This is a genomic window from Streptomyces rubellomurinus (assembly GCF_000961885.1).
Lineage (GTDB): Bacteria > Actinomycetota > Actinomycetes > Streptomycetales > Streptomycetaceae > Kitasatospora > Kitasatospora rubellomurina.
In genome coordinates this window covers 1-56,121 of the sequence record NZ_JZKH01000007.1, presented here as the reverse complement: position 1 = coordinate 56,121, position 56,121 = coordinate 1, and the positions used below count along the sequence as shown (strand labels likewise).

Here is a 56,121-nt window from a genome sequence, read left to right as displayed (position 1 = left end):
CACCCAGGTCTCCGCCGCCAGCCGCGCCCTGCAGTCCTTCGCCCTCCAACTCCTGGACGAGCACATCGAATGCTGCGTCCGGGACGCCATCAGCGAGGGCGGCCAGGAGGCCGGCACCAAGATCCGCGAGGCCAACCGGGCCATCGCCCGCCTGGTCCGGTCCTAACCGGGCAGTACGGGGTAGGGGTATCCCGCCGGTCACCCCCAGAGCGACTCCCCCAGCACCCCGCCCTCGGCCGCCACTCCCGGCAGGACGTACGCCACCGCCGAGCCGTTGTGCTCCAGGAACGGATTCAGCGCGTCCTTCGCCGCCAGCCGGTTCTGGATCCGGGTGAACTGCCCCGGATCCCGCATGAACGCGCAGAACAGCAGCCCCCGGTCCCCCGCCCCGTCGTCGTAGCTGTAGCCGCGCCGCAGGATCCGCGCGCCGCCGTCGAGCCGCGGGCTGCTGAGCCGCACGTGGGCGCCGGCCGGGATGACGTACGAGCCGTCCGGGTTCTTGGCGTAGATGTCGGGATCGTCGTGCTCGGCCGCACCCGTGAGCGGTGCGCCGTCGCCGATCCGGCGGCCCATCGCCTGGTCGCGGCGGTCCTCCGCGAGGGCCGCGAACGCGGCGGTGTCCATCCGGATGCGCCGGTAGACGAGCACCGTCCCGTGCTCGTACGGACCGCCCGCCGGGCCCCAGACCCACTGCTTCGCCGTCTCCTCGTCGGGGTTGGCGGTGCCGTCCTTGTAGCCGAAGAGGTTGCGCGGGGTGGTGCCGGGGGCCGTGCGGGGCAGGAACCCGCTCTGGGTCCAGCGCGGCGTGCCGCCCTTGGCCGCCACCGCCGCCGCGACCTGCTCGGCGAGGACGCTGACCGGCCAGCGGTCGGCCGCGCACAGCTGCAGCACGAGGTCGCCGCCGCCGCGCGCCGGGTCGAGCCGGTCGCCGGGGAAGGCCGGCAACTCGGCGAGGCCGGCCGGGGCGTTGAGGCCGAGCCGCCCGGTGAGCGCCGGGCCGAGCGCGACGAGGCTGCTCAGCCGGGCGTCCTCGCCACCGCGCAGCCGGGGATCGGCGGAGGTTCCGGCCGTGGCCTCGGCGAGCAGCCGGGTGAGGTCGCTCAGCAGGGAGCGCAGCGCCGCCCGGCCGTCCGAGACGGCGGCGGGCGCGAGGTCGAAGGCGAGCAGCTGGGTGGCGGGCTGCTGGGGCGCCGTCACCCCGGACTGCCGGGGCCCGTGGAAGGGCAGCGCGGGCCCGGTCGACGGGGGCGGCGGCGCGGCCGCCGCGGCGGGCTCGGAGCCGCTACCGCGCGCCAACGCCCCGACGCCCGCGCCGATTCCGGCCGCGAGCACCACGCCGCCCGCGATCAGCGCCCGCCGGTCGACACCGCGTCCGGCGTCGCCCGGCTCCTTCCGCGCCTTTCCGCTTTCGACATGCATGGAGCACATTGGAGACGATAGAACACCATTCATGCAACTTTTGACGTTCGGTCAACTCGACTCCGGGGCGCGGCCCGTACGTGCACGATTCGCGCCACGCCGGCTCGCCGCCCTGCTCGCCGTCGCCGCCCTCGCGCTGTCCGGCTGCTCCTCCGGCGGCTCGAAGTCCTCCGACGCCGGGGCCGAGCACCCCGAGGGGACGGTCGTCCGCGTCCCGCAGAACTTCCCGACCATCCAACAGGCCGTCGACGTCGCCCGGGAGGGCGACACGGTGCTGGTCGGCCCGGGCGTGTACCGCGAGGCCGTCCGGGTCACCAAGCCCCGACTCGTCCTGCGCGGCACCGACCGCAACACCGTGATCCTGGACGGCGGTCTGCGCCTCGTCAACGGTGTCACCGTGACCGGCCCCGGTTCGGTGGTCGAGAACCTGACCGTCCACAACTACCTCGCCAACGGCGTGCTGTTCACCGGCGTCACCGATGAACGCCTCCAGCAGCACGGCGCCGGCGGCTCCGCCTACGACCCGCTGGACACCGCCCGCTTCCCCGTCGTCCAGGGCTTCCGCGCGACCAGGGTCACGGCGTACGACAACGGCCTGTACGGCATCTACGCCTTCGACGCCCGGGGCGGCGTCATCGAGGACTCGTACGCCTCCGGGCAGGCCGACTCCGGCATCTACGTCGGCCAGTGCAAGCCCTGCGACACGCTGGTGCGCGGCAACACCGTCGAGCACAACGCGGTCGGCATCGAGATCACCAACGCCTCGGACGGCCTGGCGTTCCTCGGCAACCGGGTGGTCGCCAACCGGGTCGGCATCACCGTCAACTCCAACGACCTGGAAGCCCTCGCCCCGCAGCACGGCGCCGTCATCGCGGGCAACGTGGTCGCCGACAACAACGCCGTCGAGACGCCGCAGCAGGCGGACGGCGGCTTCGGCATCGGGATCGGCATCGGCGGCGGCACGGCCAACGTCGTGCGGCGCAACCTCGTCCAGGGCAACCGCGCGGCGGGCGTCATCGTCACCGACCCGCCCGGGCACCCCGCGAGCGGCAACCGCGTCGAGGGCAACCGCGCCACCGGCAACGGCACCGACCTGGTGCTCGTCTCCGCCGATCCGGGCAACTGCTTCACCGGCAACCAGCCGGCCGTCCAGAGCCCGGACGGCCTGGAGGGCCTCGCCGACTGCGCCGCCCAGGGCCGCGGACCCGTTCCGGCCGGCCGCGCCACCGCCGTCCAGGCGCCGCCGGGCATCCCGTTCAGCCAGGTCCCGGCGCCCCCGGCCCAGCCCTCCCTGCCGGACCCGAACGCCCCGGCCCGGCCGGCCGTCGACCTGCCGGGCAAGGTCGACCCGGACGCCTACCCGCTCCCGACCGACCCGGCCGTCCTCCCGCAGCCGAAATAGCGGCCGAGGTGGGCGGATCGAGCACGACGGGCGGGAGCGTGGCAGCCGCGCTCCCGCCCGGCGGGCATGGCCCGATCGGGACAGGCGTCCCCAGGAGATCGGCACTCGATCGTCCACGTCCCAGGCTTTTGACATAGCCGCTGAACTGCACGACGGGAAAGCAGCCACCCATGCTCATCAGTTCGCATGCGATCGCACGAATGCGCACCCGAACAGGCTCCGCGCCGGACCCCCGCCTCCCGGGTACGGCATGATCGGGCGCACCGTCCGCCGCCCGAGGAGTCCGATGAACCGCCTCGCACGCACCGCCGCCCTGGCCGCCGTCACCCTGCTCGCGACCACCGGCTGCGCGGCCACGCCCTCCCACGCCCACTCCCGGCCCACCGCCACCGCCACCGCCAGCGTCACCGAGACCGCCGGACCCGGCACCCCCGTCCCCGGCACGCCCGCCCCCGGCGGCGCAGCCTGGCACGGCCAGTTCCGCGACTACGGCAGCGCCCAGTGGAAGCACGCCTGGGGCGCGGTGGACCAAGGCGCCTGGGGCTCCGCCGACTTCGGCGCGGTCGACACCCCGGCCGCGCCCGGCGGCGGCCCGGCCCTGCAGGTCACGTACGGCGCCGGCTCCTCGTCCAACTCCTGCACCGACTGCCCCAACCCGGGCGGCGGCCAGTTCTACACCGACCTGACCACGCTCGGCCTGGGCAACCTCGCCCGGGGCCGCACCCTGGACCTCAAGTACGCCGTCAGGTTCCCCGCCGGCCGCGACTGGGGCAAGGCGGGCAAGCTGCCCGGCCTGTACGGCGGGAAGATCGGCGAGGAGTCCGGCGGCAACCACGGCGACGGCTGGTCCACCCGCTACATGTGGCGCGGGGCCAAGGGCAGCCCGGACAACGGCGAGGTGTACCTCTACACCCCCACCAACTCCGGCCCGACCGGCTACGGCGTGGACGAGGGCCTCGGCGACTGGCACTTCCAGGCCGACGACCGCTGGCACACCGTCGAGCAGCTGGTGGACCGCACCACCGGCGACATCACCGTCTGGTACGACGGCCGCCAGGTGCACCACGCCACCGGCACGGCCTCCGGCATCGGCTCGCTCCCGTTCGGCGGCGTGCTGTTCTCCACCTTCTACGGCGGCCACGACACCTCGTGGGGCCCGGCCACCGCGCAGCACGCCTGGTTCGCGGACTTCTCCCTCTCGACCGGCGTCCAGCACTGACGGCGCGCACCGACGGAGCGACCGCTCAACCGACCGGCCACCCGACCACCCGACGGAGACAGCATGACGACGACCGGCTGGCCCGCCGAGCTGCTGCTCGGCCTGGTGGTCCTGCTCGGCTCCTCGGTGCAGCGGCTGGCGGGCATCGGCTTCGCCCTGGTGGCGGCGCCCGTCCTGGTGCTGCTGCTCGGCCCGGGCGACGGCGTCACGCTCGCCAACCTCGCCTCCGGGGTGATCAGCGCCATCGGCCTGGCCGGCGCCTGGCGGCAGGTGCGGCCGGGCGCGATGCTGCCGCTGATCGCCGCCGCCGCGTGCACCGTGCCGGCCGGCTCCTGGGTGGCGGCGCAGGTGCCGGAGGCCGAACTGCTGCTGGTGATCGGCGGGTTGGTCAGCGCGGCGGTGCTGCTGGTGATCCGGGGCGTCCGGGTGGCGGCGCTGCGCGGCGTGGGCGGGGCGCTGGCGGCCGGTGCCACCAGCGGGTTCATGAACTCCGCCGCCGGGGTGGGCGGGCCGGCCGTCTCGCTCTACGCCGTCAACACCGGCTGGACGGCCCGGGAGTTCGTGCCGAACGCCCAGCTGTACGGCGTCGTCGTCAACTCCCTGTCGCTGACCGCCAAGGGCGTCCCGCACCTGGCCGCGCCCGCCTGGGCCACGGCGGCCGCGGCGATCGCGGGCGGCACCGCGCTGGGCCACGCCCTGGCGGACCGCGTCCCGGAGCACCGGGCCCGCCGGGTGGTGCTCGGCCTCGCCCTGGCCGGCGGCCTGGCCACCCTCGCCAAGGGCCTCACCGGGCTGCTCCGGTAGCCCGCTCCCACGGCGCTCGCGCCGACCCGCGGGCGCGCGGCTCGATTTCAGCGCGAAACACCACCCGGAACACCACCCGGCCCATCGCCCGGAACGCCACTCGAGACGCGCAACACGGCCGGAATTCCGACGCATTTCCTCCACGACCCAAAACCCCACCGGGTAACGGAACAGCCTTGGTCAAACCCCTCCTGGAGCTGAGGAGGCCATGCCATACTGCATCGGTGACGCCAACGAGCCTGGACACCCCGCGACCCCCCAGCAAGACCCAACTGGGCAGGAAATTCAACCTGTTGTGGTCCGCGTCGGGAATCTCGGCGGTCGGCGACGGCATGCGGGACGCGGCCCTGCCGCTGCTCGCCGCGACACTCTCCGACTCGCCCAGTGCCGTCGCCCTGGTGAAGGGCGCCGCCGCGCTCCCCTGGCTCATCATGTCCCTGCACGCCGGCGTGATCGCCGACCGGTCCGACCGCCGGCGGCTCATGTGGACGATCGATTTCGGCCGCGGCGCGATCGTCCTCGGCTTCGCCGCCTGGGCGCTGCTGTCCTCGCCGCCGCTGGCCGCGCTCGCGGTGCTCGCCTTCGCCCTCGGCTGCGGCGAGACGATCTTCTCGAACGCCGCCACCTCCGCCCTGCCCGACGTCGTCCGGGCCGACCAGCTCGACGCCGCCAACGGCCGGATGCAGGGCAGCGTGATCCTGGGCGCCAACCTGGGCGGCCCACTGCTGGGCACCGCGCTCTTCGCCCTGGCCGCCTGGGCCCCGTTCACCGTGGACGGCACGTCCTTCCTGGTCGCCGCCGTGCTGGTGACCTTCACCGGCCAGTCCGGCAAGGTCGCGCCGCGCGCCGACCGGCGCCCGATGGCGACCGAGATCCGCGAGGGCGTGCGCTGGCTCCTCGCCAGCCCCGAGGTGCGGCTGCTCACCGTCGTCTCCACGCTGGGCGCGATGGCCTTCTTCATGGCGAACACCATGATGGTGCTGCTGGTCACCCGGACCCTGGACGCCCCGGTCACCGCCTTCGGCGTCGTCCTGGCGGCCGCCGCGGTCGGCGGCACCGCCGCCAGCATGCTGGCCGGCCGGATCAGCCGCCGGATCGACCGCAGCGCCCGGATCGCGCTCGGCTTCGGCCTGATGGGCTCCTGCTGGGTGCTGCTCGGCCTGTCCTCCTCCTGGCTGCTGGTGGCGGCGATCAGCACCGGCACCGGCTTCGGCGTCGTGCTGTGGAACGTCCAGGCCACCTCGCTGCGCCAGCAGGCGGTGCCGAAGGAACTGCTCGGCCGGGTCAACAGCTGCTACATGCTGATCAGCCGACTCGGCATCATCGTCGGCACGGCGCTGAGCGGCTGGATCGCCGGCGTCACCAGCATCCGGGTGCCGATCGTGCTGGGCGGCGCCGTCCTGCTGCTCTGCCTGCTCCTGGTGCCCCGCCTCGCCCGGATCGAGGCGGCCCCGGCCGCCGTGCCCGGCCAGGGCGGGCCGGCCCCGGCGGAACGCACCGGGTCCACCGACTGAGCCACGCTCGGTCACCGGCCCGCAACCTGGATCACCGGATGTTCACCTCCCGGACCCGAACCGGACCTGTCGGTGACTGGCATATAGCCGGTGGCTGGCCTATAGTCACCGGATCGAACGGGGCAGGGACAGCGGGGTGGCACGGGGTGGACTTCCGAATACTGGGTTCGGTCACCGTGACCAGCGCGGACGGCCGGGACCTGCCGGCCGGGCCCGTCAAGCGCCGCAGCCTGCTCGCCATGCTGGCGCTCGGCGCGGGCGCGCCCGTCACCGTCGACCAGCTCACCGAGGCGCTCTGGGAGACCGACCCGCCCCGGCACTCCCGGACGGTCATCCAGGGCCACGTCTCCCAACTGCGCGCCCTGTTCGCCGAACACGACGCCGCCGCGCACGGCGTCGAACTCCGCACCGAGGGCAACGCCTACCTGCTCCGGACCCCGCGGCACGCCGTCGACGCCGACCGGTTCGAACACCTGCTGCGCACCGGCCGGGAACGGCCCGACCCCGCCGAGCGGGTCGCCGTGCTCGGCGAGGCTCTCGCCCTGTGGCGCGGCCCGGCGCTCACCGGCACCGCGCCCAGCCCGGCACTGGAGTGCGCGGCGCACAACCTGGAGGAACTGCGCCTGACCGCCGTCGAGGAGCTGGCGCACGCCCACGGCCTGCTCGGCGATCACGGCGCCGCGGCCCGGGTGCTGCGCGCCGAGGTCGCCAAGGACCCGCTCCGGGAGCCGCTGATCGCCGCCCTCATGCGCGCGCTCGGCCGGGCCGGACGGCGCTCCGAGGCCCTGGACTGGTTCCACCGCACCCGGCGCACCCTCGCCGAACAGCTCGGCGTCGACCCCGGCACCGACCTGGTCGACGCCTACGACACCCTGCTGCACGGCCCCGCGCCGGTGCCCCCGCCCGAGCCGGCCCCGGCCGCGGTTCCCGCCGCGACTCCGGCTCCGATTCCCGCCGCGGCTCCGCCCCCGCCGCCGGTCCCGGTGCCCGCGGTCACCCCGCCGACGCCCGTCCCCACCGAGTCGCACGGCCTCGCCGTGCCGCCGCCCGCCCTCACCCCCCGGCTCTTCCCCCGCCGCCCGCGCGGATTCTCCGGCCGCGAGGACGAGTTGACCGCGCTCGACCGGGCCACCGCCGCCCCCGGCGCGATCGCCGTCGTCACCGGCAGCGCCGGCGTCGGCAAGACCGCCCTCGCCGGCTACTGGGCGCACCGCCGCCAGGCCGACTTCCCGGACGGCCGGCTGTTCGTCGACCTCTGCGGCTACAGCCCGATCCCCGCCCGCGACACCGCCGCCGTGCTGCGCGAGCTGCTGCTCGCCCTCGGCGTGCCCGCCGAACAGATGCCCGGCTCGCACCAGGCCATGGGCGCGCGCTACCGCGAACTGACCGCCGAGCGGCGGCTGCTGCTCGTCCTGGACAACGCCCACCGGTCCGAGCAGGTCCGCCCGCTGCTGCCGGACGGCGACGGCTGCGTCACCGTGATCACCAGCCGCGACCGGCTGGCCGGCCTGGTCGCCTCGGACGCCGCCCGGCTGGTGCCGCTCGCCGAGCTGTCCTCCCGGCACGCCATCACCCTGCTCGCCGACACCCTGGGCCCCGACGTGGTCGCGGCCGAACCCGAGGCCGCCGCCCGGCTGGCCGACCTGTGCGACGGGCTGCCGCTCGCGCTGCGCCTCGCGGCCGCCCGGACGGCCTCCCGCCCGACCCGCGGTCTGGCCGCGCTCGCCGACGAACTGGCCGACGAGCAGCGCAGGTTGAGCCTGCTGAACGTGGAGGACACCTCGGTCGCCGCCGCGCTCGGCCTGACCGTCCAGCAACTGCCCGAGTCGGCCCGCCGGATGTTCCAGCGGCTCGGCACCCACACCGGCGCGACCCTGGACGGCCGGACGGCGGCCGCGATCGCCGGCTGCCGGCTGGAGCGCGCCACCGAGGCGCTCGACCAGCTGGCCGCCGCCCACCTGATCATCGAGACCGGCCAGGACGCCTACACCCTGCACGACCTCGTCCGGCTCTACGCCCGCAGCCTGCCCGCCGACGACGACGCCGAGGCGCTGCCGCGGCTGCTCGACCACCTGATGAGCACCCTGCTCGCCGCGAGCGCCGCCGCCGAGCCGGGCAGCGAGCCGTGCTGCCTGCTGCCCGTGGGCTCCCGGCACTCCGTGGACGTGCGCCCGTTCCCGGACCGCGCGAGCGCGCTCGCCTGGTACGCCGCCGAGCGGGACACCCTGCGCGGCGCCGTCGAGGCCGCGGTCGCGGTCGGGCTGCACGACCGCGCCTGGCGGCTCGTGCTGCTCCAGTGGCCGCTGATCGTCTGGCAGGTGCGGGACGACTGGACGCCGCTGCTCGCCCAGGGCCTGGCCGCCGCCGAGGCCTGCGGGGACGTCCGGGCGCAGTCCCGCGCCCGGGCGCTGCTGGGCTGGGTGCTCACCGAGGAGGGCCGGCACGCCGAGGCGCTGACCCATCTGGAGCTGGCCCCCGAACTCTCCGCCCGGGCCGGGGACGTGACCGGCGAGGCGGTCGCCCTCGTCAACCTCGCCCTCGCGCTGACCCGCCACGACCGGCTCGCCCGCATCCACGGCCTGCTCACCCGCGCCCGCGCCCTGGCCGAACGCGGCGGCCGCCGCGACCTCATCGCCCTCACCCACCAGCACCTGGCCGACCACTGCCTGACCGTCGGCGCCCACACCGAGGCCGCCCAGCACGCGGCCCGCGGCCTCGCCCTGGTCGAGCCCCCCTTCCCGGCCTCCCGCCAGGTCGTCCTGCACACCCTCTTCGGCCGGGCCCTCGCCGCCACCGGGCAGCCGGAGGAGGCCGAGCGACACCTCACCGAAGCCGTCCGCATCGCCCGCGGCCACGGCTACCGGGACGGCGAGAAAGCCGCCCGCACCGCCCTCGCCGCCCTGGCCACCCTGCCGAGCACCGCCTCGGCCACCTCGTCCCCTGCCTGAGGCCCCCCGAGGGGCCCGGCCTCAGCGCTCCCGCCCCCGGGCCTTCAGCGGGGTGGCCGGCAGGTCGGGGGCGGGGAGGCGGAGGCCGTCGTAGCCGCGGACCTCGCCGAAGCGGCTGCCGCGCTCCCAGTCCCGCCGGGCCTCGGCGATCTCCTCACCGGTGCGGGCGACGAAGTTCCACCACATGACGAGGCGTTCCTCGAAGGGCGCGCCGCCGAGCAGCAGGACGGCGCCGTCGGTGTGGGCGCGCAGCGGGAGGGCGGTGCGGCCGCAGCCGAGGTAGAGCATCGAGCCGGGCTCCACCGGGACGCCGTCCACGTCGATCCGGCCGGCCATCGCGAGGACGGCGTACTCGAAGTCCGGCAGGACCGGCAGCCGCGGCGAGGCGCCCTCGGCGAGTGCCAGGTCGGCGCCGACCAGGGGGGTGTAGGCGGTGCCGGGGGAGGTGGCGGTGTCGAGGGTGCCGAGGATGACGGTGGCGCGCAGGCCGGGGGCGGTGACGACGGGCAGGTCGGGGTGGTGCTCGAAGGCCGGGGCGGTGTGCCGGTGGGGGTCCGGCAGGGCGACCCACAGCTGGGCGCCGTGCAGGTAGCGGGCGTGCGGGCGGGGCGACTCCTCGGAGTGCGAGATCGCCCGGCCGGAGGTCATCAGGCCCAGCTCGTACGGGCGGACGGTCTGCAGGCTGCCGAGGCTGTCGCGGTGCAGCACCTCGCCCTGGTGCAGCCAGCTGACCGTCTGCAGGCCCATGTGCGGGTGCGGCGGCACCTGCATGCCGGGCTCGTCGGCGATGTCGTCCGGGCCGTAGTGGTCGACGAAGCACCAGGCGCCGACCATCCGGCGGCCGAGGTTGGGGAGCAGCCGGCGCACCACCGTGCTCTCGCCGAGCCGGACCTGGCGGGCCGCCAGCAGGTCGCGCACCGGGCCGATGGCGGCCTCCCGGCCGCAGGCGGTCGGGGCGGGCTTGCGGTCGAGGTTGCTCATGCGGTTCCACCACCGTACGGAGAAGGGGGCGTGCGTCCGCCCCGATCATCCGTCACCCGGCGCCGGCCCTCCACCCGCGCCGGGCCGTCCGGCTGCCCCGGAGGCCCGGAGCCCCGGAGGCCCGGAGCCCTGGAGGCCCGAAGCCCGGGGGGCTCAGTGCTCGCAGGCCCACCAGGCCTCGGCGGTCGCCTTGTCGGCGAGCTCGCGCAGCTTGCGGACGGCCTCGGCCGGGTCCTCGGCGCCGTACACGGCCGAGCCGGCCACGAACACGTCGGCGCCCGCCTCGGCGCAGCGCTCGATGGTGTCGGCGGAGACGCCGCCGTCGACCTGCAGCCACAGCTCCAGGTCGTGCTTGGCGATCAGCTCCCGGGTGCGGCGGATCTTCGGCAGCATGATGTCCAGGAAGGCCTGGCCGCCGAAGCCGGGCTCGACGGTCATGATCAGCAGCATGTCCAGCTCGGGGAGCAGGTCCTCGTAGGGCTCGATCGGGGTGCCGGGCTTGAGCGCCATGGAGGCGCGGGCGCCCTTGGCGCGGATCTCCCGGGCCAGGCGGACGGGCGCGGCGGCGGCCTCGACGTGGAAGGTGACCGAGCCGGCGCCGGCCTCGACGTACTGCGGGGCCCAGCGGTCCGGGTCCTCGATCATCAGGTGGCAGTCGAGCGGGGTGTCCGTGGCGCGGGCGAGCGATTCGACGACCGGGACGCCGAGGGTCAGGTTGGGCACGAAGTGGTTGTCCATGACGTCCACGTGCAGCCAGTCGGAACCCCGGACGGCCTCGGCCTCCTCGGCGAGCCGGGCGAAGTCCGCGGACAGGATGCTGGGGTTGATCTGGGCCATGGCCGACTACCTTCGTGCGAGGACTTTGAGGGGACCTGGGCGCCCGGCGACGGGCACCTCGCCCCATTCTCGCGCGCCGCGCGGGCGCCGACCGCCCCCGGCGAGCCACGGGTGACCGTGATCACACCCGCCCCGGGGGTTACCGCGGCGGCGGCCGGGGTCATCAGCACGTGAGCGGCCCGTCCGCCGCGCCCCACCCGCCCCGCACCCCACCGAGGAAGGCCTCCCGATGTCCGCTCCCGTCCACCCCGCCCGCGCACTGTGGCGGCTCTTCGAGCCGGTGCACGCCGTCGCCTTCCTCCAGCCCGAGAGCCGGGCCGCCTTCGAGGCGATCGGGCTGGACGGCGGCTGGCTCGGCTACTTCGCCGGCCGCTGCGCCCCGCTGGGCCCGGTGGACGCGCCGCCGGCGGTCGCCGCGCTGTTCAGCTTCGCCCCGGCCCGGGTCGAGCAGGCCCTGCCGGAGGTGTGGACGCGGGCGAGCCCCGAGCAGGCGCTGGCCGCCCGGGCCGAGGGCGCGGCGGCCGCGCTGGCCCGGCTGCTGGCGCCCGTCGACCGGGAGCGGGTCGAGCGGGCGACCGAGGCGCTGGAGCAGGCCGCGGCCCGACTGGACTGCGGCGGCCGGGTGCTGGCCGCCGCCAACGCCGCGCTGCCCCGGCCCACCGGACTCTTCGAACGGCTCTGGCAGGCCGCGACCGTGCTGCGCGAGCACCGCGGCGACGGCCACGTGGCCGCCCTGGTCGCGGCCGGCCTGGACGGCTGCGAGGCGCCGGTGCTGCACTGCGCGCTGGAGGCCAGCCGCGAGGTGCTGCAGCCGCTGCGCGGATGGACGGACGAGGAGTGGGCGGCCGCCGCCGGCCGCCTGGTCGAGCGCGGCTGGCTGACGGCCGCCGGCACGGTCACCGAGCTCGGCCGGATCCGCCACCAGGCCCTGGAAGCCGCCACCGACCTGACCGCCGGCCGGGTGTGGGAGGACCGGCCGGACGGCGAACTCGACCGGCTGACGGACGCGTTGACGCCGATCGCGGCGCTCTGCCGCGAGCAGATGCCGATCAACCCGCTCGCGATGCCACCGGTGACGGCGCCCCGGTAGCCGGACGCGCGGACGGCCGGGGACGGCCGGGGGCGGCCGGGGGCGGCCGGGCACGCGGACGGGCCGGGGCCGGGGCGGGGCCGGGGCGGAGACACCGCCCGCGTGACCGTCATCACACCCGGCTCCGGGATTACCCGGGCCCCCGCCGGGGTCATCAGCACGTGAGCGGCCCCGCCGAGCGCCCGGCCGTCCCCGTCCCGCCCCGCTCCCCGCGCCCGCCCCGCCCGGAGCCCGTCCGAGGAAGGTCTCCCGATGGCCGATCTCGTCCACCCCGCCCGCGCACTGTGGTGGCTCTTCGAACCGGTGCACGCCGTCACCTACTTCCAGCCCGAGTGCCTCGGCGCCTTCGAGGAGGCCGGACTGCGCGGCTTCTGGCGCGGCTACTTCGGCGGCCGCGCCGCCCCGTTGGGCCCGGTGGACGCACCGCCGGTGATCGCCGCGTTCTTCGGCTTCGCCCCGCCGATGGTGGAGCGCGCGCTCCCCTCGCTGTGGTCACTGGCGAGCCCGCAGGAGACGCTGGCGGCCCGGTCCAAGGGAGCGGGGCAGGCGCTGGCCCGGCTGCTGGAGCACGTCGACCGCGAGCAGGTCGAGCGGGCGACGGAGACGCTGGAGCAGGCCGCGGCCCGGCTGGACTGCGCCGGCCGGGTGCTGGCCGCCGCCAACGCCGCCCTCCCCCGGCCCACCGGACTGTTCGAACGGCTCTGGCAGGCCACCACGGTGATGCGCGAACACCGCGGCGACGGCCACGTGGCCGCCCTGGTCGCGGCCGGCCTGGACGGCTGCGAGGCGCTGGTCGTCCGCTGCGCGATGGACATGCGCCGCGAGCAGGTCCAGCCGGTGCGCGGCTGGACCGACGCCGAGTGGGAGGCCGCCGCCGGCCGCCTGGTCGAGCGCGGCTGGCTGACGCCCGCCGGCACCGTCACCGAGCTCGGCCGGATCCGCCACCAGGCCCTGGAAGCCGCCACCGACCTGGCCGCCGCCCGGGTCTGGGAGGACTACCCGCGCGCCGAACTCGACCGGCTGGCCGCCGCGTTGAAGCCGATCTCGGCACTCTGTCGGGGCAGCCTGCCGTGGTACCCGGTCGGGCTGCCGGAGAACTCCTAGCCACCGGCGGCCGGGCTGCCGGAGGCCGCCCGACCCTCACCGCCGGGCGGGCCGAGAATGATCGCCCGCCCGGCGTAGAACTGCCCGAACGAGCGCCACGGCACGTGCGCGAACTCCTGCGACTCCCCCGGGAACCCGGACGGGTTGTGGATCACCAGCGACGTGTCCGTGACGCCCACCGCGAGCACCAGGTGGCCGCCCCGGCGCACCGGCTCCGGCCCGGCCGGCTCCCGGATCGACGGGTGCACCGACAGCATCACCAGCCGACCGCCGGCCACCTCGGCCGCCACCTCCTCCGGGCTCGCCTCCCGGGCCTGCGCGGCCAGCCCCCAGCGCTCCCGCACGTACGCCGCGAACGGCGTGTGCACCAGCCCGCGCAGGCTCTCGCCGTCCCGGACGTACGCGCCGGCCTTCACGCACTCGTCCGCCAGCGCCAGCGCCGGCGGGGCCACCCCCCACCAGTGGTCCAGCGCCATCCGCAGGCAGGCCACCCCGCACAGCCGCCACGACCACCAGGCGTACTCCTCCGGGGTGTCGGCGCCGGACTGGCCCCAGCGCGGGTCCTCGGCCGCATCCAGCCGCCCGTCGATGATCGCCCGCACCAGCTCCGCCGACTCCCACTGCGAGTGGTACGGCACCTCGTGCACCACCGGTGCCCCGGCCCGGTCCGCGGTGTTGTCCGTCGCCCTGTCCGCCATGCCCAGACGCTCTCACGCCCGGGGTGACCGGGCGACTCACGACACTCCTTGAGCACCCGTACTCAGGCGCCGGCCCGCGGCGCGTCCCCAGCGTGATCACGCTGGGGACGAGGACACGGGAGGCAACGGTGAAGAGGGTCGCTCCGGGCGTGCTGTTCCTGGTGGCGATGGGCGCGTTCCTGCTCTTCGCGCCGTGGATCTACCTGGCGTTCACGCTGGGGCCGGACTCGCCCGACTGGCCGGACGCCCCCACCTACGCGCCCGCCGCGCCGTCCCCCACCGCCGCCTCGCCGTCCCGCATCCCCGCGCCGCTCGGCTCCTTCGACCCGTTCGGCTCCCCCGCACCGCCGGCGCCGCTCCGGTAGGCCAGCCGCTGCGCCGCGCGCCGGCCGCGCTCCTCCACCGGGATCACGCCGGTGGCTCCGGCCAGGCCGAAGGCGGGCATGTCGAAGTAGATCGACTCGTAGCCGCCCTCCGGCACGATGTACGTCTCGTGCCAGAGCCCGACGTGCCGGTGCGTCTTCCCCTCCTTCACCATGCGGTTGGCGATGCCCCACACGGTGTGGTGGAAGCCGTCCGGCGCGCTCGCGTAGCGGTACAGCTTCTCCTTGGACTCCCAGTACTGGACGACGTACCAGGTGCGCGGCGAGGCGGTGAGCAGGACGCGGCCGCGCAGGCCGCGCTCGGGGCTGCGGCGCAGCTCGTGCAGCATCCGGAACATCGCGAACATGAGCGGGGCCCAGTGGTGCACGGCCCAGAACCGGTTGATCCGCATCCCGATCAGCAGCACCACGGTGTCGCCGGTCGCGGCGGCGGTGGTGTAGCCCGGTTGCGTCTTCGCGAACAAGGGCATTTCCGGCCTCCCCGGATCCACGCACTATGTAATCGGCGATTACATCAGCGGGCGCCAGGCCGGTCAAGGCTCGCCGCAGCCACAATTCGGTTACCGCCCAGGCCGGTTGGCGACCCCTTCGCCGAAGGTGTCCAGCACCCGGACGGCCAGCTCCTCCGCCTTCTCGGCCGGCAGGTAGCCGTCCACGATCATCTGCGCCAGCCCGTACACCAGCGCCTGCCCGGCCAGACCGACCACCTCCGGATCTCCCGGGCGGAGCTTTCCGGCCGCCTGGTCCGCCGCCACCTGGCCGGTCAACGCCCGGTCGAAGAACTCCAGTTGGTCCCGCAACTCGGGATCCCGCACCGCCGTGAACGCCCGCGAGCGCAGCAGCTCGAACCGCCGGGGGTGCCGCAGCGCGTACCGGACGCACCCCAGGCCGAGCGCCCGCATCCCCGACCTGCCGGCCGCGTCCGAGGCGGCCACCTGCGCCTCCTGCCAGCACGCGTAGTCCGCCAGCACCCGGTCGGCCAGCGCCGTCAACAGCGCCCGGCGATCGGCGAAGTGCCGGAACGGCGCCCCCGCCGACACCCCCGCCCGCCGCGCCACCTCCCGGACGCTGACCTTCTCCTGCCCCTGCTCGTCCAACACCTCCAGCGCCGCCGCCACCAACGCCTCCGGCAACGCCCCGTGGTGGTACGCCCCACGCTCTCCGCGCTCTCCCGTCATGCCCGCCTTGCTACCACAACGCGCCCGCCCCGGCGCGGTGCCGGGGCGGGCGCGGGGCCTCACCAGCGGGGCCCCATCAGCGGGGCCCCACCAGCCGGGCGCTACCAGGCGTAGTCCTCCGGGGCGGGGCGGTGGCCGGGGAAGATCTCGTCGAGGCGGTCGAGGGTCTTCTGGTCGAGCGTCAGGTCGAGGGCCCGGACGGCCGCGTCCAGGTGGGCCGGGGTGCGGGGGCCGACGATCGGGGCAGTGACGGCGGGGCGGCTGAGCAGCCAGGCGAGGGCGAGTTCGGCCGGGTCGGCGCCGAGTTCGTCGGCGAAGTCCTCGTAGGCCTGGATCCGGTCGCGGTGCTTGTCCAGCAGTTCGCTCGCGAGGCCCATGGCGCCGCGCACCCGGGTGCCCTCGCGCTCCTTGCGCAGGACGCCGCCGAGCAGGCCGCTGCGCAGCGGGGACCACGGGATGAGGCCGAGGCCGTAGTGCCGGACGGCCGGGACGACCTCCAGCTCGACCGTGCGGTCGAGCAGGTTGTACAGCGACTGCTCGCTGACCAGGCCGAGGAAGTTGCGGGAGCGGGCGGCCTCCTGGGCCTGGGCGATGTGCCAGCCGGCGAAGTTGGACGAGCCGACGTAGATGACCTTGCCCTGGGCGACCAGGACCTCCATCGCCTGCCAGATCTCCTCCCAGGGCGTGTCCCGGTCGATGTGGTGCATCTGGTAGACGTCGATGTGGTCGGTCTGCAGCCGCCGCAGGCTGGCCTCGACGGCCTTGCGGATGGCGAGCGCGGAGAGCTTGCCGTCGTTGGGCCAGTCGCTCGTGTTGCCGTAGGCCTTGGTGGCGAGGACGGTGCGCTCGCGGCGGCCGCCGCCGCGGGCGAACCAGCGGCCGATGATCTCCTCGGTGCGGCCCTGCTGCCGGCCTTCGCTGTCGCGGCCGTAGGTGTTGGCGGTGTCGAAGAAGTTGATGCCGCGTTCGTGCGCGGTGTCCATGATGGCGTGGGCGTCGGCTTCCTCGGTGTGCGGGCCGAAGTTCATGGTGCCGAGGCAGAGGCGGGAGACGGTCAGGCCGGTGCGGCCGAGGTGGGTGTACTCCATGACGCCCACCTTCCGCCGCACCGGCACCGGTGTCCAGCACATTGATCCGGGCTCGCGGGACTACCGCCCGTGGGTGGCGAACTTCCGTACGGCCAGCGGCCCGCAGAGCGCGAGCAGGGCGGCGCTCCACAGCAGCGCGGTGAGCGCGGCGTGCTGCATCGGCCAGGCGGCGCCGGGCGCGGACGGGTTGCCGAACAGCTCCCGGCAGGCCTGGACGACGGCGCTGATCGGGTTCCAGTCGGCGACGGCGCGCAGCCAGCCGGGCATCCCGCCGGTGGGCACGTAGGCGTTCGTGATCATCGCCAGCGGGAAGACCGCGACGGCGAGTTGACCGGCCTGCTCCTCCTTGCCCACGGCCAGGCCGAGCAGTGTGCCGACCCAGGTCATCACGAACCGGAAGAGCAGCAGCAGCGCGAAGGCCTCCGCCGTGTCGGCGAGCCCGTGCCGGGCGCGCCAGCCGGCGGCGAGCCCGACCAGCGCCATCAGCGCCATGACGACGACGCTGACCAGCAGGTCGGCCAGGGTCTGGCCGAGCAGCAGTCCGGCGCGGGAGACCGGCATCGACCGCAGCCGGTCGGTGACGCCGCGCCCGACGTCGCGGGCGGCGCCGACCATGGTGGGCATGATGCCGTTGGTGGCGACCATGGCGAACAGGCCGGGCATCAGGAACTCCCGGTAGTCCCCGCCGCCGGGCACCTGCATGGCGCTGCCGAAGACGTACCCGAAGACCACCACCATGAGCACCGGCACGGCCAGCGAGGCGACCAACAGGCCCGGCGAGTGGCGGTAGTTGAGCAGCACGCGGAGCATCGACGTCCAGGTGTCGGAGGCCAGCCGGCCACCGGTGGACGGACGCGAGGCGGTGTACACGGCCGTGGCCATCAGGCGGCCTCCCCTTCGAGAACGGTCAGCTCGGGCTTCACTCGCGCCTCCCCGGTGAGCGCGAGGAACACGTCGTCCAGCGAGGGCGCGCGCACCGCGACGTCCTCGGCGGCGACGCCGGCGGCGTCCAACTCCCGCACCAGCGCGGGCAGCAGGACGGCACGGCCGGGTTCGGTCAGCACGGTGACCGTCCGCGCGGCCACGTCCAGCTGCGCCTCGCCGCCGGCCAGCGCGGTCACCACCGCGGAGGCGGCGGGGAGTCGGCCGGGATCGACGAGCGTGACGGAGACCTCGCTGCCGATCGCCGCCTTGAGCCGGTCGGGCGGGCCGGTGGCGATCGCGGCGCCGTGGTCGACGACCACGATCTCGTCGGCGAGCCGGTCGGCCTCCTCCAGGTACTGGGTGGTGAGCAGCACGGTGGTGCCGCCGTCCGCCAGTTCCTTGACGGTGTCCCAGATCCCCTGGCGGCTGCGCGGGTCGAGCCCGGTGGTGGGCTCGTCGAGGAAGAGCACCGGCGGGCTGGTGACCAGGCTGGCGATCAGGTCGAGGCGCCGGCGCATGCCGCCGGAGTAGGTGCGCACCAGCCGGTCGCCGGCGTCGGCGAGTCCGAAGCGCTCCAGCAGTTCGTCGGCGCGCCGCCGGGCCCCGCGGGCGCCGAGGCGGTGCAGCCGCCCGAAGATCCGCAGGTTGTCGCGGCCGGTGATGCCCTCGTCCAGGGCGGCGTACTGGCCGGCGAGGCCGATGGCGCGCCGCACCTCCTCGGCGGCGCGGACGACGTCGTGCCCGGCGACCCGGGCGACGCCCCGGTCGGGGGCGACCAGGGTGGCGAGCACGCGCACGGCGGTGGTCTTGCCGGCGCCGTTGGGGCCGAGCAGGCCACAGACGGTGCCGGCGGGGACGGCCAGGTCGAGGCCGCGCAGGGCCTCGGTGGCGCCGAAGCGTTTCTCGACGCCCGCCATCTCGATGGCGGGCCGGGTGACATCGGACATGGCTCTGCCCCTTCTCTAGGTACAGCGTACGTAGAAGCTCGTGCCCACGTATCGTACTACGTACGCCGTACGTATCTAAGATGGGAGCGCGAGGTGATCTTCCGTGCCGTCCAGCAAGCCCCCCAGCAGTCCCGACAGTCCCGACAGTCCCGACAATCCGGATCAGCCGGGCAGGCCGGATCAGCCCGGCAGCCCGGATCAACCCGGGCGCCCCACGCCCCCCGAGGCCCCCGAACTGATCTGGCTGCGCCCCGAGCGCACCGGCCGCGGCCCCCGCCCGGCCCACAGCCGCGACTCCATCGCCGCCGCCGCCATCGGGATCGCCGACGCCGAGGGCCTGGACGCCGTCTCGATGCGCCGCGTCGCGGCCGCGCTCGGCGCGGGCACCATGTCGCTCTACAACTACGTGCCGAAGAAGGAGCACCTGCTCGACCTGATGCTCGACGCGGCCGTCGCCGAGTACCGGTTCCCGGCGGAGCCGAGCGGCGACGTCCGGGCCGACCTCGCCGACCTCGCGCACCAGCAGCTCGCCATCTTCCGTCGCCACCCCTGGCTGCCCGGCCTGGTGCTCTCCCGGCCCGGCATCGGGCCCAACGCGCTGCGCTACACCGACCACTTCCTGGCCGTCACCGCCGCCACCGGCCTGCCCGGCGGCACGCGGATGGAGGCGATGGCGATGTTCAACGGCTTCCTGTGCCAGTTCGCCCAGTACGAGCAGACCGCCGCCGCGGGCGCCAAGTGGCAGGCGGAGATGGTGGGTTACCTCACCCAGGCGGCGATGAGCGGCCAGTACCCGCACCTCGCCCAGGCGTTCGCGACCGCCGGCCGGCCGGCCGATCCGGCCCGGGTCTTCGACCGCTCCCTGGACCGGGTGATCCTGGCCGTCCTGACGCCGCCCGGGGAGTAGCGCACAGCGGCCGAACGCGGCCCGGGCCGAGCCGGCCCGGGCCGCACGACCGAAGGCCCTACGCCAGCAGCGCCGCCCGCGGCAGCACCCCCGCCACCCGCCCGTCCACCAGCACCGCCACCGCCGGGTGCGCCTCCCCCAGCGCCTCCCGCGCCTCGCCGACCGGCTGGCCCACCCCGACCACCGGCAGGGCCGGCCCGAGCAGCCCGCCCACCGGGTCCTCCGCCCGGACGGAGCCGTCCGCGAGCGCCGCCGCCAGCACCTCCCGCGACGCCGTGCCGACCACCTCGGACGCGGCGACCCCGTACGGCCGCGCCCCGCGCGCCAACAGGACCGGCGCGACCCCGCCCGGCGCGGTGCGCAGCGCCTCCAGCGCCCGGGCCACGGTGGTGTCCGCGGTCACCGCCACCAGCAGGCCGGCGGCGTCCAGCAGGGGCCGCAGGCCGTCCCCGTCCTCCAGGAAGCCCCACTGCCGCATCCACGCGTCGCTGTGCACCTTGGACAGGTAGGACCGCCCGGAGTCCGGCAGCAGGACCACCACCAGGTCGTCCGGCCCCAGCCGCCGGGCCACCCGCAGCGCCGCCGCGACCGCCGTGCCGGAGGACGGGCCGGCCAGGATGCCCTCCTCGCGGGCGAGCCGGCGGGCGGTCAGCAGCGACTCGCGGTCCGGAATGCACTCGAAGGTGTCCACCGCCTCCGCCCGGTAGGCCTTGGGCCAGCGGTCCTCGACGGTCTCGGGGTGCAGGAAGTGGCCGATGCTCTCGACGTACCAGGGGCTGCCGTCGCCGCCGCCGTACATCGAGGACTCCGGGTCGGCGCCGACCACCCGCACGGCGCCGCCGCTGACCCGCTTCAGGTACTCGCCGGTGCCGGTGATGCTGCCGCCCGTACCGACGCCCGCGACGAAGTGGGTGACCCGGCCGGCGGTCTGCTCCCAGATCTCGGGGCCGGTGGTGCGCAGGTGCGCGTCGGGATTGGCCGGGTTGTCGTACTGGTCGGCGAGCCAGGCGCCGGGGATCTCCGCCACCAGCCGGCGGACGACGTTGAAAAGGTGGCTCGGATCCTCCCGCGGCACGGAGGTCGCGGCGGTCACCACCTCGGCCCCGTACGCCCGCAGGATGTCCGACTTCTCCGCCGCCGACCTGTCCGACACCCCGGCGATCACCCGGTACCCGCGCTGCCGCCCGACGATGGTCAGCCCGATGCCGGTGTTGCCGGAGGTCGCCTCGACGATCGTCCCGCCCGGCTTCAGCAGCCCCTCCCGCTCGGCGGCCAGCACCATGGAGAGCGCCGCGCGGTCCTTGACGCTGCCGCCGACGTTGAAGAACTCCGCCTTGGCGTACACCGGCGCGGCGAGCCCGGCGCCGAGGCGGGCGAGGCGGAACAGCGGCGTCCCGCCGATCGCGTCGAGCACTGATTCGTGGACTGCGGCCAACTCGGGCCTCCTCGGTTCGGTTCAGCTCGGTACCCGAACGAGCCTGCCCACCCCCGCCTCCCGGCACACGGCTCCCCCACCGGGGGGAGGGCCCGCTCCCCCGGGAGGAGGCCCGCCCGAGGGAGACACCGGCCCCACCCCGTCCCCCGGCAGGACGCCCGCCGGAGCACCGCCGCCCGACCATGGGACCACCACCGAACACGGGAGCCCGACATGACCCGCCACCAGCTGCGCACCGTCACCCTGGCCGGCAGCCTCGCCCTGCCGTACGTCGCGATGAAGACCTACTGGGCGGCCGGCGGCCGGGCCGGACTCGCGGACGGCTTCTCGCTCGCGGACGAGTTCCGCCGCAACGGCGGGCCCGCTGCCCTGATCCGGCTGGAGCACCACGGCGTCGACTTCACCGCCGTGCTCGCTCTCACGGGTGTCGCGCTGGCCTTCGTCGTCGCCCGCCACCTCCCCCAAAACCCCCTGCTACGGCGCCTGTTGCTCGCCCCCGCCTGGGCGGGCACGCTGCTGATCCCGTACGGCCTGCTGACCGCGCTGCTCGGCGCGCTCGGCACCGGCGCGGAGGACGCCCGCATCACCGGCTGGATCCTCCCGGCCGGAGTCGCGGCCTTCGTCGGCATCGGCACCGCCCTCGCGGCCGCCGCCTGGCCGCACCGCCCGCTGCGACGGGGCGCACGGACAGGCGCGCACTGATCCGCCCGTGCCCCACAGCCTCGGCGCACTCCGAGGTGCGGACCGCCCTCCTGACCCGCCGCACCAACGGATCAGGAAGTCGGCCGGGCCGACTTCCCGCGCGTCGATCTCGTGTCCGACCGGCCGGCTGCCCGGCCACCGGCGCTCCCGGCGCGCGGTCGACTCCGACAGGTCCACCCCGCTCCTCCCACAGCGCGGGCGCACCCCGCCTCACCTGCCCCATCCGCCCCAGTCCGGGGAAAACCCGTCGTCCTGCGGGTCCCGACCCCGTAGCGTGGTCCGGTCGTTGATCTTGGCAGACACCATGCGGCACGTCGCGCGAGATGTCGGGCGCCATGACGTGCGAACAGAACGGGGCGGTACACCATGCAGGACTACCAGGGCTGGGCGGACGAGCGGTACGGCGCCGTCGCCGACGTCTTCGGCCGCAACTTCGCGGAGTTCCCCGAACTCGGCGCCGCCGTCACGGTGTTCGTCGGCGGCCGCAAGGTGGTGGAGCTGTGGGGCGGCACCGCCGACGAGCGCACCGGGCGGCCGTGGGTGCGGGACACGCTCGTCCCGGTGTTCTCCTGCGCCAAGGGCGCGGTGGGCATCGCCGCCCACCTGCTCGCCGAGCGCGGCCGGCTCGACCTGGACGCCCCGGTCGCCCGCTACTGGCCCGAGTTCGCCCGGCACGGCAAGCAGGCGATCACCACCCGGATGATCCTCGGCCACCGCGCCGGCATCCCGGCCCTGGACGCGGCGCTCACCTTCGAGCAGATCGCCGCCTGGGAGCCGGTGGTCCGCGCGATCGAGGACCAGCCGCCGTTGTGGGAGCCGGGCAGCACCTACGAGTACCACGGCCATGTGCTCGGCTTCGCGGTCGGCGAGGTGATCCGCCGGATCACCGGCCGGACGCCGGGCGCCTTCCTGCGCGCGGAGCTCCCCGACCTCCCGGTCTACCTCGGCCTGCCGCACCACGAACTCCCGCACGTGGCCCGCCTGGTGGAGGCCGAGGGCCGCCGCCCGATGCCCGGCCCGGAGCACCTGCTGACCCGGATCGTGACGATGAACGGCGCCCTGGTCTTCCCCGGCCTGGACGTCCCGCGCGGCTGGAACGACCCGGCCCTGCACGCGATCGAGCTGCCGGGCGCGGGCGCCGTCGCCTCCGCGAGCGGCCTGGCCGGCCTGTACGCGGCCGCCGCGACCGGCCTGGACGGCGGCGAGCCGCTGCTCTCGCCCGCCACCCTCGCCGACGCCACCCGCGAACTCTCCGCCGGCGCCGGCTACCTGGGCTTCGACCTGGGCGCCCGCTGGGGCTCCGGCTTCCTGCTGGACTCCCCCGCCTTCCGCCCGCTGCTCGGCGCCCGCAGCTTCGGCAACGACGGCGCCGGCGGCCAGTTCGCCTTCGGCGACGGCGAGTTCGGCGTCGGCTTCGCCTACGTCGCGAACCGGATGATCGGCCACGGCGACGCCCGGGCCAACCGCCTGATCGAGGCGGTGCGCGGATGCCTGTAGCCGCCGCCTTCGCGCACCGGCTCACCGAGCTCGCCACCACCGGCGGCCTCGGCGCCGCGCTGCGCTACGACGCCTCGCTGCCCGAACTCGCGGCCCGCTTCGGCGATCCGTACGACTGCGGGCGCGTCCACAAGGACTCGCGCTGGCCGCACGCCTTCGGCTGGGGCGACGTCTGGACGGTGTTCTGCCGCTGCCGCCGGCTCCGCTCGCTCTCCCTGCCGACCTGGCACGGCGAGCTCGAACTCCCCGAGCCCGGCGAGGAGTTCACCACCTACGACACCCGGGTCACCGAGTCCGCGCTGACCGCCGCGCTCACCGCCGCCGGCTGCCGCTGGGAGACGGTGACGTACGAGCACATCCCCGGCCAGCGCACCCTGGAGGTGGCCCCGGCCCCGGAGGTGCGGGTGGCCCTCGTCCTGGTCGACCGCATCGACCGCATCGACCGCGACCAACCGCCCGCCGCCGACTGGCTGTTGCACACGGTCAGCCTCTGGGGCTACGACCACCCGGACTGCCCCGAGCCCGACCGCACCCTCCCCGACGACGGCTGGGGCGCCGACACCCCGGACCGCCGGTAGAACCGGCGGCGGGTCGTTCCGACCCCTGTACGGAACGACCCGCCGCCCGATCAACCCCGCCCTACGCGAGCAGGAAGTCGAACACCGCCTGCCGCCCGGCCGGGTTCGCCGCCCGGTTCTGCACCGAGTGCGCCGCCCCGGGGACGATCACGATCGTCGGGTCGTGGGCGGAAGCCGCCTCCCGGTAGAGCCACTCGTACGGCGTGGAGAGGTCCCGGTCGCCGCCGAGCAGCAGCACCGGCACGTTGGGCAGCTTGCGGTGCTCCGGCGGCGCCGGCGGCACCGGCATGCGCGGCCAGTCCTCGCAGACCAGCAGGCTGCCGAGCCCGGTCGCGGTCGCCGCGTCGTACGGCCAGGTCAGCTCGGGGTCGGCGGCCAGCTCGGCCCGGGTCTGCGCCAGGTCGGCCGCCCGGCCCTCGACCGGGGTGTCCGCGGTGCCCCACGGGTAGACGCCGTCCGCGCACAGGGTGGCGGCGTGCAGGCCCTGGCTGAGCGCCTCGGCGGGGGCGGCGTCGTTCGTGTGGACGTCGTCGATGAACGCCCGGAGCTTCTCCGGCTTCCCGGCCGCGGCCTCGTGCAGGTACTCGGCCACCCCGCCGTAGTTCGGGTCGGCGAACTCGTAGCTGGTGAGGGCGTCCAGGATCTGCGCCCCGTTGCCGTACCGCCGCACGGTCGCGGCGAGGTCGGCGGCCGGGTCGGTGGTGCAGCCGGTGGCCCGGCAGGCGGCGCCCAGGACCCGGGCGGTGGCGGGCAGGGCGACCAGGTCGAGCGGGTCGTAACCCTGCTGCGGCACCACGGAGTCGAGCACCAGGGCGTTGACGTGCGCCGGGTGGGCGAGCGCGTACCGCTCGGCGACGAAGCTGCCGTAGGAGACGCCGTCGATGGTCAGCCGCTTGTCGCCGAGGTCCCGGCGCAGCACGTCGATGTCCTCGACGGTGTCCGCGGTGCTGTAGTAGCGGGCGTTCGGGCCGAGGGTGGCGGCGCAGTCCGCGACGGACCGCCTGCTCGGCACGGCGAGGTCGGAGGAGCCCATGTCCTGTTGCAGGCCCGGGCAGTCGAGGGCGTGCCGCCCGGTGCCGCGCTGGTCGTACACGACGATCCGGTAGTCCTTCAGCAGCGGCGCCAGCTTGGTGGAGAGCCTCCCGAGGAACGGCACGCCGGGCTGGCCGGGGCCGCCGGTGAGGAAGAGCAGGTCGCCCTTGGGGGCGTCGGCGTTGCCGGTCATGGCGACGTCGAGGGTGAGGGTGCCGGGGGTGGCGCCGCTGTGGTCGAGCGGCACGTCGACGGTTCCGCAGACGTACTCGGGCGCGCCCTGGCAGGGTGCCTGGCCGGCGACTCCGCCGCCGCGGCGGCCCGGGTCCGGCGTCGCGGCGGCGGGGGTGGCGAGGGTGGTGCCGGCGACCACCGCGACGGTGCCCAGCAGGGCGGCGACGCGGCCACGCGTGCTCGTCATGTTCGTCCTCCCGGTCGTGCCGCGTCCGGTCCGACGCGGTCAGGGAGAAGCTTGTGCCCGGGGGCGCCCGGTTGGCGAGCGTTCGCGCCAGGATTCGACCAGTGTCGAATCGTCGGGCCGTCGTCGGGCCGTCGTCGGGCCGCGGAAGGCGGACGAACCGGGCGTTCCGGTCCCCGGAGCACACCCGACAGAACGTTCCGGACCAGGTCCGGAGGGGACGGGCCCGGTGGCCGCTACGCGAGCGCGCGCGGCAGCACCACCCGCACCCACTCCTCCGGCTGCGCCAGGTGCGGGGCGTGCCCGGCGCCCTCGTAGAGGTGGCGCTCGGCCTTCGGCAGGGTGAGGTCGATGAGGTCCAGCACCTCGCCGAACATCGGCGCGCTGTCGTCGCTCTGGGTGAGCAGCGCCGGGTCGCCGTAGCGGGCGAGGCCGACCAGGTCGAGGTCGAGGGCGTCCGGGTCGCGCAGCTCGTCCAGGTAGGTGGGCGCGTTGCGGACGTAGGTGTGCCGGACGGGCGCCGGCAGCTGCTCCCAGGCGCCCGGCCCGAAGGCGAGGGTGTCGACGTACAGCTCGGCGGCCGCGGCGGACTCGGCCTGTTCCAGCAGCTCCCGGACGGCGGCGATCCGGTCGGCGAAGGCGGTGCCGATCGGCCGCAGGTCGGGGTCGGCGAGCAGGATGCCGGTGCCGGGCGGCTCGTGGACGGCGAGGCCGCGCAGCAGGTCGGGGCGGGCGGCGGCGAGCCGGAGCGTGACGAGGGCGCCGTAGGAGTCGCCGTAGACGTAGGCCGGGGCGAGGCCGAGGGCGTGGATCAGTTCGGCGAGGTCGGCCGCGTCCTCGTGCACCGAGCCCTGGGTGAGCGGGTCCTCGCTGCGGCTGTGGCCGCGCCGGTCGTAGGTGACGACGGTGGTGCGCGCGGCGAGGCCGGGCACCACCCGGGCCCACGTGTCGCCGTCGCTCCACGAGCCGTGCACCAGGACGACGCCGGGGCCGGAGCCGCTGGCCTCGTAGTGCAGCGAGACCCCGTTCACGCTGATCCCGGCCATCACGAGCCTCCCGATCGGTCGTCTCGGCGGTGCTCCCCCACCAGCCTGACACAACCGGCCCCGACCGGGTCGGCTCGGGCGGAGGCCGCTCTTCCGGATCCCGCCCGGCCCCGCACCGGCGGACCGGGTCAGTTCAGCCCGCGCACCGGCGGCTCGTCCCGGGTGCCGTCCTCGGCGACGACGGTGAAGCGCTCGCCCCCGAAGGCCGAGAGGTCGACGGGGTACAGCGAGGCGGTGTCGTTCACGTCCAGCTCCCTGGTCCGGCGCCCGGTGGCCGCGTCGACCCTGGTCAGGGAGTTGCGGGTGAGCGCCCACACCGAGCCGCCGTCCGCCAGCACGCCGGTGACCTGGTCGTCGAGCGCGGCCGTCCACCGCTGCCGCCCGTCCGCCAGCGAGTAGGCGACCAGCCGCCCGGTGGCGATCCGGCTGGGGTTCTTCCCGCCGCCGATCCGGACGTCCCCGGGCTTCTGGGCGGGGGCGATGAACAGGTCGCCGACCACCACCCCGCCGAACAGCGGCCGGGCGTTGAACTCGTCGAAGGCGTGCACGCCGCCGAGCATCACGTCGAGGTCGTACTCGTCCCCGGAGACCGGTATCGCCGCCCGCTGCCGCCCCGCGGCGTCGTAGCTGAGCACCGCGTGGGTGCCGCGCTCGGCCTGCGCGTCGACCCAGACGGCGAGCGGGTCGACGGACACCACGGCGAGGTTCTTCAGCCCGCCGGCCGCGGGCAGGGCGGTGCGCGAGCGCTCCCGCCCGTCCGCGGGCGCCAGCGAGCGCAGCACGGGCGCGGCGGCGCCGCACTGCGCGACGGTCACCACCTCGTCCGCCCCGCCCGCGACCTCCAGCGGCGAGCAGCCGGCGTCGACGGCGCTGCGCCACAGCGGGCCGCCGTCGGCCAGCCGGACGGCCCGCCAGGCTTCGCGTTCCTGCAGGACGGCCCGGTCGCCGGCGACGGCGATCTGGTCGGGCGCGGCCGAGTCGCCGTCCCGGGCGGGGGCGTCCACGGCCGCCGTCCAGTCCGCCGCGCCGGTGGCGAGGTCGAGCGCGGTGACGGCGGCGCAGGGCCGGTCGTGCGGCGAGTGCCCGAGCAGCCCGAGCCGGCCGGCCCCGACGCCGCGGCTCATCGCGCACACCGAGTCCTCGCCGGGCGGCGTCCAGCGCCAGGCGACGGCCCCGGTGGCGCCCCGGTAGGCCACCACCTGGTCGGGCCGCACCCGGACGACCAGGTCGCCGCTGGTCCAGCTGCCGACCGCGCGGACGGTGGACGGCCGGTCGGCCGCGGCCTTCCAGGCGTCGTTCAGCCCGTCCCCGGCGAACCAGAGGAACAGGCCGAGGCCGAGCAGCGCGCCCGCCGCGATCGACGGGAAGCCGTACCGGGGGTGGATCAGCGCCCACACCAGGCCGGCGCCGCAGGGCATCAGGCCGAGGACGCTGCCGATCCCCATGTACGACAGGCCGGGGCCGCCGAAGCCGTTGGCCGGGCCGAACAGCACCGCCAGCCCCATGGCCGCGAACATGGCGCCCAGCACCCCGCCGGAGACCACCAGCCAGGTCTCCTTGTCCAGGGCGATCCGGCCGCCCCGCCACCTCCCCAGGACGCCGTCGTCCACGGGCCCATCGGCCATCCCGGTCTCTTCTCTCCCCTGCCCGGACCGCCCCCGCTCAGCGAGGGCGGCGATCTTCGGATCGTCGCAGAGCCCGGGAAGATCCGGAACAAAGAGCATGGAAAACCCGGCGTTGCCGAAGTCCGCGCCCTCGCCGACCCGGCGCCGGGCGCGTGAGGGTCGAATACGCGTTGGCGGCCGGGCAGTCCGCGCGCCTATCGTCGGGGAATGACCATCCGAACCTTCCGCATCATGGTGCGCGGCGTCTTCGACGGCCTCACCGACGAGCAGCGCGCCGCCCTCCAGGCCGAGGCCGCCGAGCACGACGTGCTGCACGCCGCCTTCACCCGCGAGGGCCACCTCAGCTACGACCTCACCGCCCGTGCCGCGTTCACCTTCCGCTTCCTCGACGAGGGCGAGGAAGAAGCGGACATCCTGCTCGCCACCGAGCGGGCCGAGCGGGCGGCGCTCGCCTGGCTGGCCGAGCGCGGTTACGGCCACAAGAACCTCCGCTCCCAGGCCGAGGACCTGTCCCAGGCGCCGCTCGGCAAGCGCCGGAAGCGCCAGGCCGCACAGCCCTCCCGGTAGCCACACCCCCCTCCCCCCGCCACCTCCTTGACGGCTCTCCCGTACCCTATGCTTGAGTAGTCAAGGAGGTGGCAATGACAATCCCCGACCCGACGCCGACCCCGACGCCCGACCCGCTGGACACCGCCCTGCGGCTGGTCCGCGCCCAGGCCGCCCTGGTGAAGCGCTTCGACGCGAGCCTCAGCGGCCTGCACGGAGTCAGCCTCTCCGACTTCACCCTGCTGCTCCACCTCGGCCAGGCCCCCGGCGGCCGGATGCGCCGCGTCGACCTCGCCGAAGCCCTCGGCCTCACCGCCTCCGGCGTCACCCGCGGCCTCGCCCCGCTGGAGCGGATCGGCCTGGTCTCCCGCGAGACCGCCGCCCGCGACGCGCGGGTCGCCTACGCCGCCCTCACCCCCACCGGCCGCGACCGGCTCGCCGAGATGCGCTACACCGCCCGCAAGGTCGCCGCCGAACACTTCGCAGCCGAGCGCTGGAGCCCCGACGACCTCGACCGGCTCACCACCCTCCTCACCCGCGCCGGCGGCACCGCCCCCGACCAGCGTCCCGTCGACCCGGCCTCCTAGGCTGGGCCGGACGCATCCGCTTCCGCGCAAAGGGCAGCACCCGTGACCGACACCCCCGACCTCACCGTGGACGGCACCGGCCTGCTCTGCGTCCAGCTCCTGCTCCGCCTGCGCGCCACGATCGCCCACCTACCGGCCGGCGCCGTCGTCCACATCCGCACCACCGACCCGGCCGCGCCGCTCGACCTGCCCGCCTGGTGCCACCTCACCGGCCACGACTACCTCGGCCCGGTCCCGCACCCGGCCACCGACCACGAGGTGTACGCACTGCGCCTCACCTCGGCGCCGGTCCCCACCCGCCCGGGCCGCCCCTGGCACCCGGCCACCGACTGACGGCAGCTCCGCCCCGAAAATCCCCGCGCGCCGACCCCCGCCGCCGGGGCACACTGCCCCTGCGGGTCCTCGAACTCCCGCCTGCCACCAGGAGGTTGACCATGGATCCGATCATCGACTGCGAGTCGCACGACGAGCAGGGCTGGTGGTCGCTGTCCGTCCAGCGCGCCGGCGACGGCTGGGAGCTGGAGGTCGGCAACCGCTGGGGCAGCGAAACGATGCCGTTCGCGGGCCCGGACGAGGTCCGCGAGTTCGCCCGGACCCTGCTCGACCTGCCCACCGAACCCGCGCCGTACCAGTACGACTGGGAGTTCGAGGATCCGGGCGATCCCTCCGGCTGGCCGTTCCCGGGCGGCGCGACCCTCCACCTGGCCACCGAACCGCAGGCCGACCACCGCCCGTACTTCGTCTTCCAGTCCTGGTCGAACACCCGGCTGGGGCCCGCGCTCGGCCTGGAGGTGGTCTGCGACAACGTCCCGGTCGAGGAGCTCCGCACCCAGGCGCGCGCCCTCCTCAGCAGCCTGCCGACCTGACCGTCGGACCGGCAGGCCATCACACCGCCGGCCTCAGGCCGTACGCCGCAGCAGCGCCAGGTACATCGCGTCCGTCCCGTGCAGGTGCGGCCACAGCTGCACGTCCGGCCCGTCCCCGAGCGCCGGGAGGCCGGGCAGCAGCGGCCGCGCGTCGATCCACTCGACCCGGCCGCCCTCGCCGCGCAGCACGTCGTCCACCACGGCCCGGGTCTCGGCGAGGTGCGGCGAGCAGGTCGCGTAGCCGACCACCCCGCCGACCCGGGTCGCCTCGATCGCCGAGCGCAGCAGGTCCCGCTGCAGCGGCCCGAAGGCCGCGACGTCGGCCGGCCGGCGCCGCCAGCGGGCCTCCGGCCGCCGGCGCAGCGCGCCCAGGCCGGAGCAGGGCACGTCGACCAGCACCCGGTCGAAGCCGCCGGACTTCCAGGCCGGCCGGGTCCCGTCCGCCGCGATCACGGTGTACGGGCCGGGGTTGCCCTCCAGCGCCCGGGCCACCAGCCGGGCCCGGTGCGGCTGCTTCTCGCTCGCGACCAGCGCCGCGCCGCGCTCGGCGGCCAGCGCCCCGAGCAGCGCGGCCTTGCCGCCGGGGCCGGCGCAGCCGTCCAGCCAGAGCCGGTCCGGGCCGTCCACCGGCGCCGAGGCCAGGGCGAGGGCGACGAGCTGGCTGCCCTCGTCCTGCACACCCGCCCGGTTCTCCCGGACGGCGTCCAGCGCGCCCGGGTCGCCGCCCTCGGCGAGGCGCAGCGCGAACGGCGACCAGCGGCCGGGCTCGGCCTCCGGCAGCGCGTCGGCCAGCTCGCCGACCGTGGCCCGCCCGGGGCGGGCGACCAGGGTGACCTCGGGCCGCTCGTTGTCGGCGCGCAGCAGCTCCTCCATCGCGGTGCGCCCGGAGGCGTCCGGCTGCCAGCGGCCGAGCGAGTCCCAGAGCGCGGCGACCACCCAGCGGGGGTGGGAGTGCACGACCGCCAGGTGGTCCTCGGCGTCCTGGTCGTACGGCGGGGCGACCTGCTCGATCCAGGTGTCCAGGTCGTGCGCGCTGATCCGGCGCAGCACGGCGTTGACGAACTTCGCCTTGCCGTCGCCGAGCACCACCCGGGCCAGTTCGACGGTCGCCGAGACGGCCGCGTGGGTGGGGATGCGGGTGGTGAGCAGCTGGTGGGCGCCGAGCGAGAGCACGTCGAGCACCGGCGGGTCGACCTTGCTGAGCGGCCGGTCGACGCAGGCCGCGATGACGGCGTCGTAGGTGCCCTGCAGGCGCAGGGTGCCGTAGACCAGCTCGGTGGCGAGCGCGGCGTCGCGCCGGTCCATGCCCTTCTGCTCGGCCTCGCGCAGCAGGGAGGGCAGGATCAGGTTGGCGTAGGCGTCCCGCTCGTCGACGGCGCGCAGCGCGCGGAACGCGACGATCCGGGCCGGGTCCTTCTTCGGACGGCGGTGCGGGCGGGGGGCGCGCTTGGCGCTGGGAGTGGTCACAGGTGCCTCAAAGTGCTGCGGTGGCTATCACACCCACGATATCCCGCCCCGGACATCCCGCCCGAATTCCCCACCGCCGCCCCTCCTCGCCCCGCCGTGATTCCCTCCGCGCCCCCGCCGCCCGGGCGGCGGGGGCGACCCCGGACGGCTCGTCAGTCCGCCTCGCAGAGGGCGAAGGCCTGCGCCCCGACCGCCCCGACCGCGCCGGCCAGCCAGGTGTCGTGCTGGTCGGGCGAAGGGGCGTTGACGATCAGCAGCTCGGGCTGGGGGGTGTTGGTGCTCTGGTCGACCGTGACGGGCCCCAGGCTGAAACCTCCCCCGATCAGGTGGGTGCCCTGACCGCAGGTCGCGTGGGACACCGAGCCGGAGGCCGCCAGATCCCCCGTGACCACCGAGGTGGCCACGGCGCCGGCCGGGGGTGCGGTCGCCAGCCCGAAGACTCCGGTCACCAGCAGTGCGCCGGCCACGGCGGTCCACGTACGCGGGCTCGTCCAGGTGAGTCGGGCCATGGGATCAGCCTTCCTGGTGAGGAATCCCCCACTCGGACCAAGGTAGGCCCGCCCGCGGCGCCCCGCGCGGCGAGCCGGACCGGCCCGGGAGGTCAGGCCCCGAACCGCTCCCCCTCCTCCAGCCGCGCCCCGCGCGCCCAGTCGGCGGCCCGCATCTCCTTCTTGCCCTGCGGACGCACCTCCCCGAGCTCGATGTCGTGCGACCCGGTCCCGACCCGCACGCTGTTCTTGCCGGCCATCGCGACCTGACCGGGCGCCAGCTCGGCCGTGCCGGGCAGCAGCGTGACGGGCCCGGTGACCTTCAGCCGCTCGCCGCGGAACTCCGTCCAGGCGCCCGGCGCGGGCGCGCAGCCGCGCACCACCCGGTCGATCCGCAGCGCGGGCAGGTTCCAGTCGATCCGGGCGTCCTCGACGGTGATCTTCGGGGCGAGGGTGACGCCCTCGGCGGGCTGCGGCACGGCGTGCAGCGAGCCGTCCGCGATGCCGTCCATGGTGGCGGCGAGCAGCCGGGCGCCGGAGTGCGACAGCCGGGTGAGCAGCTCACCGCTGGTGTCGGTCGGCCGGACCTCCTCGGTGATCACGCCGTAGACCGGCCCGGAGTCCAGGCCCTGCTCGATCAGGAAGGTGGACGCGCCGGTGACCTCGTCGCCGGCCAGCACCGCGTGCTGGACGGGCGCCGCGCCGCGCCAGGCGGGCAGCAGCGAGAAGTGCAGGTTGACCCAGCCGTGCTTGGGGATCTCCAGGGTGCCGGGCCGCAGCAGCGCGCCGTAGGCGACCACCGGGCAGCAGTCGGGGGCGAGTTCGGTGAGCCGGGCGACGAAGTCCGGGTCGCTGGGCTTCGCCGGCTTGAGGACCTCGATCCCGGCCTCCTCGGCGCGCTGCGCGACGGGGCTCGCGACGAGCTTGCGCCCGCGCCCGGCCGGGGCGTCGGGGCGGGTGACCACCGCGACCACCTCGTGCTGGTCGGAGGCGAGCAGCGCGTCGAGCGCGGGAACGGCGACCTCGGGGGTGCCGGCGAAGACGAGACGCATCAAGTGCCTTTCTGCAAACGAACGTTGGACGTGGTGGGACTCAGCGCGCCGAGCCGAAGGTGCTGTGCGGCGAGACCTTGACGACCGGCGCGGGCCCGCCGCCCCAGTCCGCCTCCCGGATCGCCCGGAGCGCGGCCTTGCGCTGCTCCCGGTCGAGCCGGTCGATGAAGACGATGCCGTCCAGGTGGTCGGTCTCGTGCTGGATGCACCGGGCGAGCAGCTGGGTGCCCTCCACGGTGACCGGATCGCCGTACTCGTTGAAGCCCTTGGCGACCACGCCGTACGCGCGCCGGGTGTCGTAGCGCAGGCCGGGCAGCGAGAGACAGCCCTCCGGGCCGTCCTGCTCCTCCTCGCTGAGCGACAGGTCGGGGTTGATCAGGTGCCCGGTGACGCCGTCCACGTGGTAGGTGAACACCCGCAGCGAGATGCCGAGTTGGGGGGCCGCGAGCCCGGCACCGGGGGCGTCGAGCATGGTCTCCGTGAGGTCGCGGACGAGGGTGCGCAGCTCCTTGTCGAAGGTGGTCACCGGCTTCGCGGTGGCCCGCAGGACGGGGTCTCCGAAGAGACGGATCGGCTGGATCGCCACGGGGTGCGGGCTCCTGTCCTTCGGACGCGCGGGGCTGGGGCTACGGCTGGGGGCTACGGCTGGTGCGCCGCCAAGTCTATGCAACTCCCCCGGGCCCTCCCCCGGCCTCGCGGACCGGGCTGGCATATCCCGTCTCGGTTCCACCGCGTTACCCCGGCCCCCGCTTCGGCGTTGGTCAAGAGAGATTGACCGGGGCCGGGCGCACGGGACACCGCGCCCCGGCCGAGCTGACCGTACGGAAGGCGGCGCGTAAGCCATGGCCGAGCAGATCAACCACGACGCCCGGGCGAGGGCGAGCCTGCACCTGCTGGTGCGGGACATCGAGCGCGTGAGGCGCCAGGTCGACGCGCTGCGGACGCTCACCGCCCAGCTGGGCAACGTCTACCGTCCGCGCCGCCCGAGCACCTCGGCCGGCTTCGTGGTGTACGGCCGGGCGCCCGCGCCGACCGTGCGCCTCGCGCAGGAGCTGCGGGAGAGCGTGGAGACCCTGGTCGCGGCGGCGGTCGAGTTCGACCGGGCGCTGGGCTTCTCCTGGGACTCGGTGGGCTCCGCCCTCGGGGTCACCAAGCAGGCCGTGCACCGCCGCTACGGCATGCGCCGACCGACCAGCGAACTCCTCGCCGCCGGCGGCGCCGTCCCCGGCCCCAGCCGCCCGGACCGCTCCGAGGAGCTGCCCGCCGCCCCCGAGCGCGGCGGCCTGGCCGCCACCGTCCCGGCGGCCCGCCAGGGCGGCCTGGACCGCACCGCGCTGGAGCGCAACGCCCTGGAGCGCACCGCCATCGAGCGCACCGCCCTGGAGCGCACCGCCCTGGAGCGCGGCGCGATCGAGCGCGGCACCACCGACCGCACGGGCATCCCCCTGCGCGGCTGACCCGACCCGCCCCGGGCGGGGTGGCCACCCCACCCCGCCCCGGCGGCTCACCCGATGTCGGTCGGATCCACCCGTACCCGCACCGCCTCCGGCGTCCGCAGCGCGATCCGGGCGATCTGCGCCGCCTTGAGCGCCGCCGCCAGCGCCGCCCCCTGCCCGGGCGCCACCCGCAGCAGCGCGCGCTCCTGTTCCTCCCCGCGCAGGGCGGTCACCGGCACCGGCCCGAGCACGTCCGCCCCCTCCGGCAGCCGGATCAGCCCCAGCAGGTCGGCGACGGCCCCCGGGCTGCCGCTCACCGAGGCCATCCGCGACACCGGCGGGAAGTGCAGCTGCGCCCGCTCGTCCCGCTCCAACCCGGCGTGCCCCAGCGGGTCCCAGCGCACCAGCGCCTGCACCGGCCGCGCCGACTGCTCGGCGACGACCACCACCGTGCCGCCCTCCTCCGCCGACCGCACCAGCGCCGCGGCCGCCAGCCACAGCCGCAGGGCCTCCTCCCCGGCCCGCAGGTCGGGCCGGCCGAGCAGCGCCCAGCCGTCCAGCAGCAGCGCCGCCCCGTACCCGGAGCCGCCCTCGACCACCGGCTCCGCGCCGGGCGTGGAGATCACCAGCGAGGGCTCGTCCGGGACGGTCGCCAGCACCGCGTCCCGCCCGGAGGTCCGCACCGGGATGCGCGGGAAAGCCTTGCCCAGCTCCTCGGCCGTGCGCCGGGCGCCGACCACCTGCGCCCGCAGCCGGAACGACCCGCACTCCGGGCAGTGCCAGTCGTTCTCCGCCTCGCCGCACCAGCCGCACACCAGGGAGGCGTCCGCCGAGGGCGCCTCCAGCGGCCCCTCGCACCGCCGGCAGCGCGCGGGGGTGCGGCAGCGCCCGCAGGCGAGCCGGGGCACGTAGCCGCGTCGGGGCACCTGGATGAGCACCGGGTGCCCGGCGGCCAGCGACTCCCGGGCGGCCTCCCAGGCCACCGAGGGCAGCCGGGCGGCCTGCGCGGCCGCGTCCCGGTGCTGGTCCTGGTCGGTGACGGTCCGCACCCGGGGCGCGGTCCGCCGCACGGTCTCCCGGTCGGCGACCAGCGGCCGGGCCCACCCGGTGCTGACCAGCTGCGCGCCCTCGACGGTGACGGCGTGGCCGCCGAGCAGCACTGCCGCGCCCTCCTCGGCGGCCCGCAGCAGCGCGACCTCCCGGACGTGCGGGTGCGGCGCGCGCGGGTCGCTGTGGCTGCCGTCGCCGTCCGACCAGACCACGATCAGCCCGAGGTCGCGCACCGGCGCGAACATGGCGGCCCGGGTGCCGATCGCGGCGTGCACCGAGCCCCGGCTGACCGAGAGCCAGCGCCGGTAACGCTCGCGCGGGCCCAGCTCGGCCTCCAGCGCGGTGTGCAGCCCCGGCCCGAGCAGTTCGGTCAGCGCCTGGTCGACCCGGGCCACCGACCGCTTGTCCGGCAGCACCACCAACGCGCCGCGCCCGCTCGCCAGCGTCGCCGCCACCGCCCGGGCGATCTCGTACGGCCAGCCGGGCCCGGGCAGCGCCGCCCAGACCGCGCGCGGCGAGCCACCGCCGGCCAGCGAGGCGAGCAGCTCCGGCCCGGCCGGGTAGCGCTGCCAGCCGCCGGGCGCCGGGGCCTGCGGGCGGGGCAGCGGCTCCGGCGAGGGCTCGGCCTCGGCCTTGGCGTGCCGGGGCGGGACGGCCAGTTGGAGCACGTCGGCCAGGGTGCCGGCGTACCGGTCGGCGACGGTGCGGCACAGCCGCAGCAGTTGCGGGGTGAGCACCGGCTCGGGCGAGAGCACCTGGGCGAGCGGGGCGAGCGGCCCGGGGAAGTCGCTCTTCTCCAGCCGGGCGACGATGAACCCGTCGTGCAGTTCCCCGCCCTCGCGCTGGCCCCGCACCACCCGGGCCCCGAACCGCACCCGCACCCGGACGCCCGGCCGGGCCTCCTCGGCCATCGCGGCCGGCACCTCGTAGTCGAAGAACTTGTCGATGGTGAGCACGCCCTTGTCCACCACGACCCGGGCCACCGGCAGGTGCTCGGCCCGCTTGGCACCCCGCCACGTCCGGGGCTTGGCCCGCTTCACCGTCTCCCGGATGAACGCCAGCTGCTCCGGCTCCCCTGTATTGCTCATCGCTCCCAAGTACTACCAGGTCACACCGACACCACGCACAGAACGGCGCCCGCCCCCACCGGGGACGGGCGCCGCTGCGAACGACGGATCAGGCCTCCAGGGCGGCCTTCAGGGCGTCGACCCGGTCGGTGCGCTCCCAGGTGAAGTCCGGCAGCTCACGGCCGAAGTGGCCGTACGCGGCGGTCTGCGAGTAGATCGGGCGCAGCAGGTCCAGGTCGCGGATGATCGCGGCCGGGCGCAGGTCGAAGACCTCGGAGACGGCCTTCTGGATGTCCAGGACCGGGACGGTCTCGGTGCCGAAGGTCTCGACGAAGAGGCCGACCGGCTCGGCCTTGCCGATCGCGTAGGCGACCTGCACCTCGGCGCGGCGGGCGAGGCCGGCGGCGACGATGTTCTTCGCCACCCAGCGCATCGCGTACGCGGCCGAGCGGTCCACCTTGGACGGGTCCTTGCCGGAGAAGGCGCCGCCACCGTGGCGGGCCATGCCGCCGTAGGTGTCGATGATGATCTTGCGGCCGGTGAGGCCGGCGTCGCCCATCGGGCCGCCGATCTCGAAGCGGCCGGTCGGGTTGACCAGCAGGCGGTAGCCGTCGGTGACGAGCTTGATGCCCTGCTCGGCCAGCGCCTTCAGCTCCGGCTCCACGACGAACTCGCGGATGTCGGGGGTGAGCAGCGACTCCAGGTCGATGTCGCTGGCGTGCTGGGTCGAGACGACCACGGTGTCGAGGCGGACGGCCTTGTCGCCGTCGTACTCGATGGTGACCTGGGTCTTGCCGTCCGGGCGCAGGTACGGGATCGTCCCGTTCTTGCGGACCTCGGTCAGGCGGCGCGAGAGGCGGTGCGCCAGGGTGATCGGCAGCGGCATGAGCTCGGGCGTCTCGTCCGACGCGTAGCCGAACATCAGGCCCTGGTCACCGGCGCCCTGCTTGTCCAGGTCGTCCTCATCGCCCTCGACACGGGCCTCGTACGCGGTGTCGACACCCTGAGCAATGTCGGGCGACTGCGCGCCGATGGACACCGACACGCCGCAGGAGGCGCCGTCGAAGCCCTTCTTCGAGCTGTCGTAGCCGATCTCCAGGATCTTGTCCCGGACGAGCTGGGCGATCGGCGCGTACGCCTTGGTGGTCACCTCGCCGGCCACGTGCACCTGGCCGGTGGTGATGAGCGTCTCCACGGCGACCCGGGACGTCGGGTCCTCCCGGAGGAGAGCATCAAGGATGGTGTCGCTGATCTGGTCAGCGATCTTGTCGGGGTGTCCCTCGGTCACGGACTCCGAGGTGAACAGGCGGCGAGACACAGCGCTCCCTGGGGTTGCAGCGGCTGCTGACTGAAGGCCCCCGGGGGAAACCGGGGACATCCGGAAAGACTTGATTCCTGGAGTCTAACGGTCTGGTTCCGTCAAACGGCACCCGCTCCGGAAAATAAAGATCGATTTTCCGGCCGTCCGGATCAGCTATCGACCGTTTCGAGCCGCTTTACCACCAGATCCCAGACCACATCCGCCAGGGCCTCCTTGGGCCCCACCGGCACCGGCGTCTCGGAGCCGTCCGAGCCCAGGACCACGGCTTCGTTGACGTCCTGGCCGAACGCCTTGCCGTTCCCGACCTCGTTGACCACCAGGAGGTCGCAGCCCTTGCGGGCGAGCTTGGCCCGGCCGTTGGCGAGCACGTCGTCGGTCTCGGCCGCGAAACCGACCACCAGTTGGCCCGAACGGGTGCGGTGGGCCGCCAGCTCGGCCAGCACGTCGGGGTTGCGCACCAGGGCGACCGGGGCGGGCTCGACCCCCTCGACCTTCTTGATCTTGCCGGTGGCGTACTCCGCTGGCCGGAAGTCGGCCACCGCCGCGGCCATCACGACCGCGTCCGCGTCGCCGGCCGCCTTCAGCGCCGCCTCCCGCAGCTCCAGCGCGGTCGAGACGTGCACCACGTCCACCCCGGCCGGGTCGGGCAGCTCGGCGTTGGCCGAGACGAGCGTCACCCTGGCCCCGCGCGCCGCGGCCGTCACCGCCAGCGCGTAGCCCTGCTTGCCGGAGGAGCGGTTGCCGAGGAAGCGCACCGGGTCCAGCGGCTCCCGGGTGCCGCCGGCCGAGACCACCACGTGCCGGCCCGCCAGGTCGGTCGGCACCGCGCCGCCGCGGCGGAGCACCGCCTGGCAGGCCTCGAAGATCGCGGACGGCTCCGGCAGCCGCCCCTTGCCGGTGTCCTTGCCGGTCAGCCGCCCCACGGCCGGCTCCAGCACGACCACGCCCCGGCGGCGCAGCGTGGCGACGTTCTCCCGGGTGGCCGGGTGCTCCCACATCTCGGTGTGCATGGCGGGCGCCAGCACGACCGGGCAGCCGGCCGTGAGCAGGGTGTTGGTGAGCAGGTCGTCGGCCAGGCCGTGGGCGGCCTTGGCCATCAGGTCGGCGGTCGCGGGGGCGACCACGACGAGGTCGGCCTCCCGGCCGATCCGCACGTGCGGCACCTCGTGCACGTTCTCCCAGGTCTCGGTGGCGGCCGGGCGGCCGGACAGCGCGGCCCAGGTCGCCTCGCCGACGAAGTGCAGCGCGGCCGCGGTCGGCACCACGGTGACCCGGTGGCCGGACTCGGTGAACCGGCGCAGCAGCTCGCACGCCTTGTAGGCGGCGATCCCGCCGCTGACCCCGAGGACCACGCGGGGGGCTTCCACGTTCGCGCTCATGTTCCGGCCTTTCTCCGCATCGGGAACCCGCCCACCCTACGGCCCCTCAGCGACGCGCCGCACCGCGCCCCACCATCCCGGAAAAGCCGAAGGGCCCGGCGGAAACGATTCCGCCGGGCCCTTCCGGGAACGTGGGACTGCTCAGGCAGTCTCGACCGCCTCGGCGGTCAGCATGCCCGCGTTGATCTCGCGCAGCGCGATCGACAGCGGCTTCTCGTGCACGTGGGTGTCGACCAGCGGGCCGACGTACTCCAGCAGACCCTCGCCGAGCTGGGAGTAGTACGCGTTGATCTGGCGCGCGCGCTTGGCGGCGTAGATCACGAGGCTGTACTTCGAGTCGGTGGCCTCAAGCAGCTCGTCGATCGGCGGGTTGATGATGCCCTCGGGCGCGGTCATGGAAGAGGACACGCGAAAACCTTCCGAAAGGGTGGAAAAGACTGACAGGTCAGGCTACACCGAGCAAGGCTAGCAGTTCGGCCGCTACCTGCTCGACGGAGTGGTTGACAAGGGTCGAGTCGAACTCCGGCTCGGCCGCGAGCTCCACCCTGGCCGCCTCCAGCCGCCGCTCGATCACGTCCTGCGGCTCCGTGCCCCGGCCGGTCAGCCGGCGGACCAGCTCGTCCCAGCTCGGCGGGGCCAGGAAGACCAGCTGCGCCTCGGGCATCGACTCCCGGACCTGCCGGGCACCCTGCAGGTCGATCTCCAGCAGCACGGGCTCGCCGCGCTCCAGCTTCTCCAGCACCGCCGCGCGCGGGGTCCCGTAGCGGTTCCCGGCGAACTCGGCCCACTCCAGCAGCTCGCCGTTGGCGACCAGCTTGTCGAACTCGTCGTTGTCGACGAAGTGGTACTGGACCCCGTTCTTCTCGCCCGGCCTCGGGTGGCGGGTCGTCGCCGACACCGAGAGCCAGACCTCGGGGTGCATCTTCCTCATATGAGCGACGACCGTGCTCTTGCCGACCCCCGAAGGGCCGGAGAGCACGGTCAGCCGCGGACGCTCACTCATGCACCGATTATCCCGGATCGCGGGCGATACCGGGACACGGGGGGCACGGTCAGGCGGCGCCGCCGCCGAACTCCCGCTCCAGGGAAGCGATCTGGTTCGTACCGAGGCCGCGGACACGCCGGCTCTCGCTGATGCCGAGGCGCTCCATGATCTGCTTGGCACGGACCTTGCCGACGCCCGGGAGGGACTCCAGCAGGGCCGACACCTTCATCTTGCCGATGACGTCGTTGTCGTTCTTGCCCGCCTTGATGACCTCGTGCAGGGAGGCGCCGGAGTGCTTGAGCCGGTTCTTGACCTCGGCGCGCTCCCGGCGAGCCTCGGCGGCCTTGGCGAGCGCGGCGGTGCGCTGTTCAGGGGTAAGGGGCGGAAGAGCCACGCCGTTCACCTCAGGGTGTGGAAGGTAGGGATTGAGCTATGACTGTTTTGGTACCCGGGACACCGTCCGCAAGTGGAACCACAGGGCCCTGACCTGCGGGAGCTACGACAAACGCGGCTCTCCGATGACCTCTCGCCGGACACTACCCGGATTGCGGCGCCGCGTCAGGAAAAGAACACGAAAAGTCCTGGTCAGCCAAGGCCGACCAGGACTTTCCCGGGCAAAATGACCGCGATTGCGAGACTTTGACACCGCCGATGTGACGGCGCTCACGCCAACTGCGGTGCCCGCCGCCGTCCTGCGCACATTGCGCAGCGTCACGACCCGACCACGCAGCGGGCCGCGGGCCCACCGCCGAGGGCTACTTGACGGCGTCCGCGTACTCGCCGACGAACCGCTCGGCCGCCTCCCGCAGCGCCGCCACCGAGGGGCCGTGCTTGAGCACGTCCCGGCTGACGCTCGGCACCACGTTGCGCACCGAGGCGCCGAACACCCGCGGCAGGTCCGCCATCGTCGCGCCCTGGGCACCGATCCCCGGAGCCAGCAGCGGCCCGTTGATGGCGAGGTCCACGCCCGCGTCGGACAGGGTCGCGCCGACCACCGCGCCGAAGGAGCCCAGCGGCTCGGCCCCGGCGTTCTCCGCCGCCAGCTGCCGCAGCACCGAGGCCGCCACCGGCTGGCCGTCCGCACCGACCGCGCGCTGCACCTCGGCGCCCTCCGGGTTGGAGGTGAGCGCCAGCGCGAACACGCCGCAGCCGTTCGCCCGCGCCAGGTCCAGCGCCGGGCGCAGCGAGCCGAAGCCCAGGTACGGGCTGACCGTGACGGCGTCCGAGAACAGCGGGCTGCCGGCCGCCAGGAAGGCCTCGGCGTACGCGGCCATGGTCGAGCCGATGTCGCCGCGCTTGGCGTCCATCAGCACCAGCGCGCCGGCCGCCCGGGCCTCCTCGACGGACTTCTCCAGCACGGCGACGCCCTTGCTGCCGAAGCGCTCGAAGAAGGCGGCCTGCGGCTTGAGCACGGCCACCCGGTCGGCCAGTGCCTCCACCACGGTGCGGCTGAAGGTCTCCAGCCCGGCCAGGTCGTCGCCGAGCCCCCAGGCGGAGAGCAGGGAGGCGTGCGGGTCGATGCCGACGCAGAGCTGGCCGCGGGTGTCGAGGGCCTGGCGCAGGCGGGCGCCGAACGGGGCGAGGGTCATGTCGTCTCCGGGTGCAGGGTAGAAGTGGGTCAGGAGCTGCGTACGGCGCTGCCCACGGCCTCGGACAGGTCGCGGAAGCCCGCGCCCCGGACCCGGGCGGACAGGCCCTTGTGGAGGGCGCGGCACCAGAACGGGCCCTCGTAGATGAAGCCGCTGAAGCCCTGGATCAGGTCGGCGCCGTGGATGATCCGCTGCCAGGCGTCCTCGGCGGTCTCGATGCCGCCCACCGAGACCAGGGTCAGCCGGCCCCCGGTGCGGGCGCGCAGCCGCTGCAGCACCTCAAGGGCGCGGGCCTTGAGCGGGGCGCCGGACAGGCCGCCCATGCCGATCTCCTCGACGAGCGCCGGGTCGGCGACCAGGCCCTCGCGGCCGATCGTGGTGTTGGTGGCGATGATGCCGTCCAGGCCCAGCTCCAGGGCCAGGTCGGCGACGGCGTCGACGTCCTCGTCGGCCAGGTCGGGCGCGATCTTGACCAGCAGCGGCACCCGGTGCGCGGTGGTGCGGTCGGCGGCCTCGCGGACGGCGGAGAGCAGCGGGCGCAGCTGGTCGACGGCCTGCAGGTTGCGCAGCCCGGGGGTGTTCGGCGAGCTGACGTTGACCACCAGGTAGTCGGCGTACTTGGCCAGCCGCTCGGTCGACTTGACGTAGTCGGCGACGGCCTCGGCCTCCGGCACCACCTTGGTCTTGCCGATGTTGACGCCGATCACCGGGGTGGAGCTGGTGTGCGGGCGGGCGGCCAGCCGGGCGGCGACCCGGGCCGAGCCCTGGTTGTTGAAGCCCATCCGGTTGATCAGCGCGCGGTCCTCGACCAGGCGGAACATCCGGGGCGTCGGGTTGCCCGGCTGCGGCTCGCCGGTGACGGTGCCGATCTCGACGTAGTCGAAGCCCATCATCGCGAGGCCGTCGATGCCGATGCCGTTCTTGTCGAAGCCGGCCCCGAGGCCGAACGGGCCGGGCAGGTCGAGGCCGAGGGCCCGGGTGCGCAGCGCCCGGTCCTGCGGGGCGAGCACCATCCGCACCACGGTGCGCAGGACGGGCACCGAGTGGCAGAGCCGGATCCAGAAGAAGGCCATGTGGTGCGCCTTCTCCGGGTCCATCTTCTTGAACACGAGGTTGAACAGGAGCTTGTACAAAGCGGCTAACTCCCCGGACAGCTATAGGACTTGGGCATGGGAGTGGGGGGCACCCGACAGGCTCCGGTGCCCCCCACTGCGGTGGAGCTACTTGCGGCCGGCGTTGATCAGTTCGGCGTGCTCCTGGAGCGACATCACCCCGACCTCGTCCCGCAGCTGCGCGTCCATGCCCTGGACGGCCGCGCCCATCGCCTGGACGGTGGTCAGGCACGGCACGCCGCGCGAGACGGCCGCGGTGCGGATCTCGTAGCCGTCGAGGCGCCCGCCGGTGCCGTACGGCGTGTTGATGATGAGGTCGACCTCGCCGTCGTGGATCAGCTGGACGATGGTCTTCTCGCCGTTCGGGCCCTCGCCCTCGCTGTGCTTGCGCACCAGCGTGGACGGGATGCCGCCGCGCTGCAGCACCTCGGCGGTGCCGGCGGTGGCGAGCACCTCGAAGCCGAGGCCGACCAGCGCGCGGGCCGGGAAGACCAGGTTGCGCTTGTCCCGGTTGGCGACGGAGACGAAGACCTTGCCCTTGGTCGGCAGCGCGCCGTACGCGCCGGACTGCGCCTTGGCGTAGGCGGTGCCGAAGACCTTGTCGATGCCCATGACCTCACCGGTCGAGCGCATCTCCGGGCCGAGCACGGTGTCCACGCCGCGGCCGTGGATGTCGCGGAAGCGGCTCCACGGCATCACGGCCTCCTTGACCGCGATCGGCGCGTCGGCCGGCAGCGTGCCGCCGTCGCCCTCGGTCGGGAGCATGCCCTCGGCGCGCAGCTCGGCGATGGTGGCGCCGAGCGAGATCCGGGCGGCGGCCTTGGCCAGCGGCACGGCGGTCGCCTTGGACGTGAACGGGACGGTCCGGGAGGCGCGCGGGTTGGCCTCCAGGACGTAGAGGATGTCCCCGGCCAGCGCGAACTGGATGTTGATCAGGCCGCGGACGCCGACGCCGCGCGCGATCGCCTCGGTGGAGGTGCGCAGGCGCTTGATGTCGTGGCCGCCGAGGGTGATCGGGGGCAGCGCGCAGGCGGAGTCGCCGGAGTGGATGCCGGCCTCCTCGATGTGCTCCATGACGCCGCCGAGGTACAGCTCGGTGCCGTCGTAGAGCGCGTCGACGTCGATCTCCACCGCGTCGTCGAGGAAGCGGTCGATGAGCACCGGGTGCTCGGAGATCAGGCCGGCGTGCCGCTCCAGGTAGGAGGCGAGCGAGGCCTCGTCGTAGACGATCTCCATGCCGCGGCCGCCGAGCACGTAGGACGGGCGGGCCAGCACGGGGTAGCCGATCTCGTCGGCGATCGCCTTGGCCTCCTCGAAGGAGAAGGCGGTGCCGTGCTTGGGGGCCGGCAGGCCGGCGTCGCGCAGCACGCGGCCGAAGGCGCCGCGCTCCTCGGCGAGGTCGATCGCCTCGGGCTGGGTGCCGACGATCGGCACGCCGTTGTCCTTGAGCGCCTGGGCGAGGCCCAGCGGGGTCTGGCCGCCGAGCTGGACGATGACGCCCGCCAGCGGGCCGGCCTGCTGCTCGGCGTGGACGATCTCCAGCACGTCCTCCAGGGTGAGCGGCTCGAAGTAGAGCCGGTCGGAGGTGTCGTAGTCGGTGGAGACGGTCTCCGGGTTGCAGTTGACCATCACGGTCTCGTACCCGGCCTCGGCCAGCGCGAAGGAGGCGTGCACGCAGGAGTAGTCGAACTCGATGCCCTGGCCGATGCGGTTCGGGCCGGAGCCGAGGATGATCACCGCGGGCTTGGTGCGCGGCGCGACCTCGTTCTCCTCGTCGTAGGACGAGTAGAAGTACGGGGTCTTGGCGGCGAACTCGGCGGCGCAGGTGTCGACGGTCTTGAACACCGGGCGGATGCCCAGCGCGTGCCGCACCTCGCGGACCACGTCCGGCTTGAGGCCGCGGATCTCGCCGATCTGCTGGTCGGAGAAGCCGTGCCGCTTGGCGTGGCGCAGCAGCTCGGGGGTCAGCTCGGCGGCGTCGGCGAGTTCGCCGGCGATCTCGTCGAGCAGGAAGAGCTGGTCGACGAACCACGGGTCGATCTTGGTGGCCTCGAACACCTCCTCCGGGGTGGCGCCGGCCCGGATCGCGTCCATGACGGTGTTGATCCGGCCGTCGGTCGGCACGACCGCCTTGGCGAGCAGCTCGGACTTCTCCCCGACCGGGCCGGTCCAGGAGAACTGCGAGCCCTTCTTCTCCAGCGAGCGCAGCGCCTTCTGCAGCGCCTCGGGGAAGTTGCGGCCCAGCGCCATGGCCTCGCCGACCGACTTCATGGTGGTGGTGAGGGTGGCGTCGGCGCTCGGGAACTTCTCGAACGCGAACCGCGGCACCTTGACCACGACGTAGTCGAGGGTCGGCTCGAAGGAGGCCGGGGTCTCCTCGGTGATGTCGTTGGGGATCTCGTCCAGGGTGTAGCCCACGGCCAGCTTGGCGGCGATCTTGGCGATCGGGAAGCCGGTGGCCTTGGAGGCGAGCGCCGAGGAGCGGGAGACGCGCGGGTTCATCTCGATGACGATGACCCGGCCGTCCTCGGGGTTGACGGCGAACTGGATGTTGCAGCCGCCGGTGTCGACGCCGACCTCGCGGATGACGGCGATGCCGATGTCCCGCAGGATCTGGTACTCGCGGTCGGTGAGGGTCATCGCCGGGGCGACGGTGATCGAGTCACCGGTGTGCACGCCCATCGGGTCGAAGTTCTCGATGGAGCAGACGACCACGACGTTGTCGTGCTTGTCGCGCATGAGCTCCAGCTCGTACTCCTTCCAGCCGAGGATGGACTCCTCCAGGAGCACCTCGGTGGTCGGCGAGAGGGCCAGGCCCTGGCCGGCGATGCGGCGCAGGTCCTCCTCGTCGTGGGCGAAGCCGGAGCCGGCGCCGCCCATGGTGAAGGAGGGGCGCACGACGACCGGGTAGCCGCCGAGGGTGTCGACGCCGGCCAGCACCTCGTCCATGGTGTGGCAGATGACCGAGCGGGCGGACTCGCCGTAGCCGATCTTGGCGTTGACGGCCTCGACGACGCCCTTGAACAGGTCGCGGTCCTCGCCCTTGTTGATCGCCACGACGTCGGCGCCGATCAGCTCGACGCCGTACTTGTCCAGGGTGCCGGCCGCGTGCAGGGAGATCGCGGTGTTCAGCGCGGTCTGCCCGCCGAGGGTCGGCAGCAGCGCGTCGGGGCGCTCCTTGGCGATGATCTTCTCGACGAACTCCGGGGTGATCGGCTCGACGTAGGTGGCGTCGGCGATCTCCGGGTCGGTCATGATCGTGGCCGGGTTGGAGTTGACCAGCACGACCCGCAGGCCCTCGGCCTTGAGGACGCGGCAGGCCTGCGTACCCGAGTAGTCGAACTCGGCGGCCTGGCCGATCACGATCGGGCCGGACCCGATCACCAGGACGGACTTGATGTCAGTGCGCTTAGGCACGCTGGCCCTCCATGAGCTTCACGAAGCGGTCGAACAGGTAGGCGGCGTCGTGCGGGCCGGCGGCCGCTTCGGGGTGGTACTGCACGCTGAACGCGGGGACGTCGAGCGCCTGGAGGCCCTCGACCACGTCGTCGTTGAGGCAGACGTGGGAGACCTCGACGCGCCCGTACGGGGTGTCGCTGACCTTGTCCAGCGGGGCGTTCACGGCGAAGCCGTGGTTGTGGGCGGTCACCTCGACCTTGCCGGTGGTGCGGTCCTGCACCGGCTGGTTGATGCCGCGGTGGCCGTACTTGAGCTTGTAGGTGCCGAAGCCCAGCGCCCGGCCGAGGATCTGGTTGCCGAAGCAGATCCCGAAGAACGGGGTCCTGCGCTCCAGCACGCCCTGCGCGACGGCGACCTGGTGGTCGGCGGTGGCCGGGTCGCCCGGGCCGTTGGAGAAGAACACGCCGTCCGGGTTGACGGCGTAGACGTCCTCCAGGGTGGAGTTGGCCGGCAGCACGTGCACCTCGATGCCGCGCTCGGCCATCCGCTGCGGGGTCATCGCCTTGATGCCGAGGTCCAGCGCGGCGACGGTGAACTTCTTCTCACCGATGGCGGGGACGACGTACGGCTCGGTGGTGGCCACCTCGGCGCACAGGTCGGCGCCCTTCATCTCGGGCGACTGCTGCACCCGGGCCAGCAGCGCGGCCGGCTCGGCCAGCGCCTCGCCGGAGAAGATGCCGCAGCGCATCGCGCCGCGCTCGCGCAGGTGGCGGGTCAGCGCGCGGGTGTCGATGCCGCTGATGCCGACGACGCCCTGGCGGTCCAGCTCCTCGTCCAGCGAGCGGCGGGAGCGCCAGTTGGACGCGACCCGGGCGGGGTCGCGCACGACGTAGCCGGCGACCCAGATCTGCTGGGACTCGTCGTCCTCGTCGTTCCAGCCGGTGTTGCCGATCTGCGGGGCGGTCATCACGACCACCTGGCGGTGGTACGACGGGTCGGTCAGGGTCTCCTGGTAGCCGGACATGCCGGTGTTGAAGACCGCCTCGCCGAAGGTCTCGCCGGTCGCGCCGTAGGCCTGGCCGCGGAACGTCCGGCCGTCCTCCAGGACGAGCACGGCGGGCACTCGTTCCCGCCGTTGGCGCTGCGTGGTGGGGGCAGGTGCGGTCATTGCGCGGCCTCTTCCGTCTTCGTCTTCGTACGTGTTGCGAGGTGAGCGATCGCCTCGACCCAGGCGGTGTGCTCGTCCGGGTGGTCGGCCCGGAAGCCGGAGTCCAGTTCGGTCCCCTCGTGCGTCCAGCTGACGACGAGCAGTCCGGACGGGACGACCTTGCCGGCGATCCCGGAGTCCGTCCGGGCACCGGTCAGGCGCTCGGCGGGGATCCAGAGGTCGACGTCACCGGGGCGGCGGACCAGCAGGCCGTCCTCCCCGAGGGTGAGGTCGGCGCGGCTGCGGGTGCCCAGCCCGTGGGCGACCACCCGGTCGAGCCAGTTCCCGGCGGTGGTGGTGCCGTGGTACCGGCCGCTGGTCTCCAGGATGGTGCGCCCGGCGCCGTCCGGCACGGCGGGCAGCGGCGGCATGCCGGACTGCAGCGTGCGCCGCCAGTTCCAGCCCTGCCGCATCAGCCAGTAGACCAGGCCGATGATGATCAGCAGGCCCACGGTCCAGCCGATGTAGCCGGGCCAGTTGGTGACCTTGGCCTGCTCCGTGGCGAGCGGCTGGAGCGTGGGGAGCCGGCCGGTCACGCCAGCCCGCCCTGCTCGGCCAGCTCGCCGGCGAGCACGGTGGCGCGGCCGCGCAGGAAGGTCGCGTGCACCCGTCCGGGCAGGTCGAGGCCCTTGTAGGGGGTGTTGCGGCTGCGGGTGGCGAAGCTTTCCGGGTTCACGGCACCACGGTACGCGGGATCGAACAGCACCAGGTTGGCCGGCTCACCGACCGAGATGGGGCGGCCCTGCCCGGTGAGACGGCCGATCCGCGCCGGGCGGTGCGACATCCGGTCGGCGACGCCCTCCCAGTTCAGCAGGCCCGTGTCGACCATGGTCTGCTGGACGACCGACAGCGCGGTCTCCAGGCCGACCATGCCCATCGCGGCGACGGCCCACTCGCAGTCCTTGTCCTCGGCCGGGTGCGGCGCGTGGTCGGTGGCGACGGCGTCGATGGTGCCGTCGGCCAGCGCCTTGCGCAGCGCCTGGACGTCCTCGGCGGTGCGCAGCGGCGGGTTCACCTTGTACACCGGGTCGTAGGTGCGGACCAGCTCGTCGGTGAGCAGCAGGTGGTGCGGGGTGACCTCGGCGGTGACGTCCCAGCCCTTGGACTTGGCCCAGCGGACGATCTCGACCGAGCCGGCGGTGGAGAGGTGGCAGACGTGCAGCCGGGAGCCGACGTGCGCGGCGAGCAGCACGTCGCGGGCGATGATCGACTCCTCGGCGACGGCAGGCCAGCCGCCGAGCCCGAGCTCGCCGGAGACCTGGCCCTCGTTCATCTGGGCGCCCTCGGTGAGCCGCGGCTCCTGGGCGTGCTGGGCGACGACGCCGTCGAAGGCCTTGACGTACTCCAGGGCGCGGCGCATCAGCACCGCGTCGTCCACGCACTTGCCGTCGTCGGAGAAGACCCGGACGCCGGCGGCGGACTCGTGCATCGCGCCGAGCTCGGCGAGCTGCTTGCCCTCCAGGCCCACGGTCACGGCGCCGACCGGCTGCACGTCGCAGTAGCCGGCCTCCTGGCCGAGCCGCCAGACCTGCTCGACGACACCGGCGGTGTCGGCCACCGGGGTGGTGTTGGCCATCGCGTGCACGGCGGTGAAGCCGCCCATCGCGGCGGCCCGGGTGCCGGTGAGGACGGTCTCGGCGTCCTCGCGGCCGGGCTCGCGCAGGTGGGTGTGCAGGTCGACCAGGCCGGGGAGGGCGACCAGGCCGGTGGCGTCGATCTCGATGTCCGCCTCGACCGCCAGGCCGGTGCCGATCGCCTTGAACACGCCGTCGGCGATGTGGAGGTCCTGCGGGGCGCCGCCGAGGATCTGGGCGTTGCGGATCAGGTAGCTGGTCACTGAGCGGTCTCCACGGATTCGGTGCGGGGGCTGTCGGCGAGGGTGGCGCCGCCGAGCAGCAGGTACAGGACGGCCATCCGGATCGAGACGCCGTTGGCGACCTGCTCGACCGCGGTGCAGCGCGGCGAGTCGGCGACCTCGGCGGTGATCTCCATGCCGCGGACCATCGGGCCGGGGTGCATGACGATGGCGTGCTCGGGCAGCTGGGCCATCCGGATGCCGTTCATGCCGTAGCGGCGGCTGTACTCGCGCTCGGTCGGGAAGAACGCGGCGTTCATCCGCTCGCGCTGCACCCGCAGCATCATCAGCGCGTCGGTCTTGGGCAGCACGGCGTCGAGGTCGTAGCTGACCTCGCAGGGCCAGTTCTGGATGCCGATCGGCAGCAGGGTCGGCGGGGCGACGAAGGTGACCTCGGCGCCGAGGGTGGTCAGCAGGTGCACGTTGGAGCGGGCGACCCGGCTGTGCAGGACGTCGCCGACGATGGTCACCCGGCGGCCGGCCAGGTCCTTGCCCGGGCCGGCGTTCAGGTGGCGGCGCATGGTGAAGGCGTCGAGCAGCGCCTGGGTGGGGTGCTCGTGGGTGCCGTCGCCGGCGTTGATCACGCTGCCGTGCAGCCAGTCGGACTGCGCGAGCCGGGCCGGCGCGCCCGAGGCGTGGTGCCGGATGACGACGGCGTCGGCGCCCATCGCCTGCAGGGTCAGCGCGGTGTCCTTGAGGCTCTCGCCCTTGGAGACCGAGGAGCCCTTGGCGGAGAAGTTGATGACGTCGGCGGACAGCCGCTTCTCGGCGACCTCGAAGGACGTCTTGGTGCGGGTGGAGTCCTCGAAGAAGAGGTTGACGACGGTGCGACCGCGCAGCGTGGGCAGCTTCTTGACGGCCCGGCCGGAGAGCTGGGCCAGCTCCTCGGCGGTGTCCAGGATCAGCAGCGCGTCGTCACGGGTGAGATCTGCGGTGGAGACGAGGTGGCGCTTCACGCGGGTTTACTCCGGGAGGTGCGGTGCGGACGGCTCGGCGGCCATGGCTTGCGAACTGCGGGAGGCGAAGTCGCGGTCCCCGACCAGGACGGCGTCCACGCCGTCGGAGTCGGACAGCCGCACCTGCACGGCCTCGCGCAGCGAGGTGGGGAGGTTCTTGCCCACGTAGTCGGCCCGGATCGGCAGCTCGCGGTGGCCGCGGTCGACCAGGACGGCCAGCTGGACGGCGCGCGGGCGGCCGATGTCGTTGAGCGCGTCGAGCGCGGCCCGGATGGTGCGGCCGGAGAAGAGCACGTCGTCCACGAGGATGACGAGCTTGCCGTCGATGCCGCCGGGCGGGATCTCGGTGTGCTCCAGGGCCCGGGCGGGCTTCAGCCGCAGGTCGTCCCGGTACATGGTGATGTCCAGGGTGCCGAGCGGGATCTCGCGGCCGGTGATCTGGGCCAGCCGGGCGTGCAGCCGCCGGGCGAGGTGGACACCCCTGGTGTGGATGCCGAGCAGCACGACGTCCTCCGCGCCCTTGGCGCGCTCGACGATCTCGTGCGCTATCCGGGTGACGACCCGGGTGATGTCCGTGCCGTCCAGCACCTGGTGCGGCGGGCGCGGCGTCGGTTCTCGATGTGTGGTCATGCCGAAGCGGACCTCCTTCCCCGCCTCACGGGACGGGCCTTAAAGGATGCCTGGGGGGTGCCACGCCGACCGGGCGTGGACTTCGGGTCATCCTATCAGCGAGCCTGGAGGCAAACAGACCTCCATCATTCCGCTTCACCGGGTTCACGCCGCGGATGCGCCGACGATGCGGTCCATTCGCACGGGTGCCCCATTCGGCTTGACGCAACTACCTTACTCTACGTAACCTCACAGTGAGTTACGAGATGGACGTCGAACCCACCGGTAACGGCGTCGACAATCGCCCGTGACCCACTACTGAACGCGAAGCAATCTCGTCCGGGGAGATCAATGTCCAGCGACTACGCGAAGCAGCTCGGAGGCAAGCTCCGAGCGATCCGCACTCAGCAGGGGCTCTCCCTGCACGGTGTCGAGGAGAAGTCCCAGGGGCGCTGGAAGGCAGTCGTCGTCGGCTCGTACGAGCGCGGCGACCGTGCGGTCACCGTGCAGCGGCTGGCCGAACTGGCGGAGTTCTACGGCGTCCCGGTGCAGGAGCTGCTGCCCGGCGGCACCCCCGGCGGCGCGGCCGAGCCGCCGCCGCGCCTGGTCCTCGACCTCGAAAGACTGACTCAGGTTCCGTCCGAGAAGGCCGGCCCGCTGCAGCGCTACGCGGCGACCATCCAGAGCCAGCGCGGCGACTACAACGGCAAGGTGCTGTCGATCCGCCAGGACGACCTGCGCACCCTGGCGGTCATCTACGACCAGTCGCCGTCGATCCTCACCGAGCAGCTCATCTCCTGGGGCGTGCTGAACCCCGACGCGCGCCGTGCGGTGCGCGAGGAGGAGGCCGGCTGAGGCCGACCGCACCGGCTCCCGCCGGCGGAGGCACCCAGCAGTCCGCACGGGAGCATTCAGCAGAGGCGCAGAAACGTCCCTGCGTTGCGCGGCGCGGCCCCGGGAGACCCGGGGCCGCGCCGCGGCGTTCCCCGCCGCCGCACGGTCAGCAGACCGTGCCCAGGCTGTAGCCGGGCCGGGCGGCCACGCCGTCCAGCCGCACCGGCCGGGCCGCCGGGCCCCAGTCCGGCCCGCCGCTCGACCAGGCCCAGGCCGCCGGCAGGTACTCCCCGCAGGTCGCCGCCGAGCCCTGCGAGCCGTGCAGCACCGCGACCCCCGGCAGCTCCAGCGCCAGACCGGCGCACAGCACCGCGCAGACCAGCTCCAGGTCCTCGTCGTTGATCCGCACCACGCCGTCCTCCCACTGGAGCACCCGCGCCGCCGCCGTCAGCCGTCCGCCCGGCGCGTCCACCCGCAGCCGCAGCTCGTACACCCCGGCGCCCGCGCCGACCAGCATCCGGCGGAACACCTCGCCGCCGCGCTGGTAGGCGGACCGCACCCAGCGCACGTGCTCCTCGTCGGCCTCGCCCTCCGCGCCCTGCGCCGCGCCGTACAGGGCGCCGTCGAGCAGCAGGTCGGCGTGGCAGAGCGTCAGCCCGTTCTCGCGGGCCCGGACCAGCCGCGGCAGGTAGTCCCCGGCCAGCTCCTCGCCCTGGTAGGGCAGCAGCTGGGTGCGCAGCGGCGGGTTGACCAGGTAGCGGTCGCGGGCGGCGGCCTCGGCCGGGTCCAGGCCGTGCAGCAGGCAGAACTCGGCGAAGTCCTGCGGGTGGAACATCCGGGCCCGGACGGTGTCGAAGCGCTCCAGCGCGTCGGCCAGCAGCTCGGCGGTGTCGGCCAGGTAGCGCTCGAAGTCGGGGGCGTCGGTGACGCCCCAGGCGCGGGCCCGGGCGAAGTCCGCGGCGTTGGTGAGCACCCCGATGACGAAGGCCTGGTCGGCGCCCTCGGCCCGCTGCCGCCGGTGCGGCGCCCGCGCGACGGGCCGCGAGCCGCCCGCGGTGCAGTCGGAGTTACGGCGGGCGCGGCCCTGGTGGCTACTCATCGGTGGCTCCTGGCATCGGCGGGTGACGGTCGACGGCGGGCGTGCCGCCGACCGTCTTCCTCCCCACCCGCGCGCGCCGCACACGTACGGCGTGTCACAGGAATGTAACCGAACGTAAGTCGGAATTTTCGGCGCAGGGCCCCGGGCGTCAGCCCTGGCCGCGCGGCACCCGGGCCAGCTGCCGGGACTGCGCGACGAGGCGGCCGGTCTCGTCCCAGACCTCGGCGTCCTCCTCGAAGTACCCGCCGGCCAGGTTGCGGGTGGCGTGCACGACCCGCAGCCAGCCCGGGGCGGGCTTGGCGCGCAGGTGCACGGTCAGCTCGACGGTCGGGGCCCAGCCCGGCAGGCCGAGGTCGAAGGTGACGGGCGGCAGCGCGTCGGCGACCAGCAGGAGCATCAGCGGGTCGGGCTGGCGGCCGTCCGCGAGCCGGAACCAGCCCTGGATCCGCCCCTGGCCGGAGGGCTGCCCGAGCGCCCAGCCGACCGCGGCCGGGTCGAGCCGCAGGTCGAAGCGCTCCAGCAGGGCGGCCTGCTCGACCAGCTGCCGGGGGGCGTGCTCGATGCCGATGCACTGGTCCGGCGGCGGGAGCTGGGGCGGGGTGGCCGTGGTGCGCACCTCGCCGTCCGCGGTGGCGAGGTCGCCGTGGCTGGCCACCACCCGCAGCCGCTCGACGCCGTCCTGGCTGAGCGAGGCGGTGCCGGTGGACAGGCCGCGACCGGTGCGCAGCACCTCGGTGCGGACGGTGGCCGGGCCGGGGGTGGAGGCGGAGAGGTAGTAGCCGCTGACCGAGATCGGGTCCGGGTGCGCCGCGTGCTGCCCGTGCTCCAGCGAGAGCGCGTGGGCGGCCACGGCGAGCAGCAGCCCGCCGTTGACGCCGCCGCCGATCTGCCAGCCGGCGCCCAGGTCGCCGTCGTAGCGGCCGGGCTCCTCGGCGTGTCTGGTGAGGGCGATGCCCTGGTCGAACTCGCTGCGGGTCACGGTGGTCATGGGGGTGGCCTGCCCTTCGACGGGTTACCGGCGTCAAGTTACCGGCGAGTAGGGAACCACCATAGGGCACCACCATACGCTGCGCGGGTGAAGCGCGGAACGGCCGCCGGACCCGGAACGAGGTTCGGGTCCGGCGGCCGTGCGTTCGTGCGTCGCCTTCCGGAGGACTACCGGCGGATGCTCGGCTTCAGCTCCAGGAAGCGGGCCAGCAGACCGTTGACGAAGGCCGGGGAGTCGTCCGTGGAGAACTCCTTGGCGATCTCGACGGCCTCGTCCAGGACGACCGCGTCCGGGACGCCGTCCTCCCAGATCAGCTCGTACGCGCCGAGGCGCAGGACGTTGCGGTCCACGATCGGCATCCGGTCGAGGGTCCAGCCCACCGCGTACTGCGAGATCAGCTCGTCGATGCGGCGAGCGTGCTGGACGTACCCCTCGACGAGCTCCATCGTGTACTCGGCGACCTGCGGGGTGCCCTCGTCGGGCTTGGGCTCGCGGGCGCGGGCCACCCAGTCGGCGAGGACCTGCTGCGGGTCGACCCCGCGGTGGTCGGCCTCGAAGAGGATCTGGAAGGCCCGGGTGCGGGCCTTGCTACGTGCGGCCGACACGGACTTACTTCACCCGGCCGAGGTAGCTGCCGTCGCGGGTGTCGACCTTGACCTTCTCGCCGGTGACGACGAAGAGCGGGACCTGGATCTCCGCACCGGTCTCCAGGGTGGCCGGCTTGGTGCCACCGGTGGAGCGGTCGCCCTGGACGCCCGGCTCGGTGTGCTCGATGGTCAGCTCGACGGCGGCCGGGAGCTCGATGTAGAGCACCGCGCCCTCGTTGGTGGCGACCAGGGCCTCGAAGCCCTCCAGCAGGTACTTGGCGGCGTCGCCGACGACGGCCGGCTCGACCGTCAGCTGGTCGTAGGTGTCCATGTCCATGAACACGAAGTTCTCGCCGTCCTTGTACGAGAACTGCATGCCGCGCTTGTCGACGTTGGCGGTCTCGACCTTGGTGCCCGCGTTGAAGGTCTTGTCGACGACCTTGCCGGTCAGGACCTCCTTGAGCTTGGTACGCACGAAGGCCGGGCCCTTGCCGGGCTTGACGTGCTGGAACTCGACGACGGACCAGAGCTTGCCGCCCTCCAGCTTGAGGACCATGCCGTTCTTGAGATCGTTCGTGGAAGCCACGGGCGCACTTACTCCTGGATATAGCTGTCAAGGAACCAAGGCTTGCGTCCTGCCGCCGGCGGCCGTCAGGGGCCGCCGTCACAGGGCGAGGAGCTCCTTGGTGGTGATGGTGAGCAGCTCGGGCCCGCCCTCCTCGAGGGGGCGCACGACGAGCGTGTCCTCGATCCGGACACCACCCTTGCCCGGGAGGTGGACTCCCGGACCGACGGTGACCGGTACGCGGCTGTCCAGTTTACCCATGTCCGCCGGGCCGAGGCGCGGCGCCTCCCGGATCTCCAGCCCGATGCCGTGCCCGATCGGGCGCGGGGACGGCTCGGTGTGGCCGGCCGCCTCCAGCACCTGCCGCGCGGCCCGGTCGGGCACGGACAGCTCCACCCCCGGCTCCAGCGCCTCCCGGCCGGCCCGCTGCGCGCGGAAGACCAGCCGGTGCAGCTCGACCTGCCAGGGCGCGGGGGCCGCGCCGATCACGAAGGTCCGGGCCGTCGAGACGCCGTAACCCCGGTACTGGGCGCCCAGCACGACGGTGAGGAAGTCGCCCTCCTCCACCCGGCGGTCGGTCGGCTGGTGGGCGGGCTGGCCGGAGTGGGTGCCGGTGCCGACCGAGACCGGGAAGGCCGCCCGGTCCGCGCCGTGGTCGATCATCCGGCGTTCCAGCTCCATCGCCAGGTGCCGCTCGGTGCGGCCGACCAGGATCGACTCCAGCAGCTCGCCGAGCGCCTGGTCGGCGATCTCGGCGGCGATCCGCAGGTCGGCGATCTCGTGCTCGTCCTTGACCACCCGCAGCCGCTCGACCACCTGCCCGAGGTCCGTCAGCCGGGCCCCCTCGGCCAGCGCCGCCACCGCCCGGTGCCGACTCACGGTCAGGTCGTGCTCCTCCACCGCCAGGCCCGCCACCCCCAGCCGGACGGCCGCCGCGGCGGCGGCCAGCGCGGTGTCCGCCCCGGCCGAGACCGGCAGCTGGGCGACGTCGGGGGCGATCAGGTGCTCGCCCGAATCGTCCGGCGGCAGGTCGTCCGGCAGCGCCAGCAGCACCTCCTCGCGGGTCAGCAGCACCGTCGCCCCGCACGGCGCGCAGCCCGTCAGGTACCGCACGTTCGCCGCCCGGGTGATCAGCGCCGCATCGGCCCCGGCCGCACCGCAGTGCTCCCGCACCCGCTCCCGCCGCGCCGCGTACGCATCCACCATGCGTCGAGCCTACGGACCCCCGCCCCACCCCGCCCGCCGAACGGCCCCCACCCCGGCAGCCGGGGGCGACCCCATCGGCCGCGCCCCTCCTCCCC

Annotated in this window: 54 protein-coding genes (1 of these 54 only partly in view); 18 read left to right on the top strand and 36 right to left on the bottom strand. The window is 74.4% G+C overall.

The features are described from left to right. A protein-coding gene (locus tag VM95_RS05565; RefSeq protein WP_244178642.1) for a metal-sensitive transcriptional regulator crosses the window boundary here: on the top strand, window positions 1-166 show its 3' portion. 155 nt of this gene lie to the left of the window's left edge; the window shows 166 of its 321 coding nt (coding positions 156-321); the start codon falls outside the window, past its left edge; the stop codon is at window positions 164-166. A gap of 32 nt (window positions 167-198) precedes the next feature. Here the strand turns inward: VM95_RS05565 and VM95_RS05560 are convergent, their stop codons facing one another. Further along, window positions 199-1,419 carry a Dyp-type peroxidase gene (locus VM95_RS05560; RefSeq protein ID WP_045692981.1) on the bottom strand — a complete coding sequence of 407 codons (1,221 nt, stop codon included), beginning with the start codon at window positions 1,417-1,419 and terminating at the stop codon, window positions 199-201. Between the two features lie 31 nt (window positions 1,420-1,450). Here VM95_RS05560 and VM95_RS05555 point away from each other — a divergent pair, with 31 nt between their 5' ends. From VM95_RS05555 to VM95_RS05535, 5 genes are all read left to right on the top strand, one after another. Beyond that, complete coding sequence (locus tag VM95_RS05555; RefSeq protein ID WP_078859623.1) at window positions 1,451-2,821, top strand: right-handed parallel beta-helix repeat-containing protein; 1,371 nt, start codon at window positions 1,451-1,453, stop codon at window positions 2,819-2,821. A 286-nt stretch (window positions 2,822-3,107) separates the two neighbouring features. Further along, entirely contained in the window at window positions 3,108-4,040 is a 933-nt protein-coding gene (locus VM95_RS05550; protein ID WP_208615407.1) for a polysaccharide lyase, read from the top strand. A 63-nt stretch (window positions 4,041-4,103) separates the two neighbouring features. Beyond that, on the top strand, window positions 4,104-4,844 hold the full coding sequence (locus VM95_RS05545) for a sulfite exporter TauE/SafE family protein (protein ID WP_045692907.1): 741 nt from the start codon (window positions 4,104-4,106) through the stop codon (window positions 4,842-4,844). A 224-nt stretch (window positions 4,845-5,068) separates the two neighbouring features. After that, window positions 5,069-6,358 (top strand): MFS transporter, encoded by a 1,290-nt coding sequence (locus VM95_RS05540; RefSeq protein WP_157881995.1) that lies wholly within the window; start codon window positions 5,069-5,071, stop codon window positions 6,356-6,358. Window positions 6,359-6,504: 146 nt separating this feature from the next. Then, a complete protein-coding gene (locus VM95_RS05535) occupies window positions 6,505-9,306 on the top strand; it encodes an AfsR/SARP family transcriptional regulator (protein WP_045692905.1) in 2,802 nt (933 codons plus the stop codon). A gap of 21 nt (window positions 9,307-9,327) precedes the next feature. On the opposite strand, the gene VM95_RS05530 is transcribed toward VM95_RS05535, so the two are convergent. Continuing rightward, complete coding sequence (locus tag VM95_RS05530) at window positions 9,328-10,287, bottom strand: pirin family protein (protein ID WP_045692904.1); 960 nt, start codon at window positions 10,285-10,287, stop codon at window positions 9,328-9,330. Between the two features lie 153 nt (window positions 10,288-10,440). Next, window positions 10,441-11,124, bottom strand: coding sequence for a ribulose-phosphate 3-epimerase (rpe, locus tag VM95_RS05525; protein ID WP_045692903.1), 684 nt, complete (start codon window positions 11,122-11,124; stop codon window positions 10,441-10,443). A 229-nt stretch (window positions 11,125-11,353) separates the two neighbouring features. Here rpe and VM95_RS05520 point away from each other — a divergent pair, with 229 nt between their 5' ends. Together VM95_RS05520 and VM95_RS05515 are read left to right on the top strand one after the other, a co-directional pair. Further along, window positions 11,354-12,214 (top strand): SCO6745 family protein, encoded by an 861-nt coding sequence (locus VM95_RS05520; protein WP_045692902.1) that lies wholly within the window; start codon window positions 11,354-11,356, stop codon window positions 12,212-12,214. Between the two features lie 252 nt (window positions 12,215-12,466). Next, entirely contained in the window at window positions 12,467-13,318 is an 852-nt protein-coding gene (locus VM95_RS05515; protein ID WP_045692901.1) for an SCO6745 family protein, read from the top strand. Here VM95_RS05515 and VM95_RS05510 read toward each other — a convergent pair. From VM95_RS05510 to VM95_RS05485, 6 genes are all read right to left on the bottom strand, one after another. Further along, on the bottom strand, window positions 13,315-14,016 hold the full coding sequence (locus VM95_RS05510; RefSeq protein WP_045692900.1) for a C39 family peptidase: 702 nt from the start codon (window positions 14,014-14,016) through the stop codon (window positions 13,315-13,317). The two genes, VM95_RS05515 and VM95_RS05510, sit on opposite strands and share 4 nt — an antisense overlap. 253 nt (window positions 14,017-14,269) lie before the next feature. Beyond that, complete coding sequence (locus VM95_RS05505) at window positions 14,270-14,863, bottom strand: DUF4188 domain-containing protein (protein ID WP_078859622.1); 594 nt, start codon at window positions 14,861-14,863, stop codon at window positions 14,270-14,272. 96 nt (window positions 14,864-14,959) lie between these two features. Continuing rightward, window positions 14,960-15,577: a TetR/AcrR family transcriptional regulator gene (locus tag VM95_RS05500; protein ID WP_045692899.1), complete on the bottom strand. Its 618-nt coding sequence runs from the start codon at window positions 15,575-15,577 to the stop codon at window positions 14,960-14,962. 101 nt (window positions 15,578-15,678) lie between these two features. Further along, window positions 15,679-16,665, bottom strand: coding sequence for an aldo/keto reductase (locus tag VM95_RS05495; RefSeq protein WP_045692977.1), 987 nt, complete (start codon window positions 16,663-16,665; stop codon window positions 15,679-15,681). Window positions 16,666-16,725: 60 nt separating this feature from the next. Further along, the gene (locus VM95_RS05490; RefSeq protein WP_045692898.1) at window positions 16,726-17,547 is read right to left on the bottom strand and encodes an ABC transporter permease; all 822 of its coding nucleotides are present in this window, start codon (window positions 17,545-17,547) and stop codon (window positions 16,726-16,728) included. After that, the gene (locus tag VM95_RS05485) at window positions 17,547-18,536 is read right to left on the bottom strand and encodes a daunorubicin resistance protein DrrA family ABC transporter ATP-binding protein (protein ID WP_045692897.1); all 990 of its coding nucleotides are present in this window, start codon (window positions 18,534-18,536) and stop codon (window positions 17,547-17,549) included. The genes VM95_RS05490 and VM95_RS05485 overlap by 1 nt, the downstream gene beginning before the upstream one ends. Before the next feature lie 103 nt (window positions 18,537-18,639). Here VM95_RS05485 and VM95_RS05480 point away from each other — a divergent pair, with 103 nt between their 5' ends. Beyond that, entirely contained in the window at window positions 18,640-19,443 is an 804-nt protein-coding gene (locus tag VM95_RS05480; RefSeq protein WP_341845990.1) for a TetR/AcrR family transcriptional regulator C-terminal domain-containing protein, read from the top strand. A gap of 58 nt (window positions 19,444-19,501) precedes the next feature. On the opposite strand, the gene VM95_RS05475 is transcribed toward VM95_RS05480, so the two are convergent. After that, the gene (locus tag VM95_RS05475; protein WP_045692896.1) at window positions 19,502-20,878 is read right to left on the bottom strand and encodes a pyridoxal-phosphate dependent enzyme; all 1,377 of its coding nucleotides are present in this window, start codon (window positions 20,876-20,878) and stop codon (window positions 19,502-19,504) included. 213 nt (window positions 20,879-21,091) lie between these two features. On the opposite strand from VM95_RS05475, the gene VM95_RS05470 reads away from it, so the two are divergent. The 3 genes from VM95_RS05470 (at window position 21,092) to VM95_RS05460 (ending at window position 23,655) form a co-directional block, all read left to right on the top strand. After that, window positions 21,092-21,580 carry a hypothetical protein gene (locus VM95_RS05470; protein WP_045692895.1) on the top strand — a complete coding sequence of 163 codons (489 nt, stop codon included), beginning with the start codon at window positions 21,092-21,094 and terminating at the stop codon, window positions 21,578-21,580. Window positions 21,581-21,946: 366 nt separating this feature from the next. Next, window positions 21,947-23,077, top strand: coding sequence for a serine hydrolase domain-containing protein (locus VM95_RS05465; protein ID WP_045692894.1), 1,131 nt, complete (start codon window positions 21,947-21,949; stop codon window positions 23,075-23,077). Beyond that, on the top strand, window positions 23,068-23,655 hold the full coding sequence (locus VM95_RS05460) for a hypothetical protein (RefSeq protein WP_052707158.1): 588 nt from the start codon (window positions 23,068-23,070) through the stop codon (window positions 23,653-23,655). Before VM95_RS05465 ends, VM95_RS05460 begins: the two co-directional genes overlap by 10 nt. Before the next feature lie 61 nt (window positions 23,656-23,716). Here the strand turns inward: VM95_RS05460 and VM95_RS05455 are convergent, their stop codons facing one another. The 3 genes from VM95_RS05455 to VM95_RS05445 all read right to left on the bottom strand — a co-directional run bounded on the left by VM95_RS05455 (window position 23,717) and on the right by VM95_RS05445 (window position 27,776). Continuing rightward, window positions 23,717-25,108, bottom strand: a complete 1,392-nt coding sequence (locus VM95_RS05455; protein ID WP_052707157.1) for an alpha/beta fold hydrolase — start codon at window positions 25,106-25,108, stop codon at window positions 23,717-23,719. 233 nt (window positions 25,109-25,341) lie between these two features. After that, window positions 25,342-26,151: an alpha/beta fold hydrolase gene (locus VM95_RS05450; RefSeq protein ID WP_045692893.1), complete on the bottom strand. Its 810-nt coding sequence runs from the start codon at window positions 26,149-26,151 to the stop codon at window positions 25,342-25,344. Window positions 26,152-26,279: 128 nt separating this feature from the next. After that, window positions 26,280-27,776 (bottom strand): outer membrane protein assembly factor BamB family protein, encoded by a 1,497-nt coding sequence (locus tag VM95_RS05445; protein ID WP_167352893.1) that lies wholly within the window; start codon window positions 27,774-27,776, stop codon window positions 26,280-26,282. 207 nt (window positions 27,777-27,983) lie between these two features. Here VM95_RS05445 and VM95_RS05440 point away from each other — a divergent pair, with 207 nt between their 5' ends. The 4 genes from VM95_RS05440 (at window position 27,984) to VM95_RS05425 (ending at window position 29,775) form a co-directional block, all read left to right on the top strand. Further along, window positions 27,984-28,343 (top strand): DUF6204 family protein, encoded by a 360-nt coding sequence (locus tag VM95_RS05440; RefSeq protein WP_045692891.1) that lies wholly within the window; start codon window positions 27,984-27,986, stop codon window positions 28,341-28,343. A 74-nt stretch (window positions 28,344-28,417) separates the two neighbouring features. Beyond that, complete coding sequence (locus tag VM95_RS05435; protein ID WP_045692890.1) at window positions 28,418-28,909, top strand: MarR family winged helix-turn-helix transcriptional regulator; 492 nt, start codon at window positions 28,418-28,420, stop codon at window positions 28,907-28,909. Between the two features lie 42 nt (window positions 28,910-28,951). Further along, window positions 28,952-29,242 carry a sulfurtransferase TusA family protein gene (locus VM95_RS05430; RefSeq protein WP_045692889.1) on the top strand — a complete coding sequence of 97 codons (291 nt, stop codon included), beginning with the start codon at window positions 28,952-28,954 and terminating at the stop codon, window positions 29,240-29,242. Between the two features lie 101 nt (window positions 29,243-29,343). Then, the gene (locus VM95_RS05425) at window positions 29,344-29,775 is read left to right on the top strand and encodes a hypothetical protein (RefSeq protein WP_045692888.1); all 432 of its coding nucleotides are present in this window, start codon (window positions 29,344-29,346) and stop codon (window positions 29,773-29,775) included. Between the two features lie 33 nt (window positions 29,776-29,808). Here VM95_RS05425 and VM95_RS05420 read toward each other — a convergent pair whose 3' ends face one another. The 4 genes from VM95_RS05420 to def form a co-directional block, all read right to left on the bottom strand. After that, window positions 29,809-31,242 carry an RsmB/NOP family class I SAM-dependent RNA methyltransferase gene (locus tag VM95_RS05420; protein WP_045692887.1) on the bottom strand — a complete coding sequence of 478 codons (1,434 nt, stop codon included), beginning with the start codon at window positions 31,240-31,242 and terminating at the stop codon, window positions 29,809-29,811. A 152-nt stretch (window positions 31,243-31,394) separates the two neighbouring features. Further along, entirely contained in the window at window positions 31,395-31,751 is a 357-nt protein-coding gene (locus tag VM95_RS05415; protein ID WP_045692886.1) for a hypothetical protein, read from the bottom strand. Window positions 31,752-31,843: 92 nt separating this feature from the next. Beyond that, window positions 31,844-32,782, bottom strand: coding sequence for a methionyl-tRNA formyltransferase (fmt, locus tag VM95_RS05410; RefSeq protein ID WP_045692885.1), 939 nt, complete (start codon window positions 32,780-32,782; stop codon window positions 31,844-31,846). A 40-nt stretch (window positions 32,783-32,822) separates the two neighbouring features. Continuing rightward, window positions 32,823-33,368 (bottom strand): peptide deformylase, encoded by a 546-nt coding sequence (gene def, locus VM95_RS05405; RefSeq protein ID WP_045692884.1) that lies wholly within the window; start codon window positions 33,366-33,368, stop codon window positions 32,823-32,825. Between the two features lie 256 nt (window positions 33,369-33,624). Between def and VM95_RS44080 the strand changes: the two genes are divergently transcribed. Further along, window positions 33,625-34,239 (top strand): hypothetical protein, encoded by a 615-nt coding sequence (locus tag VM95_RS44080; RefSeq protein ID WP_244178641.1) that lies wholly within the window; start codon window positions 33,625-33,627, stop codon window positions 34,237-34,239. Window positions 34,240-34,286: 47 nt separating this feature from the next. Here the strand turns inward: VM95_RS44080 and VM95_RS05395 are convergent, their stop codons facing one another. The 14 genes from VM95_RS05395 to pyrR form a co-directional block, all read right to left on the bottom strand. Then, a complete protein-coding gene (locus VM95_RS05395) occupies window positions 34,287-36,356 on the bottom strand; it encodes a primosomal protein N' (RefSeq protein WP_045692883.1) in 2,070 nt (689 codons plus the stop codon). Window positions 36,357-36,444: 88 nt separating this feature from the next. Beyond that, window positions 36,445-37,653 carry a methionine adenosyltransferase gene (gene metK / locus VM95_RS05390; protein ID WP_045692882.1) on the bottom strand — a complete coding sequence of 403 codons (1,209 nt, stop codon included), beginning with the start codon at window positions 37,651-37,653 and terminating at the stop codon, window positions 36,445-36,447. 152 nt (window positions 37,654-37,805) lie between these two features. Beyond that, entirely contained in the window at window positions 37,806-39,035 is a 1,230-nt protein-coding gene (gene coaBC / locus VM95_RS05385; RefSeq protein ID WP_045692881.1) for a bifunctional phosphopantothenoylcysteine decarboxylase/phosphopantothenate--cysteine ligase CoaBC, read from the bottom strand. 141 nt (window positions 39,036-39,176) lie between these two features. Beyond that, a complete protein-coding gene (gene rpoZ / locus VM95_RS05380; protein ID WP_045692880.1) occupies window positions 39,177-39,443 on the bottom strand; it encodes a DNA-directed RNA polymerase subunit omega in 267 nt (88 codons plus the stop codon). A 37-nt stretch (window positions 39,444-39,480) separates the two neighbouring features. Continuing rightward, window positions 39,481-40,038, bottom strand: coding sequence for a guanylate kinase (gmk, locus tag VM95_RS05375; RefSeq protein WP_045692879.1), 558 nt, complete (start codon window positions 40,036-40,038; stop codon window positions 39,481-39,483). A 49-nt stretch (window positions 40,039-40,087) separates the two neighbouring features. Further along, entirely contained in the window at window positions 40,088-40,414 is a 327-nt protein-coding gene (gene mihF / locus VM95_RS05370) for an integration host factor, actinobacterial type (RefSeq protein WP_030290269.1), read from the bottom strand. Window positions 40,415-40,775: 361 nt separating this feature from the next. After that, window positions 40,776-41,609, bottom strand: a complete 834-nt coding sequence (gene pyrF / locus VM95_RS05365; protein ID WP_045692878.1) for an orotidine-5'-phosphate decarboxylase — start codon at window positions 41,607-41,609, stop codon at window positions 40,776-40,778. 29 nt (window positions 41,610-41,638) lie between these two features. Then, window positions 41,639-42,742 carry a quinone-dependent dihydroorotate dehydrogenase gene (locus tag VM95_RS05360; protein ID WP_045692877.1) on the bottom strand — a complete coding sequence of 368 codons (1,104 nt, stop codon included), beginning with the start codon at window positions 42,740-42,742 and terminating at the stop codon, window positions 41,639-41,641. 87 nt (window positions 42,743-42,829) lie between these two features. Beyond that, on the bottom strand, window positions 42,830-46,138 hold the full coding sequence (gene carB, locus VM95_RS05355; protein ID WP_045692876.1) for a carbamoyl-phosphate synthase large subunit: 3,309 nt from the start codon (window positions 46,136-46,138) through the stop codon (window positions 42,830-42,832). Next, entirely contained in the window at window positions 46,131-47,288 is a 1,158-nt protein-coding gene (gene carA, locus VM95_RS05350) for a glutamine-hydrolyzing carbamoyl-phosphate synthase small subunit (protein ID WP_045692875.1), read from the bottom strand. The genes carB and carA overlap by 8 nt, the downstream gene beginning before the upstream one ends. After that, window positions 47,285-47,863, bottom strand: a complete 579-nt coding sequence (locus VM95_RS05345) for a PH-like domain-containing protein (protein WP_045692874.1) — start codon at window positions 47,861-47,863, stop codon at window positions 47,285-47,287. Before VM95_RS05345 ends, carA begins: the two co-directional genes overlap by 4 nt. Next, window positions 47,860-49,164: a dihydroorotase gene (locus VM95_RS05340; RefSeq protein WP_045692873.1), complete on the bottom strand. Its 1,305-nt coding sequence runs from the start codon at window positions 49,162-49,164 to the stop codon at window positions 47,860-47,862. The genes VM95_RS05345 and VM95_RS05340 overlap by 4 nt, the downstream gene beginning before the upstream one ends. Next, window positions 49,161-50,138: an aspartate carbamoyltransferase catalytic subunit gene (locus VM95_RS05335; protein ID WP_045692872.1), complete on the bottom strand. Its 978-nt coding sequence runs from the start codon at window positions 50,136-50,138 to the stop codon at window positions 49,161-49,163. The genes VM95_RS05340 and VM95_RS05335 overlap by 4 nt, the downstream gene beginning before the upstream one ends. A 6-nt stretch (window positions 50,139-50,144) precedes the next feature. Beyond that, window positions 50,145-50,768, bottom strand: a complete 624-nt coding sequence (pyrR, locus tag VM95_RS05330) for a bifunctional pyr operon transcriptional regulator/uracil phosphoribosyltransferase PyrR (protein WP_045692871.1) — start codon at window positions 50,766-50,768, stop codon at window positions 50,145-50,147. A gap of 330 nt (window positions 50,769-51,098) precedes the next feature. Between pyrR and bldD the strand changes: the two genes are divergently transcribed. Beyond that, a complete protein-coding gene (bldD, locus tag VM95_RS05325) occupies window positions 51,099-51,602 on the top strand; it encodes a transcriptional regulator BldD (RefSeq protein ID WP_045692870.1) in 504 nt (167 codons plus the stop codon). A 145-nt stretch (window positions 51,603-51,747) separates the two neighbouring features. On the opposite strand, the gene VM95_RS05320 is transcribed toward bldD, so the two are convergent. The 5 genes from VM95_RS05320 to VM95_RS05300 form a co-directional block, all read right to left on the bottom strand. Further along, a complete protein-coding gene (locus tag VM95_RS05320; protein WP_045692869.1) occupies window positions 51,748-52,680 on the bottom strand; it encodes a hypothetical protein in 933 nt (310 codons plus the stop codon). A gap of 148 nt (window positions 52,681-52,828) precedes the next feature. Then, window positions 52,829-53,668, bottom strand: coding sequence for a thioesterase family protein (locus VM95_RS05315; protein ID WP_045692868.1), 840 nt, complete (start codon window positions 53,666-53,668; stop codon window positions 52,829-52,831). A 167-nt stretch (window positions 53,669-53,835) separates the two neighbouring features. Then, window positions 53,836-54,273, bottom strand: a complete 438-nt coding sequence (gene nusB, locus VM95_RS05310) for a transcription antitermination factor NusB (protein ID WP_045692867.1) — start codon at window positions 54,271-54,273, stop codon at window positions 53,836-53,838. Window positions 54,274-54,277: 4 nt separating this feature from the next. Then, a complete protein-coding gene (gene efp / locus VM95_RS05305; protein ID WP_045692866.1) occupies window positions 54,278-54,841 on the bottom strand; it encodes an elongation factor P in 564 nt (187 codons plus the stop codon). A 78-nt stretch (window positions 54,842-54,919) separates the two neighbouring features. Beyond that, the gene (locus tag VM95_RS05300; protein ID WP_045692865.1) at window positions 54,920-56,026 is read right to left on the bottom strand and encodes a M24 family metallopeptidase; all 1,107 of its coding nucleotides are present in this window, start codon (window positions 56,024-56,026) and stop codon (window positions 54,920-54,922) included. Window positions 56,027-56,121 lie beyond the last annotated feature (95 nt).

Coding starts and splice junctions, on each gene's coding strand:
- VM95_RS05415 (WP_045692886.1), bottom strand. CDS start 31,751: ATGGCCCGACTCACCTGGACGAGCCCGCGTACGTGGACCGCCGTGGCC.
- VM95_RS05530 (WP_045692904.1), bottom strand. CDS start 10,287: ATGAGCAACCTCGACCGCAAGCCCGCCCCGACCGCCTGCGGCCGGGAG.
- VM95_RS05500 (WP_045692899.1), bottom strand. CDS start 15,577: ATGACGGGAGAGCGCGGAGAGCGTGGGGCGTACCACCACGGGGCGTTG.
- VM95_RS05495 (WP_045692977.1), bottom strand. CDS start 16,665: ATGGAGTACACCCACCTCGGCCGCACCGGCCTGACCGTCTCCCGCCTC.
- VM95_RS05450 (WP_045692893.1), bottom strand. CDS start 26,151: ATGGCCGGGATCAGCGTGAACGGGGTCTCGCTGCACTACGAGGCCAGC.
- VM95_RS05485 (WP_045692897.1), bottom strand. CDS start 18,536: ATGTCCGATGTCACCCGGCCCGCCATCGAGATGGCGGGCGTCGAGAAA.
- VM95_RS05395 (WP_045692883.1), bottom strand. CDS start 36,356: ATGAGCAATACAGGGGAGCCGGAGCAGCTGGCGTTCATCCGGGAGACG.
- VM95_RS05555 (WP_078859623.1), top strand. CDS start 1,451: ATGCAACTTTTGACGTTCGGTCAACTCGACTCCGGGGCGCGGCCCGTA.
- VM95_RS05560 (WP_045692981.1), bottom strand. CDS start 1,419: ATGCATGTCGAAAGCGGAAAGGCGCGGAAGGAGCCGGGCGACGCCGGA.
- VM95_RS05320 (WP_045692869.1), bottom strand. CDS start 52,680: ATGAGTAGCCACCAGGGCCGCGCCCGCCGTAACTCCGACTGCACCGCG.
- bldD (WP_045692870.1), top strand. CDS start 51,099: ATGTCCAGCGACTACGCGAAGCAGCTCGGAGGCAAGCTCCGAGCGATC.
- VM95_RS05520 (WP_045692902.1), top strand. CDS start 11,354: ATGTCCGCTCCCGTCCACCCCGCCCGCGCACTGTGGCGGCTCTTCGAG.
- pyrF (WP_045692878.1), bottom strand. CDS start 41,609: ATGACCCTCGCCCCGTTCGGCGCCCGCCTGCGCCAGGCCCTCGACACC.
- gmk (WP_045692879.1), bottom strand. CDS start 40,038: ATGAGTGAGCGTCCGCGGCTGACCGTGCTCTCCGGCCCTTCGGGGGTC.
- fmt (WP_045692885.1), bottom strand. CDS start 32,782: ATGCGTCTCGTCTTCGCCGGCACCCCCGAGGTCGCCGTTCCCGCGCTC.
- rpe (WP_045692903.1), bottom strand. CDS start 11,124: ATGGCCCAGATCAACCCCAGCATCCTGTCCGCGGACTTCGCCCGGCTC.
- VM95_RS05465 (WP_045692894.1), top strand. CDS start 21,947: ATGCAGGACTACCAGGGCTGGGCGGACGAGCGGTACGGCGCCGTCGCC.
- carA (WP_045692875.1), bottom strand. CDS start 47,288: ATGACCGCACCTGCCCCCACCACGCAGCGCCAACGGCGGGAACGAGTG.
- VM95_RS05510 (WP_045692900.1), bottom strand. CDS start 14,016: ATGGCGGACAGGGCGACGGACAACACCGCGGACCGGGCCGGGGCACCG.
- coaBC (WP_045692881.1), bottom strand. CDS start 39,035: ATGAGCGCGAACGTGGAAGCCCCCCGCGTGGTCCTCGGGGTCAGCGGC.
- VM95_RS05435 (WP_045692890.1), top strand. CDS start 28,418: ATGACAATCCCCGACCCGACGCCGACCCCGACGCCCGACCCGCTGGAC.
- VM95_RS05515 (WP_045692901.1), top strand. CDS start 12,467: ATGGCCGATCTCGTCCACCCCGCCCGCGCACTGTGGTGGCTCTTCGAA.
- VM95_RS05440 (WP_045692891.1), top strand. CDS start 27,984: ATGACCATCCGAACCTTCCGCATCATGGTGCGCGGCGTCTTCGACGGC.
- VM95_RS05455 (WP_052707157.1), bottom strand. CDS start 25,108: ATGACGAGCACGCGTGGCCGCGTCGCCGCCCTGCTGGGCACCGTCGCG.
- VM95_RS05550 (WP_208615407.1), top strand. CDS start 3,108: ATGAACCGCCTCGCACGCACCGCCGCCCTGGCCGCCGTCACCCTGCTC.
- VM95_RS05470 (WP_045692895.1), top strand. CDS start 21,092: ATGACCCGCCACCAGCTGCGCACCGTCACCCTGGCCGGCAGCCTCGCC.
- VM95_RS05460 (WP_052707158.1), top strand. CDS start 23,068: ATGCCTGTAGCCGCCGCCTTCGCGCACCGGCTCACCGAGCTCGCCACC.
- VM95_RS44080 (WP_244178641.1), top strand. CDS start 33,625: ATGGCCGAGCAGATCAACCACGACGCCCGGGCGAGGGCGAGCCTGCAC.
- VM95_RS05490 (WP_045692898.1), bottom strand. CDS start 17,547: ATGGCCACGGCCGTGTACACCGCCTCGCGTCCGTCCACCGGTGGCCGG.
- VM95_RS05300 (WP_045692865.1), bottom strand. CDS start 56,026: ATGGTGGATGCGTACGCGGCGCGGCGGGAGCGGGTGCGGGAGCACTGC.
- VM95_RS05315 (WP_045692868.1), bottom strand. CDS start 53,668: ATGACCACCGTGACCCGCAGCGAGTTCGACCAGGGCATCGCCCTCACC.
- VM95_RS05445 (WP_167352893.1), bottom strand. CDS start 27,776: ATGGCCGATGGGCCCGTGGACGACGGCGTCCTGGGGAGGTGGCGGGGC.
- VM95_RS05425 (WP_045692888.1), top strand. CDS start 29,344: ATGGATCCGATCATCGACTGCGAGTCGCACGACGAGCAGGGCTGGTGG.
- VM95_RS05545 (WP_045692907.1), top strand. CDS start 4,104: ATGACGACGACCGGCTGGCCCGCCGAGCTGCTGCTCGGCCTGGTGGTC.
- pyrR (WP_045692871.1), bottom strand. CDS start 50,768: ATGACCACACATCGAGAACCGACGCCGCGCCCGCCGCACCAGGTGCTG.